This window comes from Vibrio sp. B183 (genome assembly GCF_000740665.1).
Lineage (GTDB): Bacteria > Pseudomonadota > Gammaproteobacteria > Enterobacterales > Vibrionaceae > Vibrio > Vibrio coralliilyticus.
Genome location: NZ_JPQB01000005.1, coordinates 57,672 through 115,342, shown reverse-complemented (window position 1 = coordinate 115,342; position 57,671 = coordinate 57,672). Strand labels below are relative to the sequence as shown.

Here is a 57,671-nt window from a genome sequence, read left to right as displayed (position 1 = left end):
TCAAATCATCGGAAGCTTTGATTGGCTATTTATCTGGTCTGGAAACATTTTTGTTGTTTTTTGTCTTGCGCTAATTGTAAGCCCATTGGGCAAAATACGTCTTGGTGGTCAAGATGCGACGGCTGATTACTCATTCATCTCTTGGCTATCGATGCTTTTTGCTGCGGGCATGGGTATCGGTCTGATGTTCTGGAGTGTTGCTGAGCCAGTTGCTTACTACACAGGCTGGTTTGAAACACCGTTAGGTGTTGAAGCCAACACCCCCGAAGCTGCGAAACTGGCGATGGGCGCAACAATGTACCACTGGGGTCTTCACCCTTGGGCTATTTACGGTGTTGTTGCTCTGTCTTTGGCGTTCTTTGCTTATAACAAAGGTTTGCCGCTTTCTATCCGTTCTATTTTCTATCCAATTCTTGGTGACCGTGCTTGGGGTTGGGCTGGCCATATTGTTGATATCTTAGCGGTATTAGCGACGTTGTTTGGTCTTGCTACTTCCCTTGGCTTGGGCGCACAGCAGGCAGCGAGCGGCATCCATCATGTATTTGGCCTAGATGCAGGTATGGGTCTACAGATCGTTGTGATTACGGTTGTAACTTTACTGGCTGTGGTATCAGTAGTTCGTGGTATTGATGGTGGTGTAAAGGTTATCAGTAACATCAACATGATCGTAGCATTCTTGCTACTGATTCTGGTTGCTCTGATTGGTTATGCGGTGGCGTTTGGCAATATTGGCACAACACTAATGGCTTACGTCGAGAATATCATTCCGCTAAGTAACCCTCATGGACGTCAGGATGAAGCTTGGTTCCAAGGCTGGACAGTATTCTACTGGGCGTGGTGGATCTCATGGTCGCCATTCGTAGGTATGTTCATCGCACGCGTATCTAAAGGTCGTACAGTACGTGAGTTTATGACAGCAGTTCTGTTAGTTCCAACAGCAGTAACGCTGCTTTGGATGTCAGTATTCGGCGGTATTGCGATTGACCAAGTGGTTAACAACATTGGTGAGCTAGGTGCAAATGGTCTGACGGATGTTTCGCTAGCAATGTTCCAGATGTTTGACGTACTGCCTTTCGGTACTGTTCTTTCAATCATCGCGGTGATTCTGGTTTTAGTTTTCTTTATTACGTCATCTGACTCGGGCTCGTTGGTTATCGATAGCATTACTGCCGGTGGTAAAGTCGATGCACCTGTACTTCAGCGTGTATTCTGGGCCTTTATGGAAGGTGCAATTGCAGTTGCTCTTTTATGGGTTGGCGGTACTGAAGCGGTTCAGGCGCTACAGGCGGGTGCCATTTCAACTGCGTTACCATTCACCTTTGTATTGTTGATGATGTGTGTCAGCCTGCTGATGGGCATGCGCACTGAAAAATACGATCGCTAATTGAAATGATGAAATTGAAAAAGGGACGATTTATCGTCCCTTTTTTTGTATCGAATGCTGACTCACAACCAAATCTGATTGAGTTTCATTGTGCGCTCGTAATGATGCGCAATTTGCGCCTGAAGTAGCTCTGCGGTTGCCACGGCGTCTGTTAAGGCATGGTGGGGAGTATAGGGAGGCAACCCGTAACGCGAACGACTGGCGCCAAGTCTGACTGAATCAGGCTTCTTACCTAATACCTTATTGAGAATACCACCGCGCAGGCGTTGTTGATAAAGCGTTTCAATATGCATGGTATCGACGACAGGAAACTCAATCCCTTCATTAATTCGATCCTTGAGTGCTCGATCAAAAAACTCTCGCTCAATTCGCTGATAATGCACCACCATGACTTTGCCTGCCATCTGCTGCAAAACTTGATCATATACTTCCGATAAGTCCGGCGCGTCAAGAATATCACTGTGGGTGATACCATGAATGATGACGGATTCTTCTGCCAATTGCTGACGAGGGCGTACCGTCCAGTGATGAGCTTGATTAATAAAGATTCTATTGAGATTAAACGGCACCGTCCCAATGGTGATGATGTCATCCTGCTCCGAATCTAAACCAGTGGTTTCAAAGTCCATCGCTAGAAAGGTCACATCTTCCAGATTGGTCTCGGCACTTGGAACTCCAGCGCTGTAGTAACGCTTGAGTGAGTCATTTCGGCTAGTCTGTTGTTTCGCCTGAAACTTCTTTTCCCAATCAATCGCTGGTGCACGCATCATATTTTTGAACATCGTTCACCTACTTAAAGTTGTTGCTGGCTTGGTAACGGAATTTAAGGAAATTCTGTGCGTTACTCAGGATTTGGAAAGCATCTTTCAAGTTGCGTCGTTCGAAATCAGATAAATTCTCCGGTTCGATATTGTTATCAGGCTCGATCTGATTCTCTACATCGAGTGCTTGGTGACGAATTCGCACCATGGAAATAAACTCAAGCGCGTCTCGTAAGTCGCGTGCTTTGCCTTTAGGTAAAATGCCGGCTTCGTGAATATCATCTAAGCGTTCAAAGGAGTTGGTAGAACGAGATCCTACCGCTAATGCGTGGACGCGAATTAAGTCGGCAAGTGGTGCAGTGCCGCGACGCTTGAGGTTAATAGAGTTTTTATGTTGGCCATCTTTCTCCATCACAAAATCTTTGAAGAAACCGAGTGGTGGAGTTCGATTCATGGCGTTACGAGCCAGGCAGGCTAGGAAGCGATTATTTTTGCGTGAACGTCTGACAATAAACCCATTGAGTTGTTCTGCCCATTTCAGGCGTCCATATACACCCACTAAGTCAAAGAAGATGGAGGCATTTAATAGGGCCTTCGGGTTCGGGTCGTCAATCCAGTCGGCAAAACACTCTTCCCATTCGCTTCGGGTCATTCGCCATTCTGGATTGGTGGCCATGATATCACCTGTACAATAGGTGTAACCGCATTCGTTTAATCCATCACAGATTTTCTTTGCCAGCGCTGAGAAATATTCGTCGTGCTCTTCCTTAACATAGGAATTATCGAGAATGATGGCGTTATCCTGATCGGTGACCAGAATTTGCTCGTCTCGGCCCATAGAGCCTAAAGCGAGAAAGCAGTATGGGATAGGGGGGTCGCCCAGCTCTTCTTCGGCCAGTTCAATAATTCGTTGTTTAAAGCTCTTACCAATCACCGACATTGCACTGCCGACCATGTGAGAATTCGCATCTTCGTTGACCAATCGTACGAAGCTGTCTTTTACCTGCTCAGATAGTGACGCAAGCTCTTCGATCGATTGCTGCTGGAAGATGCTGCTAACTAGGAGTAAAGAGTTTTGAGATTCGTAGCGGACGATATCTGTGGCTTCGATGATGCCAATAGGCTTCTTGTCTTTTAAAACAGGCAGGTGATGCACGTTGTAACGCAGCATGGTAAGCATCGCTTCATAAACGTACGCATTATGGTCAAGGGAAATGACCTCAGTTGTCATCACGCTGGACACTTCATCGTTAGCATCCAGACCTTCAGCCAACACTCGGGTGCACAGATCTCGGTCGGTGATGATGCCGACAAGTGGTGAGTTATCTTCTTCGTTGTCTTCAAGAATATCGGGGTCGATGATCAATAGTGAAGAGACATTTTCTTCAGCCATTTTGATCGCTGCATTCTGAATGGTTTCTGTCTTTTCCAAAAATGGAGCGTCACCGGTGAGGAGCGTGCGTACTTTGGATGTGGTCAGATCATTTTGCTCATTGGTGCTTGAAACGGCTTGGCGAAGTCGGGCGGTATCTTCAACTTCAACAAAATCTGCAAAGGTTTCGTGATTGTCATAGAGCTCCTGGAAAACTGCTTCAGGAATGCAGTACAACAATGTATCTTTGGTCGCTTTGGCTGGAAAGCGTACTTTGTTATTGGTGAGCAGGCCCATTTGCCCGAACAGCGCACCTCCATCCAGTCGGTTGTAGAGTTCACCTTTGCGCCGATAAACTTCAACAACACCACTGCGAACCATGTACAAATCGTGGATTTCGTCGCCAAAGTGGATGACTGGCGTATCCTCACGAAAATAAGAAATTTCAACATGCTTGGTAACGAAGTTGAGCACTTCATCTTCGAGCTCATCAAAAGGTGGGTGCTGAGAGAGGAAATTCTTTATTTCCAGTAATTCTGCTTCCATGAAGACATCCGAAGTAACAGTGTAGTCTTTCAATGTTACATGATCTGAGGATGTACTTCATGGTGGGTTGTTGAAAAGGTTAAGAAAAACAACAGCCGTTTGTGAGCTTTACTTGGTCAGGTCTTCTATGATCGGACAATCGCTATTTTCATCACCGGGGCAGGCATTAACCCAACCTTTTAGTTGTTTCTCTATTTCACGTAGCTCTCTAATTTTTAATTCAACTTCTTTGAGCTTTTCCTGAGCTTTGGCTTTCACTTCGCGGCTTTTGCGTTTTGGGTTATGAGCTAACTCCACAAACTCTTTGCATTCTGCTAATGAGAACCCGGCATTTTTTGCTCGGGAAACCAGATTAAGCTCCTGAACGTGCTGCTCGCCATATTCGCGATAACCCGCATCACTGCGAGTTGGGGGAGTAATGACGCCTTTTTCTTCATACAAACGAATGGATTTACTGGATAATCCGGTGAGCTTTGCCACGGAGCCTATATTCATGGTGTACCTCTGCCACAGATAGCGTTGCGTGCGCTGAAACATCTCTATTCAGTTGTACTACTTTATGATCCTTACGCCAAACTTTTTAGCGTCAGAAACGGAAAAAGCTCACTCCGACGGGAGTGAGCAAAAACTGGCATGCGTATTCTACGCCAGGAATAGGACAGTTTTTCTAAGAGTTACAGGTAGTAACGAGCACCGATAACCCATTTGTCATCAGAGTTGTAGCCTGTTTCGTCTTTCAGGTCGAATTGGTACGCCGTGTAACCAATGAACTTAGGTGTGAAGTTGTACTCAGCTTGTAGCGCCATTTCTTCACGTGCTGTCACCGTTGAACCACCTTTAGTTTCTTTACCTTCAACTTGTTCGTAGTTCACGATTAGGTTAAGGCTGTTTTCGAATGCGTAAGATGCCAGTGCTTCGTATGCATCACTTTCTACAAGCAGAGCTGAGCCGTTGTAGTTCATGTATTCATTTGAACCGTAGACACCCGCTAGGTATAGGCCGTTGCCGTAAGTACCGTACTTAAGAGACACTAGGTGAGATTCTGCTGTTTCTTTTGTTGAAGTACCTGTTGTGAAGTCACCAGTGTTAAATGTGTAACCTAAGCCGAAATCAGCGATAGCGTAGGTCAAAGCAATCTGACCACGGTCATCGTATACAGTCGTAACGTTAGGAGTCACTTCTGTATTCACTTCGTCTTTAGAACCCTGCCAGCCTAGACCGAACGACAGGCTACCCATTTCACCGAAATCAAAACCGTTGCGGTAGCTCACCATCTTGTCAGCACGTCCAGTACCAAGGATTCCGTGATCGTCGTAGATAAATTCGTTAGCGAACGCGATTGGCATATCAGCTACACCAGCGACGTCGTAGTACGGCGCCCACTGAGTACCTACAACACCGCGACCTAGTTCTTCATGAGTGATACCCACATAACCAAGACGAGTAGTAAATGTCTGATCGCCACCATCTAGGTAGTTAAGCGCCCATTCACCTTTTGCGTCTGCTGTGAAGCCATGGCCGATGTCCTGAGTAGCGTTAAAGTTGATACGTGGAGAGTTTGTGCCTACGTCAGTGTGACCTTGCTCTGAGCCGTTAACGTTTACAGAAACGTGACCGCCAATAGCGAAAGTGGTGCCATCGTTGTTGTATAGCTCAACAGCGTAAGAAGTGGCAGATAGGGAAGCGATTGCAACAGCTAAAATCGTTTTTTTCATAATAAAGTCCATATTATTTAGCCAGTTAGTTGGCTTGATGTTTGCTCGTGAATACACGATGCGAAAGACTCTACTGTGAAAGTTCCTTGGTTCTTCAAAAAATAAAATAAAAAGTTAGAGGGAAAGAAAACCCTTAAATAACAATGAATTGATACCGTTATATTTTTTTATATTTGTATTTTTTATAGATACATTTTGTTACTCATGGGTGGGGCTTATTGGTCGTAATTTGGTGATATCGAGTGGAAATTGCTCAGTGATAAATTCGACGATTCAATCATGAAAACGATACCTAATAGCCATAAGCTGTTTACTTAGTAAATAAGTCATCACAAAGCGCAACAATATGAAGATACGACTTATCCATTAGTATCTAAGACTTAACCTCTGCTGTTGGGAAGCCAAACATCTTCTTGGAGGCATTGGTAGTTGGCGAGTTGTCTATGTTCTTATTCATCTCGAATGGATTGTTAAGGCTGTTTAGCCAATTCGACAATTTGGGGGGGATTGTGCTTCTGTGTCCAACGGATAGCTTCATCAATCTTCAGTGCAGGGCTGTAGAAAAAGCCTTGAATATAGTCGCAGCCATAATGTCTAAGCATGTTCAATACTCGCTCATCTTCAACACCCTCAGCAACGACGGTATAGCCTAAACCATGTGCCAGCGCTATGGCATTAGAGACAATAGAGCCATTCCGCTGATTGGTTTCCAATTGATATAGGAATGAACGGTCAATCTTGATTTGATCAACAGGCAAATCACGTAACAGTGACAGAGAAGAGTAACCAGTACCAAAATCATCTAAGCTGATTTTAAATCCAAGACTTTTCAGGCTTTCTAGCAATTTTTCTGGGCTTCTCAATCGATTAATCGCCGTGCTTTCTGTGATTTCTAAGATGAGTGTTTCGGTAATATCAGGATAAATCTGAATCAGCTTTTCCAGCTGACGCTTGAGGTTGTTCCCCATTAAGTCTTTGGCTGATAGATTGACGTGAACAGGGCAGTCAATTCCATTCTTTTTGAGCTTTTCAATGTCCGCTGAGACTTGATCAAGCACCCAACTGGTAATAGATGTGATTTTGTTGCTTTGTTCGGCAACGGGAATGAATTCTACAGGGCTGACTAGCGTGCCATCTGGCTTTAGCCAGCGTATCAAGGCTTCATAACCGCAGACAAACGCATTCGTTCCACATAGGATTGGCTGATAATAAACGCAAAACTCATCGTGTAGCAGCGCGGCGTCTATTTCTCTCGCAATACGTAACTTACGTTTTGCCCCCTGACTCATTTTGTCGTCGTAGCATGCCACTAAATGGCCTGATTTTTTAGCCCAATACATCGCTACGTCTGCGGCATGGATGACTTGTTCTGCATCGTCTCCGTGCCGTGGAAATTCACTCAACCCTATGACGGCACCTGTACTAAGTTCAAATCCATCAATGGCGAATGGTTTGCGCAGTTCGACGTCAATCTCCTTCGCCAGTGCTTTTGCGCTGGCTTCATTACTATCAAGGCATATGATGACAAATTCATCGCCACCAATACGAGCAATAAAGTCTTCTTTTTTAAGCAACGAGGAAATTCGTTGGCCAATCTGAATGAGTAACTGGTCCCCACAAAAATGACCCATACCGTCGTTAACTTGCTTGAAGTTGACGATATCAAGCAGCATCAGATCAAAGGGCTTGTCTGATTCGATAAGTAGTTCGATGGTCTCAATACAGTGCTTCCGGTTTGGTAGGGCGGTTAACGAATCATGCAGTGCATTGTGTTTTTCCTCATCAGCAAGTAAGTGAAGTTGCTCAATACTTTGCAAGCTATAAGTGGTGACCATGTACACGAATACGCTGCCGCTAAACAGAATAATACATAAGCTAAACAAGACGGGTGTGACGTCTGGATTGGCGAAAATTGACCCTAAAACAAAGGTATAGCCGACAACAAACCCGATGATAAGGTAACTTAGTACCTGCCAGCCTACGTGTTTTATCTTTCGACAAATTTTGTTAGCTGGAATGTATCCCGCTAATAAAATGATGATGCCTGATATAACCAGAAAAATTGCTAACGCCGACACGATTTAAACCATAGAAACACAGTTTGCTTATTTCATAACGTTCATTTGTTAGAGTTTAGTGTAGGTCTGGATCGCATATTTATAAAACTGACAATAAGTTCATTGCTCGAATTAAATCGCAGATTGCGTTAGATCAACAAAAAATCGTTTTGATTGAGGTTGTGATTAAAATAAAATTGAATCATTAAAAAAATATTGAATAATGTAAAGCACACAACAAAAAGCATTTTGCTTTCAAAATTCGGTCTGAAACAGGATATACACTCCATGTCTAACTCGTTTGTGCTGGTTATCAACTCTGGTAGTTCTTCTCTTAAATTCGCGGTTATCGATTCCGTCACTGGTGAGGCTGTCATAACTGGATTAGGGGAATGCTTTGGCCTCTCCGAAGCAGTCATCGGCTGGAAATATAAGGGTGAGAAAACAGAGGAGGCCATCACTGCTCCAGACAACCACCATCAACACGCGATTAACCGAATTGTTGGCCTGATGGAGTTATTAGGTTTTACTCAGGATCTGGTTGCTGTGGGACATCGAATCGTGCACGGTGGCGAAAAGTTCACTTCAACAGTTCGTATCGACGACGAAGTCTTGGCTGAAATTGAAACCTTGTCTGACCTGGCACCGCTCCACAACCCAGCAGGCGCAAAGGGAATCAGAGCTTCAATGCAAGCGTTCCCAAGCCTTCCTCAGTTTGCTGTCTTTGACACAGCGTTTCACCAAACAATGCCTCAAAAGGCGTTTACTGGTGCGATTTCAAACGAACTGTACAAGGAATACGGCATCCGCCGATATGGTTTCCACGGCACCAGTCATTACTTCGTCAGTCGTGAAGCGGCTAAAATGTTAGGTAAACCTGTTGAGCAATCCAGCTTTATCTCTGTGCATTTAGGTAATGGTGCATCTGTTTGTGCAATCAGTAATGGACAATCTGTCGATACATCGATGGGCTTTACGCCACTGGCAGGCTTGATGATGGGTACACGCTCTGGTGACCTAGATCCAGGTATTATCGAGTTTTTGATGAAGAAGGGCTGGAGTCAGGAAAAAGTCTTCGAAACGTTGAATAAGAAGTCTGGTTTCCTTGGTGTGTCTGGCTTAACTTCTGACGCTCGCGGCATTTTGGAAGCAATGGAAAATGGCCATGAAGGTGCCAAACTGGCTTTTGAAGTTTTCACTTATCGCGTCGCTAAGTACATCGGCTCATATCTTATTCCTCTTGAATCGTTAGATGCGATCATCTTTACTGGCGGCATCGGTGAAAACTCGTTGCCTATCCGTCGAGAAATCCTCAATAATCTCAAGCTACTTGGTTTTATCGAAGACGAAAAAGGGAATGAAGAAGCACGTTTTGGCAGTGCCGGTATAATCGCTAAGTCTGACATACTCGACGCCGTGGCTATGGTTATTCCTACCAATGAAGAATTTGTGATTGCACAGCAGTCGGTTGAGTTACTGTAATAACTCATAAAATCATATAGTTAAAAGCGAGCTTGGTGCTCGCTTTTTTGATCTTATATGTTGGATAGGCTGTCGTTAAGTACGCACATGGCGAAACAACCATTAATAACTACATTGAGCCCGACGATTCACTTGCGTCGTCACCCTCAGTCATAGAGACCAGTATGCTTCATTCCTTGCCAGGGATACCGCTCGTTAGCTAACGGCAGCATAGCTTTTCTTGTTGAAGCTAGGATAGGGATCCATTCAATTCGCCGATTTCAACTTACTGAATAATTTTCAGTCCATTCGGGTAATAAAGGTTTGCTCGTCTTCCACAAAAGCGACAAAGCCGCCGTGATAGATAAATACCCGACCACGTCCCTCAACCAGACAAGCAAGCTGTGGGTTTAAATCTTCTTCGTTATTCTGGCTTTGAAACGTGCCGGTATCAGTGACTACGCCGCTGAGTTTTGGCAAATATCCATAGGCGCGCTTAGCTTGATCAATCAGGCTCAATTCACTGGAGATAGAGAAGCAAGAAGGGATCGTACCGGCATCTTCGATAAATATAGGTTTGAGTTCTTCAAAAGCGGTAATCACCAGCCAGTTGATGCCGTTTACATGGTGGATAAACATAGAGTTTCTCGATAATTTTGATGCGGAGATTGTATCACTATCAGGGGAGAACGTAGAGATTTAGTCACTTCGTTGACGCTATTTTCAGGTTAGAAATCTCGTTTGGCTTAGGGGGGCTTTAGCGCAGCGTGAAGTAACAGACCAGTGATTATTTAATCTTTAACGTTCAGTTCCGAAAGTGGCGTTCGTTATGACAAGTGCGTTGTTAACATTTGTCTGAATCATTAAGTACGGAACTATATAGGAGTATCAGACATGTTCAAGAGTATGCATCGAGCGGAAGGCCCACTGGTTATATGTAATGTATGGGATGCCGCTAGTGCAACGATCGCAGAGAATATTGGTTTTTCAGCTCTTGGTACTTCAAGTGCAGCGATTGCAAAAAGCCTCGGAAAGGAAGACGGAGAAAACATCCAGTACGAAGATTTGTTGTTCATTGTAAAAGCTATTGTGAGTTCGACTAATTTGCCAGTGACCGTTGATATTGAGTCGGGGTTTGGAGACACGCCTAAAGCCATCGCAAAGAACATTATTGAACTGGTGAAAGTTGGTGTAGTTGGCATAAACATCGAAGACAGTGTCATGGTAGAAGGTGAAAGGTGTCTTTGCGATGGTGCGTTGTTTGCGGACATGTTGAAACAGGTGAGAGAACTGCTCAGCGACTCGTGCATAGACGTTTTCATTAATGTTAGAAGTGATGCATTTTTGCTAAACGTTAAGGAGCCTCTCGAAGTGAGCCTCGAGAGAATCAGCAGCTATCAACAAGCCGGTGCTGATGGGATCTTTTTACCATGTATTAGAAACGTTGATGATATTGAAGCCGTCGTGGCGAGTACATCATTACCGATAAATGTCATGTGTGTTCCGGAATTACCTAGTTTCACAGAACTGAAAACGATTGGTGTAAAGCGTATTAGTATGGGAAATTTCGTATACGAAGCAATGCTTGAGGCGTTGTCCTCCAACTTGATGTCAATTCAACAAGATCAATCTTTTCAAGCCTTGTTTTTATTAGATAAATAGGGCTAAAGCAGCTATATAACAAGCCTTTGTGGTTCAGAAAAACACAATGAGAATCTATCAACAGACGGTGTTTCTTCTGTATGTTCCGTCATCAATTGGTTCTCTTTACATCACCTTTGATGTGAAACGGTTAACAGTGTTATGTAGTTTGGTTATCTCTAGAAAGTCGTTGGCTATATACCATGCTAAGTCACCAACGCAATGGCTGGGAGTTGGTTAGTGGATGCCGGTCAAGAATATGGAGTCGTATTAAAGCTTTAGCGCCAAATCTCTTTAAAATAAGGTGATACTCATGTTGCGTAATCTAGGGCGCTGCATGAAAAATGAGAAACAAAAGCTGGTTAATACGGCGTTAGGAAAAGAGATGAAAACTTATATTTTAACCGCTAGTTGCCCGAGTAGAGCAGGGACCGTCGATGTAGTTACACGATTTTTACTAGAATTTGAATGTTACATCAAAGAGTTAAACTCATTTGACGACACTCTAAACGAACGTTTCTTCATTCGCGCAGTGTTCAGTGTACAAAACGGCCAAGAGCTAAACCGAGCATCCTTTGAGGCGGCATTTTCAGCGCGTGCTTCAGAGTTTGATATGGACTGGGAATTAACACCTTCCGATTATCGACCAAAAGTCGTGATTATGGTTTCTAAGTATGATCACTGCCTAAATGATCTGCTTTACCGCTACCGCACGGGTAACCTTAAAGTCGACATCAAGGCGGTGATTTCCAATCACCCGGACCTACAATCTCTGGTCGAGTGGCATGATATTCCATACCACCATTTTCCTATTTCGGCGGAGACCAAGCCTCAACAGGAAGCATTAGTACAATCAGTGTTGGACGAAACAGACTGTGAACTGCTGGTACTTGCACGTTACATGCAGGTTCTTTCGCACGATATGTGCAGCCGCTGGTCTGGCAGAGCAATCAATATTCATCACTCGCTATTGCCTGGCTTCAAAGGGGCTAAACCTTATCATCAGGCATACAACAAGGGCGTTAAACTGGTTGGTGCAACTGCGCACTATGTAAGTGATGATCTTGATGAAGGGCCAATTATCACTCAAGGGTTAGAGACGGTTGATCATACTTATTACCCAGAAGATTTGGCGCGAAAAGGGTTGGATGTTGAATCACTCACACTAGGCCGAGCTATTCAATATCACGTTGAGAAACGCGTGTTCATGTATAACGACAAAACGATTGTATTTGAGCGTTCGTAGTGCATATTCATAATCGTAGCCCTTCTGATGAATACATCAGAAGGGCTGCATGCTGTTCATCGGGTACTTTTGAGCTTACTTTGGTCATAGCGCGCCTTATTTAAATCGCACATTCTTTCTCACACTAACAAAAATAAGAAAACCGATGGTTAAAAGTCAGGATTTAATCACAAGAGAATTAAACCTTAAATTGCTCTGAGAGAGTTGAGTCCCAATCGGATTATTGTTAGATTGTCTCAATGAAAATTAATTCAACGTCTACATCATTCTTCTTCTGGTGGCGCTCTAATTAGAGCGGCTCAGGATTCTTACATTCTTAAGCTGCTGGTAGGTAGCTAAGACTGTAATCTCTTTTATATCTCCAGTAGCGATCTGTTTTCACTAAGGGGATATTCTCATGAACACAAAAAATCACTGTACTGATAAACGAGAAATCATTTTAACTGGCGATAGAGCCACAGGCCCTTTGCATCTGGGTCATTATGTTGGTTCTTTAAAGCAGCGTGTAGCTCTACAGGAAACTCATGACCAAACGATCCTTGTTGCTGATATGCAAGGACTTACCGATAACGCTCAGAACCCCGAAAAAGTTTCGTCTAACATTCTAAATGTCGTTGCAGACTATCTGGCTGTTGGTATCGACCCTTCTAAAACAACTATCTGTCTTCAATCTCAGTTGCCCGCTCTTGCTGAGCTGACTATGTATTACAGTAATCTTGTCTCTATCAGTCGCTTAGAACGTAATCCGACAGTGAAAAATGAAATCCAAAACAAAGGGTTCGAACGATCAATTCCAGCTGGATTTCTAACCTACCCAATCTCACAAGCTGCTGATATAACGGGATTTAATGCATCTTTAGTCCCTGTTGGTGATGACCAGTTGCCAATGCTTGAACAAACTAACGAAATAGTGAGAAAGATTAACTCTCTGGCAGGGCTAACTGTTTTGAATGAGTGTCGGCCTTTGTTAAGTAACGCACCACGTTTACCGAGTACAGATGGCAAAAATAAGATGTCTAAGACGATGGGGAATACCATTAATCTTGGTTCTACTGAAAAAGAAATCAAAACCGCAGTAAATTCAATGTACACGGATCCTAACCATCTAAGAGTTGAAGACCCAGGCAAAATTGAAGGTAATGTTGTATTTACCTATCTTGATGCTTTTCATCCAGATGAGAATTATGTCAACCAATTAAAAGAGCATTATAGACGTGGTGGCCTTGGTGACGGTCAAACAAAAAAAGTACTAGAGGAATGCTTACAAGATTTGCTACGACCGATAAGAGAGAGGAGAGCCGATTATTTAAACGACAAGGAGCAACTAATTGATATATTGAAGAAAGGAAGTCAAATCTCTAGAAGCAAAACGGAAAAAGTACTCTTTGATATTAAAGGTGTCTTTGGGCTAAATATTTTCTGAAGTGTATTTAATTGCTTTGTCGTCAACTTAACGACTCACAATTACCGGCAACCTACGAGTTAATAGCGAGCCTGATGGCTCGCTATTAAGCTTAACGATTTTGTTCACGGTAAAACTTAATCGTAATACGTTGATTAGGCTTGCCTGAAACCTTAACCGGATAGCTACCCCATTCATGGGTATTGATATGGCTGATGGTCATATCCGGTTTATCGCAATGTTGGTTAGTAATGTTTTCGCCCGTAACGTCGGCGCCTTTAATTTCAATGTTGGCTTGTGTGCTATGGAATAACACCAACTTTTCGTCCCAGTTTTCTATCGACAAATTCAGGTAGGCAAGTCCTTGTTCATTTAGCGTCAGTGTTTTTGCAAACGGTTTTGAAACGCGCAGGCTTTGCTGAGCTGCCTCATCGGGGGTGTTGGCCGTTTCTACAGGTTCAGCTGGGGTTTCGCATAGAGTGAGATATTCTCTCGCAAAATGTTTGTTTCGAGCAGAGTTCATATCCGCATAGGATTGTGCGACGGGAAGTATTACTGTGGCCAACAAGCCAATCTTGGTAATTGTTTTCAGGTTCATTTTGGATGCTCTTGGGTATGTTGAGTGGGTGAACAAGCGCCGTCAGAACTGGTGTTAGCTTGCTTATCATTCGAGACGCAAAATGGAGAATTGAATGGGTGGCGTGTCCAATCATCTTCAACGGATAGAGAATGCAGAAATGCAATGAGCGCAGCCTTCTCGCTGCGAGTTAGGCTAAATCCGTTGATTAAGAAGCTTTTATTGGGATGGTGGAAGCCATCTCCCTGATTGGATCCATAGGTTGTTTCTCTGCCGCCTCTTGCATAGTTATCAATCACAGACGCTAAAGATTGCACGCTACCATCATGCGCCCAAGGGCTTGTATTCGCGACATTAATTAACGAGGGAACCCGAAACTTGCCGTCATCTTGATGATCGTTGGTGTGACGGCGCAACCCCGGCTCTGTAGCAGGGTAATGTGGGGGTTCTCCTTGTCGGCTGATTCCGTAAAGGCCAGTATTCTGGTATTGGCTAATTGTGGCCTCAGGTTGATTGAGTAAAGCTCCGCCATGACAGCGTGAACACTGTAATCGTACGCTATTAAACAATCGAAAGCCTTCCTGTTCCTCGCTTGTCAGAGCTTGTTCTTCTCCGCCAAGATACCGATGAAATCTCGTATTCCGACTTTCAATCAGTGTGAGGTAATGTTTAAGCGCATGAACGACACGCTCTAAGGTAATGTCATTGTCTTCATAGGCTTGTTCAAACAATTCAGAGTAGGAAGCGCTTTTCTTTAATCGAGAAAGAAGCAAGTCAGGCGTCAGCCCCATTTCCAATGGATCAATTGAAAACATAGGGGTTGTGATGGCCATTTCAACTTTGGTCCGGCTAGGATTGGTAAGGGAAAACACGGTTTGCTGAGAAATGTTCAACAAAGAGGGAGTGTTTAACGTGTCGGGTTCGCCATGAATATTTATCGTTTGTGTAAACGTGTTGCTCCAGCCATGAGTTGGGGAATGGCAAAGCGCACAACTTCGATTGCCCTTAAGTGATAACTGGGTATCGAAGAACAGGTGACGGCCAAGCTCTTGAATAGCACTAATGCTCTCCGCAAGGGCTGATGTTGTCAGCAGCCCCAGTAATAATGGCAATAAAGCCTTGATAAATAAGTTCATGGAAGAGGGCTTAGAAGGAGTAAGCCACCTGCAAGCAGGTGGCTTTCATCGCTTAGTCTAACTTTCTCCACTGTTGATCAACCCAGCCTGGGTCAATCGCAACACCAGGTAAGAACTGTTCGTCATTACAGTTTGCTGCCCAGTCTCCGTAACATTCGTAGATGCCTTCTCCATCAAACTTGACGACATCACCTGCCACGTAGCTGCCGAAGCCTTCAGGGTAATGGTAGTCATATTCGATCTCGCCTTGTTCTTCAACTACAGAGAACTCGTAGGTGGCTTGCTCATGCGAGCCATCAACTTGGCTGTGGATACGAACGCTGTAGTCTCCTAACACACTGATTTCGAAAGAGGCTGGGTTTTCAGTTGTGCCCTCAATGATTTGCTCAGGTTTTTCACCGCCTACAGTTCTTAGTATCGCAGTGTAGGAGTAAACGTCCTGTTTACCATTAATTACTTCTATTTCAACGGGAATAGACAGTGTTTCTCCAGGTGTCAGCTCATATTCAGCTTCTTTGTTCGACCATTCGATGGACGTATCTTGATCGACTTTTTCAATCAAGTGCGACCAATTTTCACTGGTATAGTAGATGTTATTCTCTGATGGATCATCACTAAGGATGATTTCATCATCGTCGTTTAATACACCGACTTGAACGTATTGTGAGATTGTAGCGTTGTTGTTGATAGACTCAGCTAAGTCAATCTTCCAATGTTCGTTATTCTCGTTCTCCGCAGTGATATCTTGCAGGACTTCGAAGTCCTCATAGCCCTTATACATCAAGCGAGCTTTGACTTGATCGCCGGGAGAGACTTCGATAGTTTCAGTCGCAAAGTCTTCATTTTTCACCCACGGTGATTCATCTGGACCTGGTTCGTGATCACCGACGATAACGTTGGCACAGCTATAAAACGCTTCTGCGCTATCCCAAACATCTTGTGGTGGCGGGCCTAATTCATCATGCGGTTTGTGGGTAGGATGGGGGCGCTGCCAAACTTGATAGATAATGTGTTTGCCCGACTTCCCTTCTGGCCACTTCACTTTATAAGTTATGTAGTCATCCGCTTCTTTACCTTCACCATCAATGACAGTAAGACGCTCTAAATCTCCCCAGGTTAGTTTGTCTGTGTCTGGGTTAAAACCGTTGCGAGTAAGAAACAGGTCCCAATACCAAGTTTTGTGTTTGGCTGTATGCTTATAGGTGACTTCAAATTCGCCGTTAGTATCCAGCTCAATTGTTGTGGAGTAGCGATTAGCACTTGGAATATCAAGTACTGCATATTCACCGCCTTTAGAAGCTGAACAAAGTTCTTCATTGTTAATGACGGCTTGATGATCGCCAGCTGCGTTGCCTTGGTTAATCTCGTTCTTTTGATTCTTAACCGTGTCACTACATAGCGTAGGGTCACTTGTTGTCCCTTCATAACAGCTATAGGCATAGTCTTGGGGTGAGACCATATATCCGTGTGCTGCAACTGGGGTAACATAAACACTGCTCAGTGCTGCAGTGAGTAAACTCAGCTGCAATACTGCCTTTTTCTTATTTAATTGCATTAGATGCGTCCTCATTATTCTTAATGAACTAGAACTGAGCTAATAGACTGATTTTTAGATGCTTATCTATTTTAACTTAAAAAATTTAAATATTTATTTAAAGTAATTAAACCTTAGATTGGTAATTAACGTAATTTAAATGTACACGCCATTTAAATTAATGTGTTGGCTAATTATATATTTTTGTAATGATTTATGGGCTGGCTTTAATTTATACATGATTGAGATATATGATAAATCTATTAGTTATTGTTATCCTATTTTTTATTCTACTGGTTATGTAAATCAAGATGGTTTTGAAAATTGATTTGAAGAATGATTTTGCTTCGTAAAGATGAGGGTAAAGCTTCAACTCTTTTGTGACTTCCTTAAGGTCAATGATGACGTTATTGATAGTGGCTTTCGATTGTCTGCAAAGGTGGGCTGATACTTTCATTACGGAACGATATATTATTATTTTGACGTTATTGACGTAAGTAATTTAATAATTGCAACGATGGTTATTTTATAGATTGCGGTTGGTTATGTTAAAGGTGATTGATTTTCAAATTTATTGGTTTTAATTTGGGGCTTGTGATAAATAAAAGTGTGCTATTTAAAAGAGCAATTATGGAAAAGCTGTTGCTAAAGAAAATTTATGTTTTTAGATTTTAATATCCACATGGAGGAGTGTTGCTATAAAAATTTTATATTTCTTCTTGTATTTAATCTGTAGCCCAAACAATAAGCTTTGAATAAAGATCTAATTTTTATTCCGTTAGTACTAACTGGATGCCTTCAACTTGATTTTATGAGTCGCATAGAGTATGCATATGAATGCTTTTACTACACACTATTTACAGACACAGTCCTGAACAACGGTTGATATTTCAACTTTACCTGGACGTTGAAAGGTGGGCCAGTGAACTTTGATACTCATGGAGACGGTAACGGAAACTCCATAAGCTATGAGAAAGGCCGAGGCGTTCCAGAAGATGAAGGAGAGCTGGTGGCTGCCTTTACCGGTAATCACGGCTGGTTTTTCCGTAATCGTGATTTTACGAACCAGTGGTGATTATGGGCAGATGAAACGTGTACTTTAATTAAGTAACAGCCTCTGTGGTGGAATATTCCACAGAGGCTGTATCATCCCGTCTATTGATTCGCATAAAGAAAAGGTTATGAACGTTAAAACTATCTACCCTGTTATTGCATTGCTACTTGGTTCTGTTTTCATACCAGCTGGAGCCACCAACGACGATAGCACTGAGCAGGAGCAGGTTACTCGTGAGCTGGAAGCAATGCTCAACGCTGCTAAACAGTATCAGTTAGATACCGGGAGAGCGCTTGAAATCACGCCAGATACGAATGTCGAATACGGTTATTTGGCGATTGACAATTTAATTGAAGACCCCGGTATAGAAGGTTGGAATGGGCCGTACTTACCATACAGCAATGATTGGTTTGGGTTTGAGCAGTACGTCAGCCATCCCGAATACATTGCTGCTCAATTACTGGCTAAAGAAGATACTGAATGGAACAAAGGGAGTACGCCTGAAGGTTGTAATGAAAACTCGACATCATGCAAAATCGCTGCGTGTATCTGGAGTGTGCCTGAGGAAGTGGCGAAAGGCATCAACGAAGAGGTTGACGGTATTCAGAGCCTAAAAGACGTCGACTCGACAGGTGTTATCAGATACAACGGCGGAAGTCTGGTTTGGATTGTATGCATGACAGGTGACGATTATAAGCTACCATAGCCTTCAAGTTACATAAGTTATCTGTCTATTTGCTCCTGACATTGGCGATGAAGCGCAAACTTCAGTTTGAGCTTCATCACTGTATAATCTATCGAAATAACAAAGAGAGATTCTCTACCTATACTTAGATAAAATTATAAAGAGACGCTTAAACTCAATGATGATAAAGCCGTTAATTATTTCCGTTTTGGTTTTAATTTGTGCAAGTGCAAAGGTCCATGCTGCATATAATATGCACTTCTTCCTTCCAGATTTCCCACCTTATACGACCATAGACGAGCAGGGTAAACCAACGGGTATTGGGATAGATAAAGTTCTACCTATTTTATCGTCAATCGGTGTTGAGTACACCGTGACCGTGTCATCAAACCATGGCAGAGCTCTGTCTGAACTGAGAAAACAGCGTTCAGATGGCTTCTTTATGGCATCACAGAATGAAGAACGTGATAAGTATGCGGTGTTTTCAGAGCCAGTAATGAGCAATCGTTGGGTTTGGATTGTTCGTAGTGAAGATGTCGAAAAGTTTGCCCCCCATGATTCTGCTTTTAGGAGCCAAGCGAAAGTCACCAGTCTACTGAATACAAATACTGCTTATTGGTTAAAAAACCAGGGTTATCAAATGGTCCCTCCAGCGACCCATATCTACGGTTTGATTGAAAAGTTGGACATTAAAGTGGTGGATGCCATCTTAGTCGCTGAAGTCGTGTTCCTTCATAATTTCAGTAATTTGAGCGGTTATGGAGTTATCCTTGAAGAGGAAAAAGAGTTCGGTCTGTATATCTCTAAACGCTTTCTCGAAGAACACCCAGAATTTATGGAACGCCTAAATCAAGCAATTAGACGATTACGCTGATCTCTTGATGAGTAACTACAATCTTCAACCAAAAGAGTCACATACACTGTTTAAACAAGGAGTTGGAATACTCTAGCTAACGTGAACAAAACGATCTTTCTGGTTTTCAAATCGAGCGAAGTCGCAATTCATAATGAGACTATTATCACGTAACTAAGATGTTAGAGTGTCTGGACGTCTTACTTTTGTTACATTTCGAAATTATTCTTAATATTAATTCATAAAAAAGATACATAGCCATCTTGAATGTTTTTGTGTGGCGCCGCATGACAGCGCCTCGAAGAATAATATTAATAAAGATATCAATATTAATTGGAGCAATATAGGGTGTTTGAAAAATGAGTGCGATGGCATTGTTGGATAGTATTAATGTACCTCGTAAGCATTTGTTTTCAATGTTATTGCTTTGCCTATTTAATGTAATATTGATTTTGGTTCTTATCGGTTGCGCCAATCTTCACTTAGATTCCTCTACTAAACAAGCAGCCAGAGAAATTGAAACACACTTCGATAGAATTAAAGATGACTTTAATTACTTAGCGAAAGACAACAAGCTGGCTGATAGCTGTGACGTGCTGTTAGTTGAGATGCGACAGTCTGTGTTTGAAACACATATGGCGAAGGAGGTCGCGGTCTTTAGGAAAGGAGGGCAGTTTTTCTGTGCGACTAATAAAGGAAAAGTATCATTTAATCTTTACCCTCATATCTATCAAGAGCTTAAATCCTTACCGCTTCATCAAACAGTGGCCTATTTTAAAGCAGCGATAAACCGTCTTAACTCAATCGGCCTATTGTTCTTAGATGATCAGCAGCGTGGTGTCAGTATTTTGATTCCTCCTGGCTATCTTTTCGAGTTAATTGAGCAGAAGTTTGCTCCTCAAGGAATTGATTTTGATCTTTGGATAAGTGGTCAACTTGTAGACAATAAGTCTTCGATGAACTCATCGAATTCAGAGGTTTTCAGGTTTAGTGAGTATCAGGGGGAGCGTTTCCCTTTTGCTATAAAATCCCAAGCCGGTCATGTGTACTACCTGTCTTACATCTTCGATAAATATTGGGTGTTTCTGTTAGTTTCTAGCGTTGTTATCGTGTCTTATTCCTTCTCTAGCAAACGACGCATTGCTAAAAACAGTTTGGAGTTTTCGCTTGTAGATGCACTGAATCGAGGGTACTTCGAATGTTATTATCAACCTATCATTGACGCGAGTAGCCATAGGGCTATTGGATGTGAAGCATTACTGCGTTGGAATGACCCTAAGCGAGGGTTTGTATCTCCCGGTATATTTATCCCCTTGGCTGAAAAGTTAAATCTGATCAATCGCTTGACCTATTATGTGTTTAATCAGGTTGTTGATTTTATAGCTAAAAATGAAAGCGTTTTGATTGGAAAATACGTTAGCATTAACATAAGCCGTAAAACACTAATCGCGCCGAGGTTACTCCGTATTGTTAAGCAATTCCAAAAAGCTCACCCTCATATCCTCAAAAAGCTTGTCTTTGAGATCACAGAGAATGGTGAATATACCGATGAAGAGTTGGAAATAGCAAAAAAACATATTCAAGAGCTGTGTCGAACGGGAATTAGAATAGCGGTTGATGACTTTGGAACAGGTTACTCTGGTTTAAACTTTGTTAGTCAGCTTCCTTTTGAAATCATGAAGATAGATCGAGTGTTCGTTAAGAACCTTGATAAGCAGCAGAGTACGAAGCCTGTTCTGGAATCGATGGTCAATCTTGCAAGGAGCCGTAATATGACGGTTATTGTTGAGGGAGTAGAGACTGACATTCAGTTGCAGATTCTCTTAGACATGGGCTTCGTCTATATACAGGGATTTCTATTTGCCCGCCCGATGCCAGAACAAGAAGTCATCGAATATCTTAAGCATATCAATAAGATAAATGCTATCAATACACAATGCAGAGAAACACCTGCTTTGGAGAGTTAACAGGTAACCATAGGGGGCAACTGCAGTGCCTAGTGTGACTTGGTACTTTAACATTCATCTTTATTCTCAAAATGAGAATAAGCTAGGTAACTTTTATAAGTTGTTGTAAATAAGATAAAAAATATCAGGTATTATTTTTGCTGCGTCTCTTTCTAGTGCGATTCGTTCTAGATAAGGGGCCAGACTTTATGAAACTTCAAAGTATCATTTTCCTTGCTACTACCTCTATCCCATTTTTCTCGGGAGCTTTAACAACCAGTGACTTAACATTTGAGTCCGGATCAGATGCTTCCAATTATTCCGCGAAAGGAAAGCCAAACAACACATATTCTGTTGCTGATTCTCTCCCGAGTGATGTTCTTCAGAATGTTTATTCAATGCTTCCTGAGGGCACTGTGGTAAACAGTGATTTTATTGCGCCTGAGCGTTATTCCAGTATAGATATCGATGATCAGTTGAATGGTGCAGCTTATGCGACAGCAACCGTTACCTTTCTAAATGAAGGGGCTGGGTATCGAAATAGTCTAGGGTATTTTGTTTTCGACACTGATAACCCTCCGACTTCTAAAGATGAAATTGACGCTCATGTGATCATATTTCCAAATACCTCAAAGCCACGAGAAGGTGAGATGCAGGAAGGTGATTCGATTGATTTGAGCGTTCAACTGACCGAAGGACAAACCTTGGCTTTTTTCATCATTCCCAATGGCTGGGGGTGGAGCGGTTCCTACAATAATATTTCTAGCCTAGGTAACTGGGGTACACCATTTTATAGTTACCCGTCGTTGAACCCAGAAAGCACGTCAGAATATCGTAGGCACAACGTGGCATTTATTGATACCGCTAACGAGTTTCTAGTGCTAGGTTTTGAGGATATTCGCCGGCCTCAAGGTGATAACGATTTTAATGATCTGATTTTCACTGTAAGTATCTCCCCATTTTCGGCTGTGGACGGAGTGAATACTGATGGCTCAACGGATTCAAAATATGAAACGTTGACTCAAAACAATGACCCAGACATCACCGTGACTTCGGTTTACCCAAGTTCAGACAGCTACGCGACAATAGCGTTTGAAGACCGGTGGCCATTGATGGGAGATTACGATTTTAATGATGTAGTTTTGCAGTATAGGGTTACAGAAACCCTAAATGGGGTCAGAGAGCTAAAGGGTATCACGATAGATTATACCCTTCAGGCTATGGGAGCCGGATATTCGAACGGATTTGCAGTTCAATTGCCAAATGTCGATCCCTCTAATGTATCTTCTGCAACCGTGACACGTAACGGTGTAGAGGTTGAGCATACTGTACTTGAATCAGACAACGGCGAAACGGTGCTAATAGTCGCGGAAAGTGTCAAAGACGATCTGCAGGATTTAGGGGTGTTTTCAGGAGGCTGTAAGTTTTATAGGACCGAAAGTGCATGTTTGGAACAGCAAACAGCTGGTGTGCTTGGATACCAATTGAACGTTGAATTGACGACTCCAATCTCTCGGGAGCTTATTGGCTATCCTCCTTATGACTCATTCATATTTGCAGCAGAAAATACCTACCACGGCGACTTCTTTACTTCTTTTCCAGGGATGCAGTGGCAGACCCATTTCAAACAGTTTCCAGGCACCAGTAACATGGATAGTAGCTTGTTAAACCAGCATGATGACCATTCTGGTGGAGGGCTATGCTTCTTAACTGAAAACAATATGCCTTGGGTGATTAACATTCGGGATGATTGGCAGCACCCAGTCGAATACATGGACATAAGTAAAGCGTATACGAGCTTCCCGACTTGGGTAGAAAGTAATGGAGACACAGATGGAGAATGGTACAAGTCTCCGAAAACTGATCGTGTCATTTCAGCGCAATAGGAGAGGATTATGAAGCATTCAAATCGTATTACTTTAAGTTTACTGGTTTCGCTTTCCCTTGTTGCCTGTGGTGGTGGGGGAGGTGGCGACGCAGGTTCTGCTGGAGGAGGTGCATCTGCAACGACTCCAGCTGCAGCGAGTACTCAAATAGATAACACCGCCGACATCGTTGCCTCAAGAGATTTCTCATTCGATGTAGGGCAGATCATCACGTTTACCGTGGACTATAGCGGATCCAGTGATGGGGCGGTTCATCTCTATTCAGAAGCAGCCTTTACCAGCGATAGTGGTGAGGTCATTGCAGATCCGACATCCCGCATCACAACCATTTATCCAGACAGAACCTCAACAGTTACATTGGAAGTCAATAGTAACTGGCAACAGATATATGCTCGTTGGGTTCCGATGGTGAGTAACGAAACCGAACTGAGCTGGGTTGTATCACTTGATCAGGCGAGTAACAGCTACCAAATATCCTTTTAATACGGGGCTGGTTAAATCTAGTTTGATCAACTTAGCAAAAGCGAGACTTCTAATATGTGTGTTGATTTATCAGAAAATTGGGTGAAATCCTTATCAATGCGCAGATATTTCTCATCGAGTGAAGAAAAGGTTGTAATTGTTTTTAAAGAGTCGATAACTTCTGAGCTGTGGTTGTGAAGATATTGCTTAAAGCTGTCGAGTTGTACTTTATGGATGTTCTCGACTTTAGTAACTGCTTTTAGGATAGATTCTTCTGTAATATTTGTAGTTTCTATGTGGTTCATAGATTTGTTGCTTCCGTAGTGTGATCGCAGAAAGCTAACATCTTCATTATTTGTGAGATATGACCTAGATCAGTAGACAGTCGATTAATGACCATCGTGTAGAAATCATAAAGGAGCCATTTAGGCTCCTTTGTGTTTAGTAAGCGACACCAATACGTTGGTTGGCGTGTTTAGCAGACTCAAGTTCATCAATCATGGCAACGGCGTAGTCAGCGACTGAGATACGACTGTTACCTTCACTATCGGTCAACAACATGTCACCACCTACACGGTAAGGTGCTTGTTTCTCGCCAGGGAAGATATCTGCAGCGGGACTAACGAAGGTCCAGTTGACGTCACTTTCTAGAGAGCGAAATACCTCTAACGCTTCTCCCATAGCTACAGCTTCAGGCTTATACTCATCAGGGAACTCAGGAACAGTAATAAGCTTAATACCCGGTGCCACTTCCAAAGAGCCTGCCCCCCCTACCCAAAGTAGTCGAGAAGCAGTAGATTGAGGCAACTGAGTCAACAGCATTTCTGCGGTTTTAGCGACGATGTCATGATTGCCTGCCGCTCGGCCGCCAATCGCTGAGATCACTACTTCTGCACCATCAATTGCGGCGGTGATATCAGAATTTTGGTCCAGTAAATCAAACTGTCGTGCTTCAACATTCTCTGTTTCGAAGCTAGCGGGGTTTCTTACTAAAGCGATAACCTCATGCCCGCGCGCTTTTGCTTCATTTACGATGTGGCTACCAATCCAACCTGATGCACCTAACACTGCAATTTTCATCTTCATATCTCCTGTTTGTGATTCAGTATTTCGTAACAACAAATGCAGTCTAATGGATAGCTATCTAGCGATAAATGAGCGTATGTGATACACATTGTATCAATCTGGTTTACTAATGGTGACGTGTTATGGATCGCTTAATCGCAATAAGAAGTTTTGTTGAAGTCGCGAATGCTAGGAGCTTTACCAAGGCAGCAGAATCGCTAGATATTAGTCGACTGCAGGTGTCTCGACATGTACAGGAGGTTGAACACTGGCTACAGCAGCGTTTATTGCATCGTACGACGAGAAAAGTCAGTTTAACTCACGCTGGTGAGCAGGCGTTTGTTCGATGTCAGCGCATTTTAGATGAGGCTGCTGCGCTAGAATTAGACTCAATGAGTGGCAAAGATGCTTTAGTGGGAATAATTAGGGTGGCTGCACCAATTGGATTTGCACAGAACCTGCTAATCGATAGAGTCCAAAATTTTGTGTCACTCCACCCACAAGTTGTCATCGATATATTGGCTTCGGATCAAAACTCAGAGCTGGTGGATGAGAGAGTGGACGTTGCATTACGCTTCACTGATAAACCAGCGGATAACCTAATTGCTCGAAGGTTAATGGCAATTGATACAGCTATATGTGCATCGCGCGATTATCTATCCGAATTTGGAGAACCTAAACACGCCGAGGAGTTAGTAGACCACAACTGTTTGACACATTTAAACGTCAAAAATTGGTTGTTCGTTAAGGACAATCAAACGGTGGATGTTGAGGTATCGGGCAATATTAGAGCGAATGATTTGAGTACTTTAGTGAGAGTCGCTGTTAATGGAAAGGGAGTAATTCGGTTACCGTGTGACTTAGCGAATCCACTGATAGAGAAAGGGGAGTTGATCTCCATTCTAAATGACTATCACTATCCAAGTTATGCCCTATGGGCTGTGTATTTATCTCGCAGCTATCAGCAACCCATTGTCAGACAGTTTATCGACTATCTGGTTGAATGTTGGCAAGAGGACATAAAACGAAAATAAAAAGCCCGGCGAAAATGCCGGGCTGTGGTTTGTTAGAAATTGAAATTTCTTACTGCTCAACCGCTTCAGTCTGAGACTGCTTCTGCTGAACTTTGTAGACTTTACCTGCATTGAATCGTTCTAGGTAATCAGCTAGATCGCGCTTCACTTCTGGAACCAGAATGTACAGACCAATAATGTTCACTAGTGCCATCGCGAAGATCATCGCATCAGAGAAGTCGATAACAGGGCCAAGGTTCATTGCTGCACCAATCACTACAAAGATACAGAATTTAACTTTGAAGATAAGCTCCGCTGTTTTGCTCTCACCGAATAGGTAAGTCCAAGCTTTAAGACCGTAGTAAGACCAAGAGATCATTGTAGAGAAAGCAAACAGAACAACGGCAATAGCAAGAATGTATGGGAACCAGCTGATCGCACTACCGAATGCCGCTGAAGTCAGTTCAACACCTGCCAGGCCTGTGTCTGTATCTAGGTAACCTGTGATGATGATAACTAGTGCTGTCATGGTACAAATTACAACGGTATCGATGAACGGTTCTAGCAGAGACACGAAACCTTCTGACATTGGTTCTTTTGTTTTAACTGCTGAGTGAGCAATAGCCGCAGAACCCACACCCGCTTCGTTCGAGAATGCAGCACGTTTGAAACCTTGGATAAGTACACCGATTACGCCACCAGCAATACCTTCACCAGTGAATGCTCCGTTAAAGATAGCGCCAAATGCGTCATCAATGCGGTCGAAGTTCATTAGGATGATGATAAGTGCCGCACCGACATAAATGGTCGCCATGAAAGGAACCACTTTCTCTGTCACTTTAGCGATAGACTTGATACCACCGATGATAACAATACCAACGATGACAGCTAGGATAAGACCAAACAACCAGCCTTTATCAGCAAAGAACGAAGCGTCGCCACCTGTTACACCTACTACCTGCTTGAACGCTTGGTTAGCTTGGAACATGTTACCGCCACCAAGAGAGCCACCGATCGCAAATACAGAGAACAGAACTGCTAGGGTACGGCCAAATGCAGCGTTACCGCGTTTAGCTAGACCTTTGCTTAGGTAGTACATAGGACCACCAGAAACAGAACCGTCTGGGTTGGTGTTACGATATTTCACACCAAGAGCACATTCCACAAACTTACTAGACATACCAAGTAGGCCAGCAAGGATCATCCAGAATGTTGCACCTGCGCCACCGATAGAAACTGCGACCGCCACACCGGCGATGTTACCAAGACCAACAGTACCAGATAGCGCCGTAGTCAGTGCTTGGAAGTGAGACACTTCGCCATCTTCTTTGGCTTTTGGATCTGAGAACTTACCGGAGACTAATTGAACTGCGTGTTTGAACCCACGGAAGTTGATAAAGCCAAGGTAAAAGGTAAAGAAGCTTGCTGCAACAACCAACCAAAGAACGATCCAAGGCACCTGCACGTCTGTAAAAGGGAAAGGAATGGTCGAGAAGATCATACCTACAAATGGGTTGACGATAGGTGCAACGACTTCGTTGATTTTGTCATCCAAGTTGGATGCCGCAGCGCTACCCGCAAAAAGACTTGCCAAAACGGCAAGCGATATACGCTTTGTCATGCTTTTCCTGCCTATGCATTATGGTTTATATGAATATTATTTATATAGATGTTGTGTTTGTTACATATGCGTAACAAATGGGTATTATTCATTTTATAAATAGGTCCGCAACATCTTTGGCGGAAAACTTGATCCAGCAAACAATTCTGATATTCGCTAACTCTAGACAGGTAAATTGAACTTCTTCACTGCTTTTTCTCTGAAAAGTGAAATTATTGATGATAATTCGGTTTTTAATATAGTTGTTAATACTGTATTCGCGGCTGAAATATAAAACTGTGTGATTAAAGTTTGAACAGCAGACAAATTTGCGTTAAGGCTCATAAGAAGTGATTTGTGATGATTTATATTCTTTAGATGAATATTGATTCACGGTGTTTAACTCGCCACTTGTGAGTATTCACGAACCTAATTCACAATGTGGTAATCAAAATTACTGTATCTCTCGTATAGGTTCTTAACACACGAGAGGAGAATAAGGTATGGAACTTCAAATTGAATCATTGGAAGGCGGCATTTACTTGGCTTATTCGATTGATGAAGGCGATAGATTGCTTTTGCGCGATACCAATCAAAATCCGCTGAAATTTTTCAGTTTATCTCAAGCAAAAGAACACTTTAAGGACCAGCATTACCACAGTGCGTCATTGGTTCATCAAAGTGCTTACGATGAAATGTGCGGAGAGGATATAGGTTCCAGTCACTCTCTTAAAACTGACCTAATGTGGTTCTAGAGAGGCTTTGCAAGTGGCGGGCAGCGAGTAAAATGTGCCCGCTCTAGAGCTTATAGAACGCTGTCACTTTCTTGTCATACTCTGAGAGTATTTTTCCGACGGAATATCACCTTTAGCATGTTTTTTAGAATGATGTACGAGTGTTGTAGCCAGAAGTAGAAGAAAATGACAAGAAAGTTGAGTGAGCTAGATGATGTGATCATCAAGAACCTTCAGGATAATGGATTTATCAAAAGCGAAGCTGAAGCGTATTTAAAGCGCAATGTGTATAAGTTGGAAAAGCACGAAGTGGATACGATTAAGAATTATGCGGAACATTTTGGTCTCAATGCAAAAGAGCGAATCATTGAAGATATTCTTGAGCTTCGCAGAGAGGCACTTATGCTAAAGCTCATATCGCAACCAGCTGCAATATAAGCCTAGATATCCAAAGCTTTTTAAGCCTCAGAGATCATACTCGCTCCGAGGCTTGATTACATAACTAGGGGAGATCAAAGATTAGAGCAGTAACTGGTGCATCTCCTGAGTTTTCGAAAGAAACCGATGTCGTTGCCTCAACTTTTGCTCCATCACCTGAGTGCAGTACGGTACTGTCGACGGTCAATTGTCCTTCTACTTGGTGTATGTAGAGATTTCTGCCTTGTGCAATCTCATAAGTAATGCGCTGACCAGCAGCCAAAATCAACTGTTGAAGAGAGGCATCTTGCTTTATATGCAGAGTGCCATTGCGACCATCGGGTGTTGCGATAGGCGTTAACCCTTTCGATTTACCAAAGTCCTTCTGTTGATAGCCAGGTTCATTACCAAACGTGTTTGGTTGAATCCAAATCTGTAGAAATCGCAGAGTATCAGAGTCGGATGCATTGTATTCGCTGTGATAAATTCCACGGCCAGCGGACATTAGTTGGAACTCTCCAGCCGGCAAGGTTTGAATATTACCTTCGCTATCTTTATGTTCGATGGCGCCTTCCAAAACATAGCTGATGATCTCCATGTCTCTGTGACCGTGTGTAGCAAACCCAGCACTTGGCTGAACAATGTCATCATTAATCACTCGTAAAGCAGAAAACCCCATGTGCTTTGGATCATAGTAATCTCCAAAGGAAAACGTATGTTTACTGTCAAGCCAGCCAAAACTAGCACCGCCACGATCCTCTGAGTGTCTAACTGTAATCATAATATTGCCCTCCAGTGTTCGATATTAAGCGAATTTCTTTGCGATAAATTGATCAACTGCTGCTTTGCCTGAACCTGATAATGCCAGTGATACACTCGCAGCCATAAGGGCTAGGCCAAACTCATAGCCGTTGTTAGACATGAAAAGTCCGTTCTCAAAGTGAACTGAGAAAATGGCGACAAGCATAGTAAATGCAAGAGCAATGGAAGCTGGACGTGTAAGAAGGCCAAGCAAAATGAAAAGACCACCAAAGAACTCAGCACTACCTGCTAAGAATGCCATTAGAATACCAGGCCCTAGACCGATAGATGCCATCCACTGACCAGTCCCTTCCAGCCCGTAACCACCAAACCAGCCAAACAGTTTTTGTGCTCCATGCGCCATAAAAATGATCCCAACTGGAATACGTAGCGCCAGAGCGCTGTAACCTGCTTTTGATTCTGTCAGTGTTTTCAGTAGAGCTTTCATAGTGTCATCCTCAAATTTTTCAAATTCATTGGTAGAGGGTTTATATCTTTCCCTCATTGGTTAAAACTGAGTTTAGGCGCTGATGAGGTGAGAAAAAATCGGAGAAAATTAACATACTCGTTCGAAATATTTGAATAACCGCGTTTTGGGAAAAGAGAGGCCAAGTTCTTAGGGGCTTTGGCAAGATTGGGTTGGCTACCGCAATGGTAAAGGTAATAGATGTTCTGGCTGCCTTGTTGCTACTTAGCCTGTTTCCAATGAGTGATGCTCTGCAATATCGTTCAATACTGTCTCTCTCCTAGTCATTATCTTGGTGAAAAAGAGGAGATAACGAGATGGAAAATTTGATATTGGCGATGGTAGTGTTTGCATTCGTTGGGGCTGTGACACCGGGCCCAGTGAATTTATTGGCGACAACCACTGCGGTAAATGACGGGTTAAGGGCGGCGTCAAAGCACGTTCTGGGCGCATCGATAGCGTATGCTGCCGTCGTGTTTGGTTCTGGGCAGATGATACAAACGCTGGCTTCAACGTTACCGAAGCTTGAGTTTTGGATGCAGTTAATAGGCAGTAGCTTCTTGTTTTATCTTGCTTACCAAATCTTTGCAGCGCCGGTACAAGGTGTCACTGTGCAGCAAGGGCAAAGTTCAGGCTGGGTGACCGGAAGTTTGACTCAAATACTTAATCCTAAGGCATGGTTGGTAGCGATGTCCGGCGTAAGTCTTTACGTAATAGGACAGGAAAATGAACAATATTCCTTGTGGCTCTTTACTCTGGTTTCATTATTAATCTGTGTGATCGGGGTTGGCATATGGGCGGTGATTGGCCGTGTTTTAGCAAATCGACTTGCAAATCCAAGATCTCACCGCCAATTTAATAGATTCATGGCAATGATGTTATGCGTGTCTGTCGTGATGATTTGGCTCTGAATGGAATGGTGAGTGAATGAAGAAAGATAAAAGTGCGAGCTTCAAGCAGAGTACGGTTCTTCCATGGATCGAGTTGCGTGTCGCCAATCAGTCGACGGCATGTTATGACGCTCACTCCCATGATGAATTTTCATTTGGCATTATCAATCAGGGCCGTGCAGATTACCGAAATCGACGCAATACACATCAGATTGGGCAGGGGGATATCGTTACTATTAACCCTGCAGATATTCATTCGTGTAACCCACACCAAGGTACTTGGTCCTATAATATGTTGTTTGTTGACGCACTGGAGATGGGAAAAATCCAGCAAGAAATGAGTTCGAATCAACAATATGACTACTTAGATTTTGAGAGTGATTTAGAGCGTCATCCGGAATTTCAGCAACGGTATTTAGCACTTTTTTCCGCGCTTCAGAGCGAAGAAAATGTGTTGTTAGCGAAATCTTGTTTGTATGATTTTATTGAGCTTACTTCTCGACAGAGAGTTAAACCGATGGCAAAGACCGGCTTGTCAAGTCTTGCGGTGGTGCGCGAGAAGTTAATGGATGAACTGAGTAACTCTCATTCCCTAGAAGCGTTAGCAGAGGAAGTGGGAATGAGCCAGTATCAGCTTCTACGTGCTTTCAAGGACCACTATGGGTTACCGCCATACGCTTATCTTATGGACGAAAAGATAAAGCGTGCGAAAGTGATGCTCAAGTCTGGAGAAGATATTGTTGATGTTGCCAACAATCTAGGCTTCTCAGATCAAGCGCATTTTCAGCGACATTTCAAAAAGAAACTTGCTGTGACACCTAAGTTTTATCAGTCTCACTTTGTGGAGTGAATCCAGTCCGATGTTGGAAAACAATCTCACCATTCGAGCCTATACCCGTCAACGTAGAGGTCACGCTCATGAACATCATCAACTTGTACTTCCTATTTTGGGCACCATCATTATTGAGCTGGAAGGCTATCAAGGAAAAGTGTCGGTCGGTGAGTGCGTGGTGATACAAGCCAACACTTTTCACCATTTTCGCGCTAATGAGGCTGCGCGTTTCATTGTTGCTGATTTAAACACTTTGCCAGAGAATTTATTGAATATGGAGACTCTGGTTTTTCCGATTTCTTCACCACTTCAGTCCTACCTAACATTTGTTGAATCTCAGCTTCAGCATCGGGTAACCCCTACCATCGAAGAGCCAATGGTCGACATGTTTATGAAGCTATTGGCGGAACAACAGGCCGGGCAGCAACTTGATCATAGGGTTAGAGCCGTGCTGCATCATATTGAGGAAGACCTAGCCAGAGAGATTACGGTAGATAACTTAGCTAAGGTTGCCTGTTTGAGCCCGACGCAGTTTAAAAAGATTTTTAAACAATCCACTGGATTAAGTGTTCTGCAATACGTGACCAAGCAAAGAATGGAAAAAGCCAAGGCACTACTTACGCATACAGATATCCCAGTTCAGTTAATAGCGGAGAGAGTCGGGTACGCTGACCTGTCAGCCTTTAGCCGACGTTTTTCATTATCATTTGGGCTGTCTCCCCGAGAGCTACGTGGTTGATGAAATTGAGTCTATAAAATCAAGTAAAGTGTCTTTTCTGCAAAGTCTTATGCTCTTTGCTTGTTTAAGCTGTGCTTATCAAAATGATAAATACAAAGAGTACAGCTATGAGTCAGACGCTAAAAACACACAATGAACATCTTGGAGTTCTGGTCATCCTGTTTGCTTCTTTATTGTGGGGGACGACTGGTACCGCAGCTACGTATGCGCCTGATATAAGCCCGTTGGCTATTGGTGCTTTTTCTATGGGTGTGGGTGGACTTCTCCTGGCTCTGTTTGCTTGCAACACGATCAGAAAAGATCGGCGCATATTGAAATCCAATAAAGCTATTTTGCTGACCGGAGCACTTGCTTTGGCCGTTTACCCTCTCGCGTTTTATAGCTCTATGAGAATGGCCGGTGTGGCGATTGGGACGGTAGTCTCTATCGCGAGTGCGCCATTCTTCGTTGCATTTCTGGAGTGCCTGTTTGGCAAAGAGAAAACAATCGATACCCGCTGGGTTATAAGCCTCATCGTGGGCGCAACTGGTATCCTTTTACTGACTCTATCAGAGACATCAACTTCCACACAAACTGATATTCAACACATGAAATTCATAGGAATAGCGCTCGGATTGCTTGCGGGTTTCACCTATGCCACTTACGCGTGGGCAGCCAAAATGCTCATCACTGAAGGCATACATTCCAAATCTGCGATGGGGAGTATTTTCGGGCTGGGTTCACTATTGTTGTTACCTTCATTGTTTTTTACTGGTGGTAATTTGTTTGCGACACCAATAAATACATCCGTCGCTTTGTACATGGCGTTTGTTCCAATGTTTCTTGGCTATGTCTGCTTTGGTTATGGGTTAAAAACGGTGTCTGCCAGCAAAGCGAGTTTGTTGACGCTGTTTGAGCCTGCTGTAGCAGCAGTATTTGCCGTAGTCGTAGTCGGAGAGCATATTGGCGTGTCAGGGTGGGGAGGAATTGGGCTGATAATGGTTTGCTTGTTACTTCAATCCTATCAGCCCAAAAATAGAGAGAGTTTGTTAGCTACGCAAAGCCAGTGAAACTTTGGAAGTCGGCTGGCGCCCTAAGGCGTCGCTGATTTCCCATCCAGCCTGAGCGAGACGGTTTAGATCTACGCCTGTTTCAATCCCTAAACCTTGGCAAAGGTAAACCACATCTTCTGTCGCTACGTTACCAGAAGCGCCTGCGGCATAAGGGCATCCCCCTAAACCTGCTACGCTGCTATCTACAACACGAACGCCCATTTGAAGAGCTTGGTATATATTGGCAAGCGCTTGTCCCCAAGTGTCATGGAAATGAACAGCGACCTGTTGTGAAGGCACTCGCTCAAAAACCGCGTCGAGCATGTTCGCAACTCGCAACGGCGTACCCGTACCAATCGTGTCTCCAAGAGACACTTCATAGCAACCAAGATCAAGCAGTGCTTGAGCAACCTTGGCGACCTGACTGGGTTCGGTTGGGCCGTCATAAGGGCAATCGACGATACAGGATAAGTAACCTCTAACCGGAATGCCTTTGTCTTTTGCTTGAGCCACTACTGGGCGAAATCGTTCAAGGCTTTCTTCTATAGAACAGTTGATATTCTTTTGGCAAAAGCCTTCTGAAGAGGATGTGAATACCGCAACTTCGTTAGCATTGGCGTCGAGTGCCTGCTCAAACCCTCTTATGTTGGGTGTTAAAGCGGCGTATGTAACATTCGAGGAGCGAGTAATTTTGGACATGACTTCTAACGAGTCCGCCATTTGTGGCACCCACTTTGGTGATACGAATGATCCGGCTTCGATGTGGGTGAGCCCACAGGAAGAGAGTTGGTTGATCAGCGCGACTTTTGCCTCGGTTGAAACGGCTTGCTCATTTTGCAAACCGTCACGAGGACCCACTTCAACTATCTTGACTGACTCTGGTAGTAACGAGGTCGTCGTCATTCACGGCCTCCCATTGCCCAATTTGGTGGTCGCTTATCAAAGAAAGCTCTAAGACCTTCTTGCCCTTGCTCAGATACCCTGACTTTTGCGATTAATTGACTGGTGTATTCAATTAAAGCATCGTCAAGCGCCTGAGAGTCACACTCTCGAATCAGAGCTTTGGTTTGCGTAAGCGCAGCAGGGCTATTAAGCTGCAACTGATTTACCATTTCAGTGACGGCTTTCTCCAGTTCGCTGGCTTCGACGGCTTCGTGAATCAAACCAATCTCAAGCGCTTTGTTAGCGTCAAAACGTTCAGCAGTCAGCATGTAACGCCTAGACTGGCGAGCACCAATCGCGCGGTTCACATAGGGCCCGATGGTCGCTGGAACCAGTCCTAGCTTTACTTCGCTGAGACAGAACAAGGCGCTATGATCAGCAATCGCGACATCACAGCAGCAAATGAGCCCCAGAGCTCCACCAAACGCGCAGCCATGAACAACAGCGAGAGTAGGGTGAGGGAAGTTATCCAAGCAGCGCATCAACTGAGCAAGTCTTGACGCATCTTCCTGATTTTCCTGTTCGTTTTTATCTGCCATTGACTGCATCCAGCCAAGATCAGCGCCTGCGGAGAAATGTTTTCCGTTACCACGTAACACTAAGCATCTAACGTCCGACCGCTGAGCCAGTGAGTTAATCGATTCTATCAACTGTTCGATAACCTGCGCGTTGAACGCATTGTGCTTGTCTGGCCGGTTAAGTGATAGACTTGCAACGCCGAATGTATCGACGCTGCAAGTGAGATAGTCGGTATCTTTCAGAGTGGTCATGTCAGGCTCCTACATTCTAAAGATACCGAAATGGCTATCTGGCATCGGAGCATGTTCAGTCGCGGTAAGCGCTTGGGCGAGAACATGTCGGGTTTCTTTCGGATCGATGATGCCATCATCCCAGAGACGCGCACTGGCGTAGTATGGATGACCTTGCTCCTCATACTGATCAACGATGGTTTGCCTAAACTGGCCTTCTTCCATTTCTGACCAAGGCTCGCCTTGGCGTTTCAGGACTTCACGTTTCACTTGGGTTAGCACGCCAGCTGCTTGTTCACCGCCCATTACTGAGATACGAGCGTTAGGCCACATCCACATCATCGTTGGCTCGTAGGCTCGACCGCACATACCGTAGTTGCCCGCTCCGTATGAGCCGCCAATGATGATGGTGAATTTAGGCACATCAGCACAAGCCACTGCCATGACGAGTTTGGCGCCATGTTTGGCGATGCCACCTTCCTCAACTTTTTTGCCAACCATGAATCCAGTAATGTTCTGTAGGAACAGCAATGGAATTTTTCGCTTAGCACACAGCTCGATAAAGTGGGCGCCTTTCTGCGCTGACTCCGCGAACAAGATACCGTTGTTCGCGACGATGCCAATGAGTTTGCCTTCGATTCGAGCAAAGCCACATACAAGCGTTGTGCCAAATAGAGCCTTAAATTCATCGAAATCGGAATCATCGACAATGCGTGCAATCACTTCTCTCACATCGAAAGACAAGCGCAGATCGGCATTGACAATGCCGTAGATATCTTCAGCGGGTAGACGTGGTGGCAACACCTTTTCTGTCTGGGGTATCACAGGTTCTTGGTTGCTGCTTGCAAGTGCTTCTCGCGCCATATGGAAAGCTTGTTGCTCATTTTCTGCGTAGTAGTCTGCAACCCCAGATTTACGGCAATGAACATCTGCGCCGCCAAGTTCTTCGTCCGTCACGATTTCACCTGTGGCCGCCTTAACGAGAGGAGGCCCGGCAAGGAAAATGGTACCTTGTTTTTTCACGATGACAGAGACATCTGCCATCGCCGGAATATAAGCGCCACCTGCGGTACAAGGCCCAAGAACAACCGCTATTTGAGGTATGCCCTTGGCGGACATGCGTGCTTGATTAAAGAAAATACGCCCGAAATGGTCTTTGTCTGGGAACACCTCAGCTTGGTGAGGTAAGTTCGCACCACCGGAATCGACTAGATAAACACAGGGCAAGTGGCAGCGTTCAGCGATTTCTTGTGCTCTGAGGTGTTTTTTTACTGTCAGTGGGTAGTAGGTACCGCCTTTGACTGATGGGTCGTTGGCCAGCACCATACAGGTAACCCCTTTGATCTTGCCGATACCTGCAACGACACCTGCACAAGGGATTGATTCTTCATAAACATTCCATGCTGCGAACTGACCGACTTCCAAAAAGTCTGATCCTTGATCGAGCAGAAGATCAATACGTTCGCGTACCGGAAGTTTGCCTTTCTTTCGCTGTCTTTCGACAGCCCTAGCGCCACCACCTTGTTTGATGGATTCAACATCTGCGTTCAATTTTTCGACCAGTCCACTCATCGCTTGCTGATTTTTAGTGAACAGGGGAGAGTCGGTTTTGATTTTAGTTTTTATGATTGCCATAACATCCTCATTAGCGTGACTCTTCAAACAGTTCACGCCCGATAAGCATCCTGCGAATTTCGGAAGTACCTGCGCCAATTTCATAGAGTTTGGCGTCTCTTAATAAGCGACCGGCAGGGAATTCATTGATATATCCATTACCGCCTAGCAGCTGGATGGCATCGAGTGCAAGCTGTGTTGCTAATTCGGCACTGTAAAGAATCGCGCCAGCGGCATCTTTTCTTGTTGTTTCACCGCGGTCACAGGCAGCGGCAACGGTATAGACATAAGCGCGTGCTGCGTTGGCACGGGTGTACATATCCGCCACCTTGGCTTGAACTAACTGGAACTCACCGATGGACTGACCAAATTGCTTACGGTCATGAACGTAAGGCACAACAAGGTCTAAGCAAGCCTGCATGATACCTAGTGGGCCAGCAGCCAGTACCACGCGCTCGTAATCTAAGCCACTCATTAAGACTTTGACGCCTTGGTTTACTTCACCAAGTACGTTTTCAACGGGAACTTTGCAGTTGGTGAAAACCAGCTCACAGGTGTTCGAGCCTCGCATACCGAGTTTGTCGAGCTTTTGAGCGTGACTGAATCCTTCAAAATCACGTTCGATGATGAAAGCGGTGATGCCTCGTGAAGCTGCGCTAGGGTCGGTTTTAGCATAAACGACGAGTACGTCCGCATCTGGGCCGTTGGTGATCCACATTTTGGTGCCATTCAGCACATAATGATCACCGCTTAATTCGGCTTTGAGCTGCATACTGACTACGTCTGAGCCTGCATTAGGTTCGCTCATTGCCAGCGCACCAATGTAGGAGCCATCGATTAATTTAGGTAGGTATTTTTCTCTTTGAACAGCATTTCCGTTGCGGAAAATCTGATTCACACACAGGTTAGAATGAGCACCGTAACTAAGTGCTACAGAAGCAGACGCACGGCTTATCTCTTCCATGGCTACCACGTGTGCTAAATAGCCCATTGCAGCGCCACCATATTGTTCATCTATGGTCACGCCAAGCAAGCCCATTTCACCCATTAGCGACCATAAGTGGTTCGGGAATTGGTTTTCCTCGTCCACTTTGGCCGCAATAGGTGCAATGTGCTCACGGGCAAAAGCATTCACGTGTTCCCGCAACATGTTCACAGACTCATCGAGCCCAAAGTTGAGGGGGGTGTACTGAGATATCATATCGCCTCCGATTCAGCGGTTATTGCTGGTTACGATCCCTGGCAGATTAATGATGTCTCGTGAGGCGCTTAGCTGGCTTTTGAACGCTGTAACGCTTCTTCACATCGCTGACGAGCAGTATTCAAATCGTCAAGAACAATGGTGATGTCCTCACGTTGACGTTTGAGCACTGCTTCCTTCTCATCAATGATCTTGAGCATCTTAATCAACTGGGTATCTATTTGATTAGTATCGTAAAGCTCTAACAAGTCACGAATCTCGGCCAATGAAAAACCGAGTCGCTTCCCTCGTAAAATCAACTTAAGACGAACCCTGTCTCTACGCTGATAAATCCGCATACTGCCTTTGCGATCAGGTTGAATTAGGCCCATATCTTCGTAAAAGCGGATACTTCTTGTTGTGATATCAAACTCTTTAGCGAGCTCGCTGATTTTGTATGTTTCCACCAGATGAAACTCCCCAACTGCTAGGTGATAGACAATCACACTTTCCACTACGACGGTAAAAAAGATTTTACAGGTTGTGAATGTGTTTCTTTACGTTAACGTAAATGTTAGTGCTATGCTTACGTAAACGTCAAGAAAATAACCGTGCAAAAAACAAATGGCTTTGAAAAGTGAAAGCGGCGTCGTGAATTAAGCTGCTTTGTAGTCGCTGAGGTAGTAAAGCCGTTACTCAACAATCTTGTGAGGAGCAGGCAATGCAAGAGAAAGAGATTTGGATAGTTGCAGCGAAGAGAACGCCAATGGGGCGTTTTCAGGGCATGCTTTCTGAATATTCTTCACCCAAGCTAGGGGCGGTCGCGATAAAGGCGGCAATGGAAGAGCAATCTTTATCGCCAGAGTTGGTCGATGAAGTGTATATGGGGTGTGTGTTGCCCGCAGGTTGTGGGCAAGCGCCAGCAAGACAAGCGGCTCTAGGGGCTGATTTACCGAAAGCGGTAGGTTGTACGACCATCAATAAAGTTTGCGGCTCCGGTATGAAAGCGGTGATGCTGGCAAACGATCTTATTCGGGCGGGTAGTGCCAATTGCATTGTTGCAGGGGGTATGGAGAGCATGACTAATGCGCCGTATCTGCTCAAGGAGTCACGCTCTGGGATGCGTATGGGCCATAAATCGACCTACGATCATATGTTCTTAGATGGTCTGCAGGACGCGTATGAAGGTGAACTCATGGGCGTCTTCGGTCAGCAAATTGCCGATAAGCTTGAATTTACCCGAGAGCAAATGGATGAGTGGGCCACCTTGTCGGTTAACCGAGCGATTGAAGCGCAGCAGCAGGCGTTGTTTGCCGATGAAATCGTCCCTGTTGCTCTCAAGAAAGATCCTCCGCTTGATTATGATGAGCAACCATGCTCAATCAAACCCGAAAAAATTCCTCAGCTAAGGCCTGCATTTGCCAAAGATGGCTCGATTACCGCGGCCAACTCCAGCGCAATATCTGACGGGGCTGCCGCTTTGGTGGTGATGGACGCGCAGACGGCCAAGCAACAGGGTTTGGAACCCCTGGCCATTATCAAAGGTCATGCAATGCATGCCCGTATTCCTGCTGAATTCACATTAGCACCTGTTTACGCGATCGAGCAGCTTCTATCACAGCTAGATTGGGCGGTGGACGAAGTGGATTTATGGGAAATCAATGAAGCTTTTGCTGTGGTGACGCAGATTGCGGTCAAACAGCTCAGCCTCGATAGCGAGAAAGTTAACGTGAAAGGTGGTGCGTGCGCATTGGGCCATCCCATTGGCGCCAGTGGTGCAAGGATTCTTGTCACGCTGATTCATAGCCTTCGTCAGTTGCAGGCTTTGGGCACAGATGGAAATCAGAACAACAAACGTGTGGTGCGAGGTGTTGCATCACTCTGTATTGGTGGCGGTGAAGCAACCGCGATGGGTATTGAGATCCCACTATAAAAGAAAAGGACATCATTATGACTCAGTCAGTTCCCTTATTTATTGGCGGTGAGTTCTGCCAGTCACAGACCAATGAATGGGTTGAGGTGACCAACCCGGCAACCAGTGAAGTCATTGCCAAACTTCCTTGTGCGACTGAACAGGAAATGGAGCAAGCGATTCAAAGTGCTGCTGAAGTGTTTAAATCTTGGAAGGAAGTTGCGGTATCGGAGCGAGCTCGCTTGATGTTGCGTTATCAGCACTTACTTAAAGAGCACCATGATGAGCTAGCGGAGCTTCTTTCAAAAGAGACCGGAAAAATCACCATTGATGCGAAAGGTGATGTTTGGCGCGGTATTGAAGTGGTTGAACAAGCCGCGAATATCGCCAGCAACATGATGGGCGAAACCGTAGAAAACGTTGCAACGGAAATTGATACTTACTCGATGATTCAACCGCTAGGGGTATGCTGTGGTATCACACCGTTTAACTTCCCAGCCATGATTCCCTTGTGGATGTTTCCACTGGCAATCGCCGCAGGGAACACCTTTGTTCTTAAACCTTCTGAGCAAGTACCGCTTACTGCGATGCGTTTGGCTGAGCTATTTGAACAGGCTGGCGCGCCAAAAGGCGTTCTTCAGGTTGTTCATGGCCGTAAGAATCAGGTCGATAAACTGCTCGTTCATCCTTTGATTCGTGCTGTGTCATTCGTAGGCTCTGTGCCAGTTGCTCAGTACATCTATCAGACGGGCACCAACTTCAATAAACGTGTTCAGGCGTTTGCTGGTGCGAAAAACCATATGGTTGTGATGCCAGACGCCAATAAAGCGCAGGTGATCAATAACTTGGTCGGCAGTTCAATTGGCGCGGCCGGCCAACGATGTATGGCTATTTCAGTTGCGGTGTTCGTTGGAAGTTCGAAAGAGTGGGTCGATGATCTAAAAACTGAAATGGCGAAGATGACTCCGGGGGCATGGGATGATGGCAACGCAGCGTACGGGCCATTGATCAGCAAAGAAGCTAAGAATCGTGTAGTGAGTTTGATTGAAGAAGGCAAAGCGCAAGGGGCTGTGTGTGAACTAGACGGTACTCAGTGCCATGTTGAAGGTATGCCGGAAGGTAACTGGCTGGGCCCGACCTTGTTCACAGGTGTAACGACTGATATGTCGGTCTATGAGCAGGAAATCTTTGGCCCTGTTTTAGTTTGCCTGGAAGTCGAGACACTAGAAGAGGCGATTGAACTGATCAATAACAACCCATACGGCAACGGAACATCGATCTTCACTGCAAACGGTGCGGCTGCACGTAAATACCAACACGAAATTCAGGTTGGTCAGGTGGGTATCAATGTCCCGATTCCAGTGCCTTTGCCGTTTTTCTCATTCACTGGATGGCGTGGCAGCTTCTATGGCGACCTGCACGCTTATGGCAAGCAAGCAGTTCGATTCTATACCGAAACCAAAACCGTTACATCGCGCTGGTTTGATGATGATATCCCAACAGGGCCAAACTTAACCATTCAACTGCGATAAGAGGAGGACAAATGGATTTTGAACTTAATGAAGACCAACGTGCATTTGCTGAAACCGCTCAGCAGTTTGCGATGGATGAACTAGCGCCGAAGGCAGCAGAATGGGATGAAAAGCAGCTGTTTCCAAAAGACGTACTTAAAGCTGCGGGTGAGTTAGGTTTTCTCAGCCTGTATACACCAGAAGATCAGGGGGGCTTGCAATTGAGCCGTCTTGATTCCTCAATCATCTTTGAGCAACTGGCGATGGGGTGTACTTCCACCACAGCATTCATGACCATTCACAATATGGTGACTTGGATGATTGCCAATTTTGCCACTGAAGAAGCCAAAGAAGAGTTTTGTCCAAAACTGATTACTGGCGATTGGCTTGGTTCATATTGTTTAACTGAGCCGAACGCGGGCTCCGATGCCGCTTCATTGACAACCTCTGCGAAAAAGCAGGGCGATGAGTACATCATCAATGGCGGTAAAACCTTTATCTCCGGCGCTGGTGATACGGAAGTGTTAGTCGTGATGGCGCGCACGGGCGATAGCTCAGCAAAAGGTATTTCTGCTTTTGTCATTCCTGCGGATGCGGAAGGTATCAGCTACGGGCGTAAAGAGCCCAAAATGGGGTGGAACAGCCAACCGACACGTGCCATCACGTTTGACAACGTTGTGGTACCTGAAAAGTACTTGTTAGGGAAAGAAGGGGAAGGCTTTACTTTCGCAATGAAAGGGCTGGATGGAGGGCGTATTAATATCGCGACTTGTTCAATAGGTACAGCGCAGCAAGCATTGAATGAGGCGATGCAATACGTCAAAGATCGCAAACAGTTTGGCAAAGAACTGGCTCAGTTTCAGGGGCTACAGTTTAGGCTAGCCGACATGGTGACAGAGCTGGTCGCGGCCAGACAAATGGTACGCCTCGCGGCAAGCAAATTGGACAATCAGGACCCAGAAGCCACGGCATATTGTGCGATGGCAAAACGATTTGCAACCGATGTCGGTTTTAAGATTTGTGACCAGGCACTTCAGCTATACGGAGGCTACGGCTATATCAAAGAGTACCCGATGGAGCGTCATTTCCGCGATGTACGTGTTCACCAGATCCTTGAAGGTACCAATGAAATCATGCGATTGATCATCGCGCGTCGAATGCTAGCTGAAGGCTCTCAACTACTCTAATCGAAAGGATGCTCAACGATGAATCATTCAGAAGGAAGTACCATTCAACATACGATTCGCAACCATGTCGCAGTCGTTACTATGAACAACCCTCCAGCGAATACATGGACGGCGCAAAGTCTGGCTCAATTGAAGCAACTCGTCTTAGATCTTAATGAGAACAAAGACGTTTACGCCTTAGTTATTACCGGACAGGGTGAGAAGTTCTTCTCTGCCGGTGCTGACCTTAAATTGTTTGCTGATGGTGACAAATCGGTCGCAGTAGATATGTCGCGCTTGTTTGGTGAGGCATTTGAAACCTTATCTGCATTCCGTGGTGTTTCTATTGCAGCCATTAATGGCTACGCGATGGGGGGCGGCCTGGAAGTGGCATTAGCGTGTGACATTCGAATTGCGGAAGAACAGGCGGTTATGGCTCTTCCAGAAGCCAAAGTTGGTCTATTGCCTTGTGCTGGTGGTACGCAGAACCTGACGGCGCTTGTCGGTGAAGGGTGGGCGAAACGCGTCATATTGTGCGGTGAACAGATTGACGCGGCAAAAGCACTCAACATCAAGCTGGTTGAAGAGGTTGTCAGCAAAGGGAATGCCCTTGATGCGGCAATTAGCCTTGCAGAAATGGTGGCAAATCAATCCCCGTCTTCGGTCACGGCTTGTAAATCATTGATACAAAACACAAGGACGAGCCCACTAGCACACGGTTTGATGAAGGAACGTGAATTGTTTATTCAGTTGTTTGACACTCAAGATCAAGCAGAAGGTGTCAATGCGTTCCTAGAAAAACGTCAACCCGAATGGAAAAATGGCTAGGAGGCACTATGACAGCAACCGTTCATTTTAAAGAGTTGCCATGCCAGGACGGGAATACCAAGATTGGTGTGGCGACTCTTGATAATGCGCCCTCATTGAATGCCTTGACTTATGACATGTTAGCTTTGCTCACAGAGAAACTCGAAAGCTGGCAAGAAGACGACAGTATTGCTTGTGTCTTATTGGAAGGCCAAGGCGAGAAAGCGTTCTGTGCTGGTGGTGATGTACGCACCATGCATGATGTCATGCGAGATAAATCCAGTCAGGAAATCGAAGCGTTTTGTACCACTTTTTTCAAACTTGAGTACGAATGTGACTATCTGATCCACACCTACTGTAAGCCAATTATCGCGTGGGGTGAAGGCATCATCATGGGCGGCGGAATGGGCCTTTATATGGGTTCTAGCCACAAAGTGGTGACGCCATCAACGCGCTTGGCCATGCCCGAAGTGAGTATTGGTCTGTATCCTGATGTCGGGGCCACGTGGTTCCTTAATAGGCTTGAACCTGGGGTGGGGCTATTCCTCGGTTTAACGGGAGTGATGATCAACGGTAGCGATGCGCTTGATGTAAATTTAGCTGACCACATGGTGCTTTCAGAAGAGAAAGAGTCGCTGGTTGAGCGCTTGTTATCTTTACTCTGGGACGAGCAGGAAGACGCTTATGAAGCGGTGACAGACTTGCTCATTGAATTCGGTGACAAAGTTAACGGCCACAAGCCAGACCCGCAAATGCAACCCTTTATGCAGGATATCCAACGCGCGTGCAGCGCTAGTGATGTTGTAGAAGTAAGTAAAAACATTCTGGATCTGGAAGGCCAAAGTAAGTGGCTCGACGTTGCGAAGAGAAATCATGCCTCAGGCAGCCCGATCACATCCCATATTTGTTTCAGGCAGTTGAATCGATACAAAGATCTGTCATTAGCCGATTGTTTTCGTCTTGAATTGAATCTCTCGGTACGTTCTGGGCTGTTAGGGGAATTCCGAGAGGGCGTCAGAGCCAGACTGATTGATAAAGATGGTGAGCCTAAATGGCAGTTCAGCCGTGTCGATAATGTCGATGAAGCCGTGATTGATACCTTGTTTACATCTCTTTGGGATGAAAAGTCGCACCCGTTGGCACAACTGGGCCATTACTAAGCTCTACGAGCAGGGAAAGAAGGAAATAATTCATGAGTACCATAGCGTTTATAGGTTTAGGTAATATGGGCGGTCCGATGGCCGAAAACTTACTTGCTGCAGGTTTGAAAGTGCAGGTGTTCGATTTAATGCCTGAAGCAGTAAAAAAACTGGAGTCCGCGGGTGCCGTTGCTGCTCCCACAGTGGAAGATGCCGTCAAAGGCGCAGATACGGTGGTAACGATGTTACCTGCTGGCGAGCATGTACGAGCGGTATATCTTGGCGACCATAGCGGTGGTGTTGGCTTATTAAATATGGTTGAAGATGGGACTTTTCTTATCGACTCTTCAACTATTGATCCCCAGTCAGCTCGCATTGTTGCGCAGTGTGCGGCAGATAAGGGGCTTGATTTTGTTGATGCCCCCGTCTCTGGCGGTGTGGCAGGAGCAAAAGCAGGTACGTTGACCTTTATTGTCGGAGGTACAGACAGTGCCTTTGAAAAAGCAGAGTCTGTGCTTAAACATATGGGCAAAAACATCTTCCATGCTGGTAAAGCAGGTGATGGACAGATGGGTAAAATCTGCAACAACCTGATGTTGGGTATTCTTATGTCAGGGACGTGCGAAGCACTCAACCTAGGCATTGATAATGGATTGGACCCGAAAGTCCTTTCTAACATCATGCTGCAAAGCTCTGGCCGTAACTGGGCACTGGAATTGTATAACCCTTGCCCAGGTGTGATGGAAACAGCACCTGCTAGCAACGAGTTTAAGCCAGGTTTTATGAGTAAACTGATGCTTAAAGACTTGGGGTTAGGGCTAGATGCTGCTGCGCAGAGTCAATCTTCCGTGCCGATGGGCTCTTTAGCCCGAAATCTGTATGCTTTTCACAACGCAAATGGCAATGAAGAGCTAGACTTTTCAAGTTTGTTCAAGTTTTATCAATCTAAAAAGTAACGGAGTTCGCCGATGGATCTAAAACAGAGCGTAATAGCGATTACTGGTGCAGGGCAAGGCTTAGGCCAGATGATGGCTATCACACTAGCGCAGGCAGGCGCGGAACTAGCCCTACTGGATGTTAACGAAGAAGCCCTGATGGATACCAAAGAACAGTGCAACATGCTCGGGGTCAAAGCACTGACTTACAAAGCTAATGTGACAGACGAGCATGAAGTTGAGCAGGTCTTCAGTGACATTGTCACTGATTTCGGACAGTTAGACGGCCTCATCAACAACGCTGGTATTCTTCGTGATGGTTTACTGGTAAAAGTCAAAGATGGTGAGATGACTAAAATGTCGCTCGAGCAATTCAACTCCGTGATTGACGTGAATCTTACCGGAACGTTTTTGTGTGGACGAGAAGCCGCAGTTCAGATGATCAATTCCAAGCGAAAAGGCGTCATCATCAACATTTCTAGCGTTGCTCGTGCTGGGAATATAGGTCAGACAAATTATGCGGCGTCTAAAGCAGCTGTGGCGACTCTGGCGGCGACTTGGGGTAAAGAGCTGGCAAGATATGGCATTCGAGCGGCCGCTATTGCACCTGGTGTGATTGAGACATCGATGACGGGAGCGATGAAACCAGAAGCGCGTGAGCGTCTGGAAAGAATGGTACCTATTGGTCGGATGGGCGATCCCAAAGAAATTGCGAATACGGCTAAGTTTATCTTTGAGAATGACTACGTGAATGCGCGTGTATTTGAAGTTGACGGCGGGATATTCATGTAAAGCTTAAGCTTTCAAACGTTAAAAAGGCACGTGAGTTACGTGCCTTTCTTGTTTTGGAAATGAGTTATTTCAACTCGAACTTCCCTTTCATAATTGCCCAGTGGCCAGGGAAAGAACAGAAGAAGGTGTAGTCACCACCTGGACTCATTTTTTCTGTACTGAATGTCACTGAAGTGCTTTCACCACCACCAATGATTTTGGTGAACGCGTAAACACGTGCATCATCTGGTTTGACGTAGTTGTTCGCCGCGCCCGCCGACATACCTTCCGTACCTACAGCCTGAACATTCGCTGTATCGGCAATCACCACGTTGTGTCCCATAGAGGTTGCAGCCAGCTTACCTGTATGGTTCAACGTTAGTGTGACTTCTTTACAACTAGAAGGGACGCTAATGCTGTTAGTCGAGAATTGCATCATGTCGTTTGCATCAACAGAAACAGAACATTCTGCGCTTGCTTGAGCTCCGAAGCTGACTGCGCCAAAGACAACAGCAAGAATTCCAACACTACGTTTAATCATATTTATTCCTCACGGTTTGTAGTTGAGAGACATTCTCATATACGTAAGAAATAGAAACTTTGATCACTTTCACTAAGTGCTGGATTTCTTGCGAAAAGCAGTTACATATTCTGATAATTGGGACCACCGCCACCTTCTGGCGGTAGCCAAGTGATATTTTGCGAAGGATCTTTTATATCGCAGGTTTTGCAATGCAAACAATTGGCAGCATTGATCTGTAGCTTGGGCCTATTATCAACCTTAACAATTTCGTACACGCCCGCAGGGCAGTATCGCTGACTAGGCTCATCAAAAAGAGGAAGATGATTTTCAATAGGAATACTTTCACTGGCAATGATCAGATGACAAGGCTGGTCTTCTTCATGTTGTGTGCCGGAAAGGTAAACAGAAGAGGGCTTGTCAAAACTCAGTTTGCCATCGGGTTTAGGGTAATCAATCGCGTTGCATTGGGAAATCTCTTTCATCGACAGGTAATCTGCTTGCGGATCGGAAATCGTCCACGGTGCTTCCTTGTGAAACAGAGATTGCCAGATGTTTTGTTCGAATGTGGCCAAAGCGCCTCCCATAATCGCACCATATTTGTGGATTGAAGAGGCAAAGTTTCGACTCTGTTTTAGCTCGTCAAACAGCCACGATGACTCAAACAGGCTTTGATAATCAGCTACTCTCTGGTTGTCGTCTGCTTGGAGTGCGTCAAACACCGCTTCGGCAGCGAGCATGCCGGATTTCATAGCAGTATGACTGCCTTTGATTTTTCCTGAATTCAGCGTTCCAGCGTCACAGCCAATCAACAGCCCACCCGGAAATTGCTGTTTAGGTAATGAGTCAAAACCGCCTTTAGCAATCGCTCTTGCACCATACGAAATCCGTTCACCGCCTTCGAGGTATTGTCGAATCACAGGGTGGTGCTTAAAACGTTGAAACTCATCGAATGGGCTGAGGTATGGGTTCGAGTAGTTTAAATCAATGATCAACCCGACGACGATTTGGTTATCTTCTAGATGGTAAAGAAAACTACCACCGCTAGAGTCTGTTTCGTTCAGAGGCCAACCTGCGCCATGAAGCACACTACCTGCTTTATGGATCTCGCTGTCCGGAGGGAGTTGCCAGATTTCTTTTAATCCAAGGGCGTAGTGTTGCGGTTGTCGACCCTCATTGAGGTTGAACTTGCTAATGAGCTGTTTGCCCAAGTGACCGCGTGCACCTTCAGCAAACACAGTGTATTTGGCTTTCAGTTCTATCCCAGCTTCAAAGGTTGGCTTTTGTTCTCCTGATTTATTCAGACCCATATCGGATGTGTTGATGCCCGTTACGGTACCTGATTCATCATAATTCAAGCTAGCGGCCGCAAAACCTGGATAGACCTCAATCTCGAGTTCTTCGGCTTTCTGACCAAGCCAGCGACACAAGTTCGCCAGACTGATGACGTGATTGTCGGAACTGTTGTGCATTAGCTTGGGAGTAACAAATGCAGGCATCTTGATGTGATTGCTTTCGGTCGTCATATACATGAACTCATCGCGGGTGACGGGATTATTGATTGGCGCACCAAGTTCTTTCCAGTCTGGGAAAAGTTCATCCAATGCTTTGGTTTCAAAAATCGCACCTGAAAGTATATGTGCACCGACTTCAGCCCCTTTTTCAACAACACAGATTGATAGAGGTACTTCGTTGATTTTGCTGAGTTGGGCGAGTTTGATTGCGGTCGACAACCCCGCAGGCCCGGCCCCGACGACGACGACATCAAACTCCATACATTCTCTTTCCATGGTGTAAACCTACCTTGCCAATTAATTCTTATAGATAAATATAGTGCAGTTGACGTAAACGTAAACTTTACTAAGCTGAGTATAGGCAAAAAATCCGACATGAAACATGTTTAGTGAGATCTTAAGCCGTTAAGTAAAAAGATTGGGCTAATCATAAAACTATGATTTATCAACTTGTTATCGTTCTGAAAAATGCTTTTAGCACCAAGGAGGAGATGTGAAAGTACTAGTAGCCATAAAGCGAGTGATTGATCCTTATGTCAAAGTGAGGGTGAAGAGTGATGGCAGTGGTGTTGAAACCAACAACGTCAAAATGTCGATGAATCCATTCTGTGAAATTGCCGTGGAAGAAGCGGTTCGTCTAAAAGAATCCGGTGTCGCAGAAGAGGTGATCGTAGTCTCGATTGGCGATGCAGCAAGCCAGGAAAACTTGAGAGGCGCGCTTGCGTTAGGTGCTGACCGAGCCATTCATGTGGAAGCAGATGGTTCACCAGAACCACTGGTAGTGGCGAAGTTGCTGAAAGCACTAATGGAGCAAGAGCAACCGGGTATTGTTCTTCTAGGCAAACAATCAATTGATACAGATAATAACCAGGTTGCGCAAATGCTTGGCGCGTTAACTGGTCGCCCGCAGGGGACATTTGCCTCGGAAGTAATTGTTGAGGGTGAACAAGTTAGTGTGACAAGAGAAGTCGATGGCGGTTTGGAAACAGTGAAACTTACATTACCTGCCATTATCAGCACAGATCTACGTCTTAATGAGCCGCGTTATGCTTCGTTACCTAATATCATGAAAGCAAAGAAAAAGCCGCTGGATGTTATATCCGCCGATGACTTAGGGATCGCGTTAGTACGTAGTCATGAAATCATCGAAATCATGGCGCCAGCAGAGCGCTCTGCTGGAGAAATGGTGACCAGCGTGAGTGAACTGGTCGACAAGCTTAAGAATGAAGCCAAGGTGCTGTGAGGGAATGAGTATGAATGCGAAAACGTTAGTTATTGTCGAGCACGATAATCAGACCTTGATTACAGACACGCTGAAAACCTTGTCGGCTGCTGCTTCTTTAGGTAATGAAGTCAGTGCACTCGTAGTGGGTTGCGGATGCCAAGCTGTTGTTGATCAGGTTGCTAAAGTCGAGATTGTCAAAGAGGTGTTGGTAGCCGATTCAGAAATCTACCAAAACCAACTGGCTGAAAACTGTGCAGAGTTATTGCAACAGGTTGGGGCGGACTTTTCTCATGTGTTTGCTCCTGCAACGACGTTCGGCAAAAACCTTATGCCAAGAGTTGCGGCATTGCTTGACGTGGGACAATTGTCAGATGTGATTGAAATTGTATCTGACGATACGGTAATCAGACCTGTTTATGCGGGCAATGCACTGGCTAAAGTTAAGTCATCAGACCGAATTAAAGTGATCACAGTTCGCAGTTCTGCATTTGATTCAGCAAAAATGGACGATAGCTCATCAGCTGAAATCAAGCCGGTTGATATCAACATAGGCAACGATCTGTCGGAGCTGGTGGAGCGTCAGAAAACCGAAAGTGCTCGTCCTGATTTACCGGTGGCAAGAGTCGTTGTTTCTGGTGGGCGAGGGCTTGGTAGTAAAGAAAACTTTGTTATGGTTGAGCAACTTGCTGACAAGTTAGGTGGTGCTATTGGCGCATCACGTGCTGCTGTAGATGCAGGCTTTGTTTCTAATGATCTTCAGGTCGGTCAGACAGGCAAAATCGTCGCACCTGAGCTTTATATTGCAGTCGGGATTTCAGGGGCGATTCAGCACTTGGCAGGGATGAAAGATTCTAAGGTGATTGTGGCTATCAATAGTGACCCAGAGGCTCCGATCTTTCAGATTGCTGACTACGGATTGGTCGGTGACTTATTTGAAATCCTACCAGAGCTAACGAATTCAATCTAAAGCCAAAACAGAACGTCCGCTAATTTAGCGGGCGTTTTTATGAGTAAATTGTCAATAAGTCTCCTAAACTAAATCTACTAGGTGCATAGTGGGGGAGGCTCTATGGGCATACACTTAGATATAACCACGTTGTCTATCATCTGTGTATTATTGTCTTTGTGCTATTGCATAGGATTGTTGTTGATTCAACAACTACAACCCAGCGTCAGTGGCATCAGTACGATAGCTTCTGCGTTACTACTTCTCTCGGTTAGTTTCTTGCTCCTTAGTTTCGGTAATCAAATCACACACTGGGTCTCTAAGATACTCGCTAACTCCTTAATGGCGTTTAGCTATATTATTTTGCTATTGGGAGTATGCCAGTTTAGAAGGTTCCCCCGGATCATAGCCAATATAGGCTTCTACAGCTTTCCGATACTGATAGTCGGGCTAACCTATTTCACGTTCTTTATGCCGTCCACTAATGCGCGCGTAATTCTGATGACTGTCTATGTGTCGAGCTTGTGTTTCATTGCTATCCTCGCTAATCAAAAGGGCAAAAGTACGGACATTACGCCTTCTAAGTTTTTGCTTTCTTTGGGGTTGGCGACGCAGGGAGGATATAACTTATTCCGCTTTATCTGGTCGCTATTTGAGGAACGGATTGACGACTTCATGATTTCAGGGATGGCTCATCAATTGGCGTTTGTCAGTACACTCCTTATGATCATCTTTATTGGATTTTCAGTGACATGGATGCTAACAGGGCGACTGGTCGCGACTATCTATGATACTTCGATCAAAGACGAGTTGACTCAGCTCTACAATCGTCGTGCACTAGAAGAATTACTGCCAAAAGAAATAGCCAGATCGAGTCGACATAAGCAGCCTTTATCTGTGTTGCTGCTTGATATTGATCACTTTAAAAAAGTCAATGACACCTATGGTCACCAAGCAGGAGATCGCGTGCTTCGAACGACAGGGAAGCTATTGATTCTTCAAACACGAAAAGATGACTTAAGTTTTCGTTATGGTGGTGAAGAATTTCTGGTTTTGCTCCCTAACACTGATGTTGAGAAAGCGGTCATCGTGGCAGAGAAATTAAGAGAAGCGATCAAAAGAGCAAGGATGCTGCCTACCAATGTGGACTCTTGTACAGCGAGCTTTGGAGTGACTCAATTTAATGGGGAGGATGATTGGCAAACCGCTATAGAGCGCGCGGATCAGGCACTCTATAGCGCTAAGGAAAATGGCCGCAACCAAGTTACGGCGAGAACTTAATCAAGTTTCATTTCCAAGTGTTCCACCAGAAGCTTGGTAAAGCGAGCAGCTTCACCACCAGTACACGCTCTATGGTCAAAGGTTACTGACAGTGGCATTGCTTTTACTGCGACGGCTTCGTTGTTTCGCATCACCACTTTCTCGATGATGCGACCGGCGCCGACAATCGCGACCTGAGGTGGAGAAACTACCGGAGTAGCATAGATACCTGCGATGGCCCCGAAGTTAGACAGTGTGATCGTTGCATGTTGCAATTGTTCACGGCCAATCTTTCTATCACGAATGCCCGTCACGGTCTCATTTAGCCAAGAACGGATGTCTTCTGTTTTCACTTCGTTTGCGTTACGCAAGACAGGGACATACAAGCCATGGCTACTGTCAACAGCGATACCGATGTTCACGGCACTGTGCACACAGCGTGTCATAGTTTCTGCATCAAACCAGGCGTTGAGCGCAGGTTCTTTTTCACAAGCATGAACGACCGCCTGAATCAGGCGACCTGAAATGTCTTCGCCTTTGTTCCAGTTTTCAAGTAAAGCTTCTTCAGTAATGGTGACAGAAGCGACATTGTGGTGTGACTCTGCCATGGTTCCTACCATAGTTCGGCGAGCACCCTTAAGCACTTCTGTTCCAGGTTGTTGTTTACCCGCTTCTTCGTAGATATCCGCATCAGTGATCATGCCATCGTGACCACTGCCTTTAACATGCAGTAAGTCTACGCCCAGCTTTTTCGCCAATAAACGTGCAGAAGGCATTGCGGTAAGCGGTGAGTCTTCACCAGTATTGTGAGAGGCACCAATCCAGAAGTCGTCTACATCAACTTGATGGGTTTTACTGGACACGTTGCCAACAACAGTAGCAGCATCCTTTTGTTTTGATTCGACTTTATTCGTAGCACCTTCTTCTTCAATTTCTAGAAGCAAGCTACCAATATTGATAACGTCGCCTTCTTCTCCATGACGACTGACTATTTTACCACTGTATGGTGCAGGTACTTCTACCACGGCTTTCGCAGTCTCAACGGTCAAAATAATCTGATCGACTTTAACCATATCACCGACGTTTACATGCCACTGTACAATTTCCGATTCCGCAAGCCCTTCACCAAGATCTGGCAGTAAAAATGATCTCATTTCCATCCCTCCACGAGTTCTTTAGCTGCGATAACAATGTCTTCTTCCTGAATCATAAAATAGTCTTCATTTCTGTAATAAGGCATGACCGTATCCATACCAGTGACACGCTTTGGTGGCGCTTTTAAGGTACACATCGCATGCTCAGCAGTTCTAGCGATGATTTCCGCACCAACACCACAGGTTTTACTTGCCTCATGAACGACGAGCAAGCGACCTGTTTTGTCGAGCGACTTCAAGATGGTGTCCATGTCGATAGGCTTGATGCTAGCAAGATCAATCACTTCCGCTTCAATACCCTGTTCTGACAAGGTTTGCGCTGCCTGCAGTGACTCGACCACGCATGCGCCCCATGTGACAAGCGTCAGGTCTCGACCTTTTCGAAGGGTGAAACAGCTGTCTAGTGGCAGTGCTTCGCCATTATCTACTACGTTAGATTTGACGGTGCGGTAGATACGCTTAGGTTCAAAGAACATAACAGGATCGTTGCTACGAATAGCCGCGAGCAATAAGCCGTAAGCTCGTTGAGGTGACGATGGAATCACGACTCTGAAACCGGGAATGTGAGCGAACAGTGCTTCGACACTTTCCGAATGATGCTCAGGAGCGTGGATACCACCGCCAAATGGCGCTCGAAAAACGGCAGGGCAGGTGAGTCGGCCACGTGTACGATTTCGCATACGTGCCGCATGACACATCAGATGCTCCATAGCAGGAAAAACGAAGCCTTGGAATTGAAACTCTGCCACAGGTCTCAAGCCCTGGGTTGCCATGCCAACGCTGACACCGCCAATTAATGCTTCTGCTAGCGGTGTATCGATCACTCGTTTCAGGCCGAATTTTTCTTTCAGGCCTACAGTTGCACGAAACACACCGCCGTTATCGCCGACGTCTTCACCTAGGACAACTACTTTAGCGTCTTTGCTCATTTCATGATGCAAGGCGAGGTTGACTGCCTCAACCAGTGTAATCTCAGACATGTTTGCCTCCCTGCATTCGCATCGCTTTGTTGATCAGTTCATCCCTTTGTTTATTGAGTTCTGTAACAGGAGATTCATACAGGTAATCAAAGGCAGATTCTGGAGCTTGAGGTGGAAGGTTAAGGTAGCGTTCAACGGCTTTTTCGACTTCGACTCTAGCTTGTTCTAGTAGAGCTTGCTCTTCTTCTTCGGACCAGTGGCCCTGTTGAATCAAGTAGTTTTTGAGGCGGAGAATGGGCTCAAATTGCCAGGCCTGATTGAGCTCATCTGTGCTGCGATAGCGACTAGCGTCATCCGCAGTGGTGTGGTCACTGAGTCGATAACTTACTGCTTCAATCAAGGTCGCGCCTTTCCCTTTTCTTGCTCTGTCTAACGCTGTTGCAACCGCGTCGAACATGGCAACAACGTCATTGCCGTCAACCGTGATACCAGGTATGCCAGCGCCTTTTGCTTTCTCCGAAAGAAAATCAGCAGCACATTGTAGTGCACGTGGTACTGAAATCGCCCACTGGTTATTATTGACGACAAACACTAACGGAATATTCCAAGCACCTGCACAGTTGATGGACTCAAGGAAATCACCTTTAGACGTTGCACCGTCACCACAAGTAACAAGTGCTGCATTGTGGTTACCATCAATTTTCAATGCCGCCGCCACGCCGACAGCGTGTGTACATTGAGTCGCAATGGGTACACAGAAAGGTAAGTCCCTGCATGTTAGATGGCTATCTTCTGGGCAGAAGTCACTACCGCGCTCGTCGCCACCCCAGTATTGGAGGTTTTTCTCCATGCCAATACCGCGAACCCACATAGCGGGCATATCGCGATAATAGGGGACGAAGACGTCTTGCACACGCAATGCGTGACCTATGGCAATACCAAAGGCCTCTGCACCCAAGTGTGAAGGGTAGGTTCCTAGCTTTCCGGTTCTTTGTAAGGCGACAGCTTTATTGTCGTAGGTGCGTGCGACAACCATGTCGCAATAGAACTTTTTCAGTGTCGCAGCATCAGCCCACTCTGGGAGTGGTTTAACGACTTGTCCATGGTGATCGATAAATCGACTCATGGGTAAGGCCTGAACGTTCATCTCAAGCTCCTTGTTGCGCTGCATTCTTTGGCAGCAATTAATTAACATCCTCCGGGCAAAACCATTTTTATGCCGATCTGAGTTTTTTCTCATTTTGAAACACTATTCTAGAGAATAAGTCAGATGCATTCTTTCACACTGATATATCTACTTAATCCAGTGATGAATCTTGGTGATGCCAGTTAATTTAAGTGTAACCAAAGTGTTAAATAACGCCTGATTTGAGTCATTTTTCGAGAGTAAACTAATTCTTACAAACGTTAAAAAACAGATGAAAGTGCTGGTTTTTTTGAGCCGGGATGTCGAAAACTGAAAATATTCACTATCGAATTAGGGAATTTTACAAGAATATTATCCGGAATTTTTTGCAAAAATTGTCGAAAAACCTTCTTTTAAGCAGTAAAAGCAGAGCCAAAGTTGGTTAGTGAGGTACCAATTTGGGCTTTGACATGTCTGTCTAATCATATTGTTAACTGCTGGCTGGTTGTCGGCGCTATATCGAGTGGATATAGGTGTGGCAGAAGGAATTTTGCGGTCAATATCACAGGTCAAACCAGTGCTCGTTACCACTTAGTGGGTAAGGTTGAGGTTTGTTTTAGGCTTATAAATTAGGTAGTTAGTGATTTAAGTCGACTTTTACCTTTCTCAACCTGCGGATAAACCGTTGAGGGCTCATCGAAAAGTTCATTTTTTGAGCTTACACTTATATCACTAAATGCATATAAATAGTACGTCAGCTGGCAAGACTCTTCTGAATAAACAGAGGCGGAGATGGATTTTCCGCAAAGAGGTTCGGTTATGAAGATTGCCACTAAAATAGTGTTGGCTTCGACTTTGTTATGCAGTATTGCCGTTGTCGCGACAGGAACTTTCGTTGGGTGGAGAGCATCTGAGCTATCAGAACAAGCACTCTACCAGCGAGCAATTAGTCAACTTACTTCCATTCGGGAAAACAAAAAAAGTGAGATAGAGAACTACTTTCAGCATATTCGCGGTCAGATTGTTACCACTGCAAACTCAATTGGAGTTAGAGATGCCATGGTGGCTTTTAAAGACACTTTCGAGCGTTATCCGGTAGAGTCCGTCAGTTCAAGCGATCTATCGAGCCTTTCCAATTATTATACCTCCAATTTTGGCACTACCTACCGAACAGCGAATGGCGGTAACTCCGCTAATGAACTGCAAAAGTTAAACATGTTGTCGCCAAGGGCCAAGGCACTGCAGGCACGTTACATCGGTGTTAACCCGAATCCGTTGGGTGAGAAACATCAGATGATGGCTGACTCGCTAGGTACTGAATACGACAAAGTGCACAGTAAGTATCATCCAAGCATTAAAGGCTTTCTGGAAGAGTTTGGCTATTACGATATTTTCTTAGTCGACCCCAGCGGAAACGTTGTTTACTCGGTTTTCAAAGAACTGGATTATGCGACCAACTTGAACTCTGGTCCTTACGCCGGGAGTGGTATTGCCAAGGCGTTTAAAAATGCACTGAATAAAGGCGCATCTCAGTATCATCTTGAAGACTTTGCTCCTTATTTCCCTTCCTATGAAGCAGCCGCTTCTTTTATCGCCACACCAGTAAAAGTCGACAACCAAACCATTGGCGTTCTTATCTTCCAGATGCCCGTGGATAAGATCAATAGCATTATGACTTTCGGAGAAAACTGGAGTTATGCGGGGTTGGGTAATTCTGGTGAAACTTATCTTGTGGGCCCAGACAGCTTGTTACGTAGTGAATCGCGTTTTCTCCTCGAAGAGCCAGAACTCTATTTCGAAGAGCTTAAAGCATCTGGTGTCTCGAAAAACATTATGGATCAGATACAAGGTAAGTCTTCGGCTATTGGTCGACAGATGGTAGATACGGCAAGTGTAAAAGCTGCTTTTCGCGGTCAGAGCGGTTCTGAAGTGGTTGATGATTACCGTGGTATAGAAGTGCTATCGGTTTATTCACCTCTGGATGCAGCAGGGTTACAGTGGGCAATTGTGACCGAGATAGACAAAGCAGAGGCATTAGCTGATCTCGACGCGCTGGTGCAATCTAAATTCACGACCGTTCTTACCAGTATTGTTGTGGGGGTAACCGCTGCTGTACTTGTCTCTTATTTCCTTGGTAGCAGTATTTCGAAGCCAATCCGCGTGGCAAGCGAGAAAATCCAGAGAATCAGTCGCGACAATGATCTGACAGAAAGGTTAGATGTAGAGGGTAAAGATGAAATGACAGATTTAGCCGTTTCACTTAACTCCTTGTTTACGCATTTGCAGGACATTATTAGGAAATTCGCCGAAGCTACAGAGAACCTGAACAATAATACGCAAAGTATGGCAGGTAACATGAATAGTACCCGTGATGCTGTGCAAGATCAGAACCACCGTACGGAATCTGTTGCTACCGCCGTCAACGAGATGAGTGCTTCGATTGCCGAGGTAGCTCAGTTTGCAAGTCGAGCAGCGGAGTTTGTGAAAAATGCCAACGATACTGGTAGTGAAGGTGTTGGGATCGGTCGTAACCTTGGTAGTGAAATTTCACGTCTTAACGAAGAAATGAAAACTGCCGTCGATGCGATTGGGCGTCTGCATCATGAAAGCAATTCAATTGCTGAAGTCTTGGATGTAATTCAAGGTATCGCAGAACAAACCAACCTACTTGCGCTCAATGCAGCCATTGAGGCGGCGCGAGCGGGTGAACAAGGGCGCGGTTTTGCGGTTGTGGCTGATGAGGTTCGCTCCCTTGCAGGTCGAACTCAGTCGTCAACAGAAGAAATTCGCGAAAAGATCGAATCCTTGCAACGAGAAACCAACGAAGTATCAAAGAGTATTGAAAATGCAAATAATACGGTATCGCAAGGCGTGGATACGTGTGATCAGAACGCGGGTATGCTTGAGCAGATAGTTACCATGCTCAACGATCTGAATGAAATGAATGTGCAGATTGCAGCAGCAACCGAAGAGC

At 44.8% G+C, this 57,671-nt stretch carries 53 protein-coding genes (2 of these 53 cut by a window edge); 29 read left to right on the top strand and 24 right to left on the bottom strand.

Features of this window, described 5'->3' with window-relative positions:
• Positions 1-1,384: the 3' portion of a BCCT family transporter gene (locus IX95_RS06165; protein ID WP_006960794.1), read on the top strand. Its footprint begins 194 nt before the window's first position; only the last 1,384 of its 1,578 coding nucleotides appear in the window; its start codon lies beyond the left edge, outside the window; its stop codon occupies positions 1,382-1,384.
• A gap of 62 nt (positions 1,385-1,446) precedes the next feature.
• Here the strand turns inward: IX95_RS06165 and IX95_RS06160 are convergent, their stop codons facing one another.
• The 5 genes from IX95_RS06160 to IX95_RS06140 form a co-directional block, all read right to left on the bottom strand.
• Entirely contained in the window at positions 1,447-2,166 is a 720-nt protein-coding gene (locus IX95_RS06160) for a 3'-5' exonuclease (protein WP_038157892.1), read from the bottom strand.
• 7 nt (positions 2,167-2,173) lie between these two features.
• Positions 2,174-4,063, bottom strand: coding sequence for a DUF294 nucleotidyltransferase-like domain-containing protein (locus IX95_RS06155; RefSeq protein WP_038157889.1), 1,890 nt, complete (start codon positions 4,061-4,063; stop codon positions 2,174-2,176).
• Positions 4,064-4,171: 108 nt separating this feature from the next.
• Positions 4,172-4,558, bottom strand: a complete 387-nt coding sequence (gene cueR, locus IX95_RS06150; protein ID WP_038158501.1) for a Cu(I)-responsive transcriptional regulator — start codon at positions 4,556-4,558, stop codon at positions 4,172-4,174.
• Positions 4,559-4,737: 179 nt separating this feature from the next.
• A complete protein-coding gene (locus IX95_RS06145) occupies positions 4,738-5,778 on the bottom strand; it encodes a porin (protein ID WP_038158500.1) in 1,041 nt (346 codons plus the stop codon).
• A 470-nt stretch (positions 5,779-6,248) separates the two neighbouring features.
• Positions 6,249-7,856: a putative bifunctional diguanylate cyclase/phosphodiesterase gene (locus IX95_RS06140; RefSeq protein ID WP_038157887.1), complete on the bottom strand. Its 1,608-nt coding sequence runs from the start codon at positions 7,854-7,856 to the stop codon at positions 6,249-6,251.
• A 267-nt stretch (positions 7,857-8,123) separates the two neighbouring features.
• Between IX95_RS06140 and IX95_RS06135 the strand changes: the two genes are divergently transcribed.
• Entirely contained in the window at positions 8,124-9,317 is a 1,194-nt protein-coding gene (locus IX95_RS06135) for an acetate/propionate family kinase (protein WP_038157884.1), read from the top strand.
• Positions 9,318-9,596: 279 nt separating this feature from the next.
• Here the strand turns inward: IX95_RS06135 and IX95_RS06130 are convergent, their stop codons facing one another.
• Positions 9,597-9,935, bottom strand: coding sequence for a hypothetical protein (locus IX95_RS06130; protein ID WP_038157882.1), 339 nt, complete (start codon positions 9,933-9,935; stop codon positions 9,597-9,599).
• Between the two features lie 255 nt (positions 9,936-10,190).
• Here IX95_RS06130 and IX95_RS06125 point away from each other — a divergent pair, with 255 nt between their 5' ends.
• From IX95_RS06125 to trpS, 3 genes are all read left to right on the top strand, one after another.
• A complete protein-coding gene (locus IX95_RS06125) occupies positions 10,191-10,958 on the top strand; it encodes an isocitrate lyase/PEP mutase family protein (protein ID WP_038157879.1) in 768 nt (255 codons plus the stop codon).
• A gap of 292 nt (positions 10,959-11,250) precedes the next feature.
• A complete protein-coding gene (gene purU, locus IX95_RS06120; protein WP_006960806.1) occupies positions 11,251-12,183 on the top strand; it encodes a formyltetrahydrofolate deformylase in 933 nt (310 codons plus the stop codon).
• Positions 12,184-12,580: 397 nt separating this feature from the next.
• A complete protein-coding gene (trpS, locus tag IX95_RS06115) occupies positions 12,581-13,606 on the top strand; it encodes a tryptophan--tRNA ligase (protein WP_038157876.1) in 1,026 nt (341 codons plus the stop codon).
• Positions 13,607-13,697: 91 nt separating this feature from the next.
• Here trpS and IX95_RS06110 read toward each other — a convergent pair whose 3' ends face one another.
• From IX95_RS06110 to IX95_RS06100, 3 genes are read right to left on the bottom strand one after another with little or no spacing between them, the layout of a single operon-like run.
• A complete protein-coding gene (locus IX95_RS06110) occupies positions 13,698-14,183 on the bottom strand; it encodes a hypothetical protein (RefSeq protein WP_038157874.1) in 486 nt (161 codons plus the stop codon).
• The gene (locus IX95_RS06105; protein ID WP_051912485.1) at positions 14,180-15,298 is read right to left on the bottom strand and encodes a cytochrome-c peroxidase; all 1,119 of its coding nucleotides are present in this window, start codon (positions 15,296-15,298) and stop codon (positions 14,180-14,182) included. Before IX95_RS06105 ends, IX95_RS06110 begins: the two co-directional genes overlap by 4 nt.
• 52 nt (positions 15,299-15,350) lie before the next feature.
• A complete protein-coding gene (locus IX95_RS06100; RefSeq protein WP_038157872.1) occupies positions 15,351-16,853 on the bottom strand; it encodes a lytic polysaccharide monooxygenase in 1,503 nt (500 codons plus the stop codon).
• Positions 16,854-17,754: 901 nt separating this feature from the next.
• Here IX95_RS06100 and IX95_RS06095 point away from each other — a divergent pair.
• From IX95_RS06095 to IX95_RS06070, 6 genes are all read left to right on the top strand, one after another.
• The gene (locus IX95_RS06095; RefSeq protein ID WP_235202589.1) at positions 17,755-17,907 is read left to right on the top strand and encodes a hypothetical protein; all 153 of its coding nucleotides are present in this window, start codon (positions 17,755-17,757) and stop codon (positions 17,905-17,907) included.
• A gap of 106 nt (positions 17,908-18,013) precedes the next feature.
• Positions 18,014-18,592, top strand: a complete 579-nt coding sequence (locus IX95_RS06090) for a hypothetical protein (RefSeq protein ID WP_038157870.1) — start codon at positions 18,014-18,016, stop codon at positions 18,590-18,592.
• A gap of 232 nt (positions 18,593-18,824) precedes the next feature.
• Positions 18,825-19,445 carry a substrate-binding periplasmic protein gene (locus IX95_RS06085; protein WP_231115555.1) on the top strand — a complete coding sequence of 207 codons (621 nt, stop codon included), beginning with the start codon at positions 18,825-18,827 and terminating at the stop codon, positions 19,443-19,445.
• Positions 19,446-19,783: 338 nt separating this feature from the next.
• Complete coding sequence (locus IX95_RS06080; RefSeq protein ID WP_038157867.1) at positions 19,784-21,391, top strand: EAL domain-containing protein; 1,608 nt, start codon at positions 19,784-19,786, stop codon at positions 21,389-21,391.
• A gap of 188 nt (positions 21,392-21,579) precedes the next feature.
• Positions 21,580-23,256 (top strand): LruC domain-containing protein, encoded by a 1,677-nt coding sequence (locus tag IX95_RS06075; RefSeq protein ID WP_038157865.1) that lies wholly within the window; start codon positions 21,580-21,582, stop codon positions 23,254-23,256.
• Positions 23,257-23,265: 9 nt separating this feature from the next.
• Positions 23,266-23,739: a hypothetical protein gene (locus IX95_RS06070; protein WP_038157863.1), complete on the top strand. Its 474-nt coding sequence runs from the start codon at positions 23,266-23,268 to the stop codon at positions 23,737-23,739.
• Positions 23,740-23,765: 26 nt separating this feature from the next.
• Here the strand turns inward: IX95_RS06070 and IX95_RS06065 are convergent, their stop codons facing one another.
• Positions 23,766-24,023 carry a hypothetical protein gene (locus IX95_RS06065; protein WP_038157860.1) on the bottom strand — a complete coding sequence of 86 codons (258 nt, stop codon included), beginning with the start codon at positions 24,021-24,023 and terminating at the stop codon, positions 23,766-23,768.
• Positions 24,024-24,159: 136 nt separating this feature from the next.
• Positions 24,160-24,798: an NAD(P)-dependent oxidoreductase gene (locus tag IX95_RS06060; RefSeq protein WP_038157859.1), complete on the bottom strand. Its 639-nt coding sequence runs from the start codon at positions 24,796-24,798 to the stop codon at positions 24,160-24,162.
• Positions 24,799-24,926: 128 nt separating this feature from the next.
• On the opposite strand from IX95_RS06060, the gene IX95_RS06055 reads away from it, so the two are divergent.
• On the top strand, positions 24,927-25,817 hold the full coding sequence (locus IX95_RS06055; protein WP_038157857.1) for a LysR family transcriptional regulator: 891 nt from the start codon (positions 24,927-24,929) through the stop codon (positions 25,815-25,817).
• Between the two features lie 49 nt (positions 25,818-25,866).
• Here the strand turns inward: IX95_RS06055 and IX95_RS06050 are convergent, their stop codons facing one another.
• Positions 25,867-27,417 (bottom strand): alanine/glycine:cation symporter family protein, encoded by a 1,551-nt coding sequence (locus IX95_RS06050; protein ID WP_006960820.1) that lies wholly within the window; start codon positions 27,415-27,417, stop codon positions 25,867-25,869.
• A gap of 482 nt (positions 27,418-27,899) precedes the next feature.
• On the opposite strand from IX95_RS06050, the gene IX95_RS06045 reads away from it, so the two are divergent.
• Both IX95_RS06045 and IX95_RS06040 read left to right on the top strand, forming a co-directional pair.
• Positions 27,900-28,151 carry a DUF6482 family protein gene (locus tag IX95_RS06045; protein WP_038157855.1) on the top strand — a complete coding sequence of 84 codons (252 nt, stop codon included), beginning with the start codon at positions 27,900-27,902 and terminating at the stop codon, positions 28,149-28,151.
• 165 nt (positions 28,152-28,316) lie between these two features.
• Positions 28,317-28,568 carry a hypothetical protein gene (locus IX95_RS06040; protein ID WP_006960822.1) on the top strand — a complete coding sequence of 84 codons (252 nt, stop codon included), beginning with the start codon at positions 28,317-28,319 and terminating at the stop codon, positions 28,566-28,568.
• A gap of 64 nt (positions 28,569-28,632) precedes the next feature.
• Here IX95_RS06040 and IX95_RS06035 read toward each other — a convergent pair whose 3' ends face one another.
• Together IX95_RS06035 and IX95_RS06030 are read right to left on the bottom strand one after the other, a co-directional pair.
• The gene (locus IX95_RS06035) at positions 28,633-29,328 is read right to left on the bottom strand and encodes a pirin family protein (protein ID WP_038157853.1); all 696 of its coding nucleotides are present in this window, start codon (positions 29,326-29,328) and stop codon (positions 28,633-28,635) included.
• Positions 29,329-29,352: 24 nt separating this feature from the next.
• Positions 29,353-29,796: a DoxX family protein gene (locus tag IX95_RS06030; protein ID WP_006960824.1), complete on the bottom strand. Its 444-nt coding sequence runs from the start codon at positions 29,794-29,796 to the stop codon at positions 29,353-29,355.
• A gap of 335 nt (positions 29,797-30,131) precedes the next feature.
• Between IX95_RS06030 and IX95_RS06025 the strand changes: the two genes are divergently transcribed.
• From IX95_RS06025 to IX95_RS06010, 4 genes are all read left to right on the top strand, one after another.
• The gene (locus tag IX95_RS06025; protein ID WP_038157851.1) at positions 30,132-30,725 is read left to right on the top strand and encodes a LysE family translocator; all 594 of its coding nucleotides are present in this window, start codon (positions 30,132-30,134) and stop codon (positions 30,723-30,725) included.
• A 16-nt stretch (positions 30,726-30,741) separates the two neighbouring features.
• Positions 30,742-31,554, top strand: coding sequence for a helix-turn-helix transcriptional regulator (locus IX95_RS06020; RefSeq protein WP_038157849.1), 813 nt, complete (start codon positions 30,742-30,744; stop codon positions 31,552-31,554).
• 10 nt (positions 31,555-31,564) lie between these two features.
• On the top strand, positions 31,565-32,275 hold the full coding sequence (locus IX95_RS06015; RefSeq protein WP_038157847.1) for an AraC family transcriptional regulator: 711 nt from the start codon (positions 31,565-31,567) through the stop codon (positions 32,273-32,275).
• 107 nt (positions 32,276-32,382) lie between these two features.
• Entirely contained in the window at positions 32,383-33,324 is a 942-nt protein-coding gene (locus IX95_RS06010) for a DMT family transporter (protein ID WP_038157845.1), read from the top strand.
• On the opposite strand, the gene IX95_RS06005 is transcribed toward IX95_RS06010, so the two are convergent.
• The 5 genes from IX95_RS06005 to IX95_RS05985 form a co-directional block, all read right to left on the bottom strand.
• Entirely contained in the window at positions 33,304-34,209 is a 906-nt protein-coding gene (locus IX95_RS06005; protein WP_038157843.1) for a hydroxymethylglutaryl-CoA lyase, read from the bottom strand. The two genes, IX95_RS06010 and IX95_RS06005, sit on opposite strands and share 21 nt — an antisense overlap.
• Entirely contained in the window at positions 34,206-35,018 is an 813-nt protein-coding gene (locus tag IX95_RS06000; RefSeq protein ID WP_038157842.1) for an enoyl-CoA hydratase/isomerase family protein, read from the bottom strand. Before IX95_RS06000 ends, IX95_RS06005 begins: the two co-directional genes overlap by 4 nt.
• Before the next feature lie 9 nt (positions 35,019-35,027).
• Positions 35,028-36,632 (bottom strand): carboxyl transferase domain-containing protein, encoded by a 1,605-nt coding sequence (locus IX95_RS05995; RefSeq protein WP_019275778.1) that lies wholly within the window; start codon positions 36,630-36,632, stop codon positions 35,028-35,030.
• A gap of 10 nt (positions 36,633-36,642) precedes the next feature.
• On the bottom strand, positions 36,643-37,812 hold the full coding sequence (locus IX95_RS05990; RefSeq protein ID WP_019275779.1) for an isovaleryl-CoA dehydrogenase: 1,170 nt from the start codon (positions 37,810-37,812) through the stop codon (positions 36,643-36,645).
• A gap of 68 nt (positions 37,813-37,880) precedes the next feature.
• Complete coding sequence (locus IX95_RS05985; protein ID WP_031342232.1) at positions 37,881-38,258, bottom strand: MerR family transcriptional regulator; 378 nt, start codon at positions 38,256-38,258, stop codon at positions 37,881-37,883.
• 254 nt (positions 38,259-38,512) lie between these two features.
• On the opposite strand from IX95_RS05985, the gene IX95_RS05980 reads away from it, so the two are divergent.
• The 7 genes from IX95_RS05980 to IX95_RS05950 are packed head-to-tail and all read left to right on the top strand — an operon-like array spanning position 38,513 to position 46,053.
• Positions 38,513-39,724, top strand: a complete 1,212-nt coding sequence (locus tag IX95_RS05980) for an acetyl-CoA C-acyltransferase (protein WP_038157839.1) — start codon at positions 38,513-38,515, stop codon at positions 39,722-39,724.
• Between the two features lie 17 nt (positions 39,725-39,741).
• Positions 39,742-41,235: a CoA-acylating methylmalonate-semialdehyde dehydrogenase gene (locus IX95_RS05975; RefSeq protein ID WP_038157837.1), complete on the top strand. Its 1,494-nt coding sequence runs from the start codon at positions 39,742-39,744 to the stop codon at positions 41,233-41,235.
• Positions 41,236-41,246: 11 nt separating this feature from the next.
• A complete protein-coding gene (locus IX95_RS05970) occupies positions 41,247-42,401 on the top strand; it encodes an acyl-CoA dehydrogenase family protein (protein WP_038157835.1) in 1,155 nt (384 codons plus the stop codon).
• An 18-nt stretch (positions 42,402-42,419) separates the two neighbouring features.
• On the top strand, positions 42,420-43,208 hold the full coding sequence (locus tag IX95_RS05965; protein WP_038157833.1) for an enoyl-CoA hydratase: 789 nt from the start codon (positions 42,420-42,422) through the stop codon (positions 43,206-43,208).
• Between the two features lie 8 nt (positions 43,209-43,216).
• Positions 43,217-44,347: an enoyl-CoA hydratase/isomerase family protein gene (locus IX95_RS05960; RefSeq protein WP_038157831.1), complete on the top strand. Its 1,131-nt coding sequence runs from the start codon at positions 43,217-43,219 to the stop codon at positions 44,345-44,347.
• 32 nt (positions 44,348-44,379) lie between these two features.
• Positions 44,380-45,282 (top strand): 3-hydroxyisobutyrate dehydrogenase, encoded by a 903-nt coding sequence (gene mmsB / locus IX95_RS05955; protein WP_038157829.1) that lies wholly within the window; start codon positions 44,380-44,382, stop codon positions 45,280-45,282.
• A 12-nt stretch (positions 45,283-45,294) separates the two neighbouring features.
• Positions 45,295-46,053, top strand: coding sequence for an SDR family oxidoreductase (locus tag IX95_RS05950; protein ID WP_038157827.1), 759 nt, complete (start codon positions 45,295-45,297; stop codon positions 46,051-46,053).
• 64 nt (positions 46,054-46,117) lie between these two features.
• Here IX95_RS05950 and azu read toward each other — a convergent pair whose 3' ends face one another.
• The gene (gene azu / locus IX95_RS05945; protein WP_038157813.1) at positions 46,118-46,573 is read right to left on the bottom strand and encodes an azurin; all 456 of its coding nucleotides are present in this window, start codon (positions 46,571-46,573) and stop codon (positions 46,118-46,120) included.
• Positions 46,574-46,674: 101 nt separating this feature from the next.
• Positions 46,675-48,342 carry an electron transfer flavoprotein-ubiquinone oxidoreductase gene (locus tag IX95_RS05940; RefSeq protein WP_171354498.1) on the bottom strand — a complete coding sequence of 556 codons (1,668 nt, stop codon included), beginning with the start codon at positions 48,340-48,342 and terminating at the stop codon, positions 46,675-46,677.
• 217 nt (positions 48,343-48,559) lie between these two features.
• Here IX95_RS05940 and IX95_RS05935 point away from each other — a divergent pair, with 217 nt between their 5' ends.
• The 3 genes from IX95_RS05935 (at position 48,560) to IX95_RS05925 (ending at position 51,518) form a co-directional block, all read left to right on the top strand.
• Complete coding sequence (locus IX95_RS05935) at positions 48,560-49,309, top strand: electron transfer flavoprotein subunit beta/FixA family protein (protein ID WP_038157809.1); 750 nt, start codon at positions 48,560-48,562, stop codon at positions 49,307-49,309.
• A 10-nt stretch (positions 49,310-49,319) separates the two neighbouring features.
• On the top strand, positions 49,320-50,258 hold the full coding sequence (locus tag IX95_RS05930) for an electron transfer flavoprotein subunit alpha/FixB family protein (protein WP_038157807.1): 939 nt from the start codon (positions 49,320-49,322) through the stop codon (positions 50,256-50,258).
• Positions 50,259-50,438: 180 nt separating this feature from the next.
• Complete coding sequence (locus IX95_RS05925) at positions 50,439-51,518, top strand: GGDEF domain-containing protein (protein ID WP_235202588.1); 1,080 nt, start codon at positions 50,439-50,441, stop codon at positions 51,516-51,518.
• Here IX95_RS05925 and IX95_RS05920 read toward each other — a convergent pair.
• From IX95_RS05920 to pdhA, 3 genes are read right to left on the bottom strand one after another with little or no spacing between them, the layout of a single operon-like run.
• Positions 51,515-52,651, bottom strand: coding sequence for a dihydrolipoamide acetyltransferase family protein (locus tag IX95_RS05920; RefSeq protein ID WP_029236159.1), 1,137 nt, complete (start codon positions 52,649-52,651; stop codon positions 51,515-51,517). The genes IX95_RS05925 and IX95_RS05920 overlap by 4 nt on opposite strands.
• Positions 52,648-53,631, bottom strand: a complete 984-nt coding sequence (locus tag IX95_RS05915; RefSeq protein ID WP_006960846.1) for an alpha-ketoacid dehydrogenase subunit beta — start codon at positions 53,629-53,631, stop codon at positions 52,648-52,650. The genes IX95_RS05920 and IX95_RS05915 overlap by 4 nt, the downstream gene beginning before the upstream one ends.
• A complete protein-coding gene (gene pdhA / locus IX95_RS05910; protein ID WP_019276214.1) occupies positions 53,624-54,718 on the bottom strand; it encodes a pyruvate dehydrogenase (acetyl-transferring) E1 component subunit alpha in 1,095 nt (364 codons plus the stop codon). The genes IX95_RS05915 and pdhA overlap by 8 nt, the downstream gene beginning before the upstream one ends.
• Positions 54,719-55,516: 798 nt before the next feature.
• Between pdhA and IX95_RS05905 the strand changes: the two genes are divergently transcribed.
• On the top strand, positions 55,517-57,671 hold the 5' portion of the coding sequence (locus tag IX95_RS05905) for a methyl-accepting chemotaxis protein (RefSeq protein ID WP_038157803.1). Its footprint extends 158 nt past the window's final position; the window shows 2,155 of its 2,313 coding nt (coding positions 1-2,155); the start codon lies at positions 55,517-55,519; the stop codon falls past the right edge of the window.

Excerpts from the sequence above, each read along its gene's own strand:
- IX95_RS06160 (WP_038157892.1), bottom strand. The coding sequence starts at position 2,166 with ATGTTCAAAAATATGATGCGTGCACCAGCGATTGATTGGGAAAAGAAG.
- IX95_RS06155 (WP_038157889.1), bottom strand. The coding sequence starts at position 4,063 with ATGGAAGCAGAATTACTGGAAATAAAGAATTTCCTCTCTCAGCACCCA.
- cueR (WP_038158501.1), bottom strand. The coding sequence starts at position 4,558 with ATGAATATAGGCTCCGTGGCAAAGCTCACCGGATTATCCAGTAAATCC.
- IX95_RS06145 (WP_038158500.1), bottom strand. The coding sequence starts at position 5,778 with ATGAAAAAAACGATTTTAGCTGTTGCAATCGCTTCCCTATCTGCCACT.
- IX95_RS06135 (WP_038157884.1), top strand. The coding sequence starts at position 8,124 with ATGTCTAACTCGTTTGTGCTGGTTATCAACTCTGGTAGTTCTTCTCTT.
- IX95_RS06130 (WP_038157882.1), bottom strand. The coding sequence starts at position 9,935 with ATGTTTATCCACCATGTAAACGGCATCAACTGGCTGGTGATTACCGCT.
- IX95_RS06125 (WP_038157879.1), top strand. The coding sequence starts at position 10,191 with ATGTTCAAGAGTATGCATCGAGCGGAAGGCCCACTGGTTATATGTAAT.
- purU (WP_006960806.1), top strand. The coding sequence starts at position 11,251 with ATGTTGCGTAATCTAGGGCGCTGCATGAAAAATGAGAAACAAAAGCTG.
- trpS (WP_038157876.1), top strand. The coding sequence starts at position 12,581 with ATGAACACAAAAAATCACTGTACTGATAAACGAGAAATCATTTTAACT.
- IX95_RS06110 (WP_038157874.1), bottom strand. The coding sequence starts at position 14,183 with ATGAACCTGAAAACAATTACCAAGATTGGCTTGTTGGCCACAGTAATA.
- IX95_RS06105 (WP_051912485.1), bottom strand. The coding sequence starts at position 15,298 with ATGAACTTATTTATCAAGGCTTTATTGCCATTATTACTGGGGCTGCTG.
- IX95_RS06100 (WP_038157872.1), bottom strand. The coding sequence starts at position 16,853 with ATGCAATTAAATAAGAAAAAGGCAGTATTGCAGCTGAGTTTACTCACT.
- IX95_RS06090 (WP_038157870.1), top strand. The coding sequence starts at position 18,014 with ATGAACGTTAAAACTATCTACCCTGTTATTGCATTGCTACTTGGTTCT.
- IX95_RS06085 (WP_231115555.1), top strand. The coding sequence starts at position 18,825 with ATGCACTTCTTCCTTCCAGATTTCCCACCTTATACGACCATAGACGAG.
- IX95_RS06080 (WP_038157867.1), top strand. The coding sequence starts at position 19,784 with ATGAGTGCGATGGCATTGTTGGATAGTATTAATGTACCTCGTAAGCAT.
- IX95_RS06075 (WP_038157865.1), top strand. The coding sequence starts at position 21,580 with ATGAAACTTCAAAGTATCATTTTCCTTGCTACTACCTCTATCCCATTT.
- IX95_RS06070 (WP_038157863.1), top strand. The coding sequence starts at position 23,266 with ATGAAGCATTCAAATCGTATTACTTTAAGTTTACTGGTTTCGCTTTCC.
- IX95_RS06065 (WP_038157860.1), bottom strand. The coding sequence starts at position 24,023 with ATGAACCACATAGAAACTACAAATATTACAGAAGAATCTATCCTAAAA.
- IX95_RS06060 (WP_038157859.1), bottom strand. The coding sequence starts at position 24,798 with ATGAAAATTGCAGTGTTAGGTGCATCAGGTTGGATTGGTAGCCACATC.
- IX95_RS06055 (WP_038157857.1), top strand. The coding sequence starts at position 24,927 with ATGGATCGCTTAATCGCAATAAGAAGTTTTGTTGAAGTCGCGAATGCT.
- IX95_RS06050 (WP_006960820.1), bottom strand. The coding sequence starts at position 27,417 with ATGACAAAGCGTATATCGCTTGCCGTTTTGGCAAGTCTTTTTGCGGGT.
- IX95_RS06045 (WP_038157855.1), top strand. The coding sequence starts at position 27,900 with ATGGAACTTCAAATTGAATCATTGGAAGGCGGCATTTACTTGGCTTAT.
- IX95_RS06040 (WP_006960822.1), top strand. The coding sequence starts at position 28,317 with ATGACAAGAAAGTTGAGTGAGCTAGATGATGTGATCATCAAGAACCTT.
- IX95_RS06035 (WP_038157853.1), bottom strand. The coding sequence starts at position 29,328 with ATGATTACAGTTAGACACTCAGAGGATCGTGGCGGTGCTAGTTTTGGC.
- IX95_RS06030 (WP_006960824.1), bottom strand. The coding sequence starts at position 29,796 with ATGAAAGCTCTACTGAAAACACTGACAGAATCAAAAGCAGGTTACAGC.
- IX95_RS06025 (WP_038157851.1), top strand. The coding sequence starts at position 30,132 with ATGGAAAATTTGATATTGGCGATGGTAGTGTTTGCATTCGTTGGGGCT.
- IX95_RS06020 (WP_038157849.1), top strand. The coding sequence starts at position 30,742 with ATGAAGAAAGATAAAAGTGCGAGCTTCAAGCAGAGTACGGTTCTTCCA.
- IX95_RS06015 (WP_038157847.1), top strand. The coding sequence starts at position 31,565 with ATGTTGGAAAACAATCTCACCATTCGAGCCTATACCCGTCAACGTAGA.
- IX95_RS06010 (WP_038157845.1), top strand. The coding sequence starts at position 32,383 with ATGAGTCAGACGCTAAAAACACACAATGAACATCTTGGAGTTCTGGTC.
- IX95_RS06005 (WP_038157843.1), bottom strand. The coding sequence starts at position 34,209 with ATGACGACGACCTCGTTACTACCAGAGTCAGTCAAGATAGTTGAAGTG.
- IX95_RS06000 (WP_038157842.1), bottom strand. The coding sequence starts at position 35,018 with ATGACCACTCTGAAAGATACCGACTATCTCACTTGCAGCGTCGATACA.
- IX95_RS05995 (WP_019275778.1), bottom strand. The coding sequence starts at position 36,632 with ATGGCAATCATAAAAACTAAAATCAAAACCGACTCTCCCCTGTTCACT.
- IX95_RS05990 (WP_019275779.1), bottom strand. The coding sequence starts at position 37,812 with ATGATATCTCAGTACACCCCCCTCAACTTTGGGCTCGATGAGTCTGTG.
- IX95_RS05980 (WP_038157839.1), top strand. The coding sequence starts at position 38,513 with ATGCAAGAGAAAGAGATTTGGATAGTTGCAGCGAAGAGAACGCCAATG.
- IX95_RS05975 (WP_038157837.1), top strand. The coding sequence starts at position 39,742 with ATGACTCAGTCAGTTCCCTTATTTATTGGCGGTGAGTTCTGCCAGTCA.
- IX95_RS05970 (WP_038157835.1), top strand. The coding sequence starts at position 41,247 with ATGGATTTTGAACTTAATGAAGACCAACGTGCATTTGCTGAAACCGCT.
- IX95_RS05965 (WP_038157833.1), top strand. The coding sequence starts at position 42,420 with ATGAATCATTCAGAAGGAAGTACCATTCAACATACGATTCGCAACCAT.
- IX95_RS05960 (WP_038157831.1), top strand. The coding sequence starts at position 43,217 with ATGACAGCAACCGTTCATTTTAAAGAGTTGCCATGCCAGGACGGGAAT.
- mmsB (WP_038157829.1), top strand. The coding sequence starts at position 44,380 with ATGAGTACCATAGCGTTTATAGGTTTAGGTAATATGGGCGGTCCGATG.
- IX95_RS05950 (WP_038157827.1), top strand. The coding sequence starts at position 45,295 with ATGGATCTAAAACAGAGCGTAATAGCGATTACTGGTGCAGGGCAAGGC.
- azu (WP_038157813.1), bottom strand. The coding sequence starts at position 46,573 with ATGATTAAACGTAGTGTTGGAATTCTTGCTGTTGTCTTTGGCGCAGTC.
- IX95_RS05940 (WP_171354498.1), bottom strand. The coding sequence starts at position 48,342 with ATGGAAAGAGAATGTATGGAGTTTGATGTCGTCGTCGTCGGGGCCGGG.
- IX95_RS05930 (WP_038157807.1), top strand. The coding sequence starts at position 49,320 with ATGAATGCGAAAACGTTAGTTATTGTCGAGCACGATAATCAGACCTTG.
- IX95_RS05920 (WP_029236159.1), bottom strand. The coding sequence starts at position 52,651 with ATGAGATCATTTTTACTGCCAGATCTTGGTGAAGGGCTTGCGGAATCG.
- IX95_RS05915 (WP_006960846.1), bottom strand. The coding sequence starts at position 53,631 with ATGTCTGAGATTACACTGGTTGAGGCAGTCAACCTCGCCTTGCATCAT.
- pdhA (WP_019276214.1), bottom strand. The coding sequence starts at position 54,718 with ATGAACGTTCAGGCCTTACCCATGAGTCGATTTATCGATCACCATGGA.